Origin of the sequence: Planosporangium spinosum (assembly GCF_049999945.1) — a bacterium.
In the GTDB taxonomy this organism is placed as follows: domain Bacteria; phylum Actinomycetota; class Actinomycetes; order Mycobacteriales; family Micromonosporaceae; genus Planosporangium; species Planosporangium spinosum.
Genome location: NZ_JBLYUB010000013.1, coordinates 115344 through 173014, shown reverse-complemented (window position 1 = coordinate 173014; position 57671 = coordinate 115344). Strand labels below are relative to the sequence as shown.

Genomic DNA, 57671 nt, shown 5'->3' with positions numbered 1-57671 from the left:
GCGAAGCCGTACACGTCGTTGACGCTCTTGAACCGGTCGATGTCGATGTGGCAGACCGCGTAGTCGGTGCCGCCGTTGACCCGGTCGGCGATCTCGCGCAGGATGCGCGTGTTGCCCGGCAGCCCGGTCAGCGGGGAGATCTCCCGAGCCTCCTGGTTGCGCCGCAGGGTGGCCTGCACCCGCGCCACCAGTTCCATCGTGTCGAACGGCTTGACCAGGTAGTCGTCGGCGCCGGCGGTCAGGCCCAGGACCTTGTCGGCGGTCAGTCCGCGCGCGGTCAACATGATCACCGGCATCGCCGTGGTCAGCGGGTTGGTGCGCAGCCGCTTGGTCAGCTCCAGCCCGTCGATCCTGGGCATCATCCAGTCGACGATGGCCAGCGCCGGCTGGTGACGCTCGATCAGTTCCAGCGCCTCCTCGCCGTCGTGCGCCAGGAGCACCCGGTACCCCTCGAGCTTGAGGTTGACCTCGACGAAGCGCGCGATGTCCAGGTCGTCGTCCACGACGACCACCAGGTCGGACTCGTCCTGCCCGGTCAGGTCGGTACCGACCGCGACCCCCTCGACGCTCACGGCGACCTCCTCGTCTGGCGTCGCCTTACGGTCTACCCGGTCTACGCCGTGCGGTCTACCCCACCGACGGCATCCGCCGCCCGCTGCCGCAGCCGGCGGACCGCCTCGGCCGGGTCCTGCGCCCCGTACACGGCGGTACCGGCCACAAAGGCGTCCGCACCGGCCTCGGCGGCCGCCGCGATGGTGTCGTCGGCGATCCCGCCATCGACCTCGATGCGCAGCTCGAGGTGGCCGCCCGCCACGTGCCGCCGCGCGGTGCGCACCTTGTCGAGCATCTCCGGAAGGAACCGCTGGCCGCCGAAGCCGGCCTTGATCGTCATGATCAGGAGCGTGTCGACGTGCGGCAACAGCTCCAGGTAGGGCTCCACCGGCGTGTCCCGGTCGATCGCCAGCCCGGCCTTGCTGCCGGCCGCGCGCAGGTTCCTCGCCAGCCCCACCGGGTCCGCCACGGCTTCGACGTGGAAGGTCACGTTGTACGCGCCGGCCTCGGCGTAACCGAGCGCCCACCGGTCCGGGTCCTCGATCATCAGGTGGCAGTCGAACGGGATCGTCGTCGCCTTGCGCAGGCTCTCCACCACCGGCAGGCCGATCGTCAGGTTCGGCACGAAGTGGTTGTCCATCACATCGACGTGCAGCCAGTCGGCGGCGCCTTCGACGGCGCGCGCCTCGTCGGCGAGGTGCGCGAAGTCCGCGGCGAGGATGCTGGGAGCGACGACGAGCGACGAATCGGCCACGTGATCAGTGTACGGAGGGGCACTCCGGCCGTCCGCCGCCGCCCACGATCGTGGCGGCTCTTCCGCGCCCAGCCCCGGACGAGGCCCCCACGATCACGAGGAGGTTCCGCGGCGCAGCACCGCCAGGAACATCGCGTCGGTACCGTGCCGGTGCGGCCACAGCTGCACGCTCGGGCCGCCGCCGAGCGCGGGCAGGCCGGCCGGCAGCAGCGGCCGGACATCGAGCAGATCCACCGGGTACTCCGCGCGCCGGCACGCCTCGGTGACGCCGACCTCGGTCTCCACCAGGTGGGGTGAGCACGTCACGTACGCCACGACACCGCCCGACCGGACCGCGCGCAGCCCGGCGGCGAGCAGCTCGCGCTGCAACCGGGTGAGCGGGGGCAGGTCCGACGGCTGCCGGCGCCAGCGCGACTCCGGCCGCCGCCGCAGCGAACCCAGGCCGGTGCACGGCGCGTCCACCAGTACCCGGTCGAAGCCCTGCTCGGGCAGCTCCTCGATGGCGCCGACGTCACGGCCGTCGGCGGTCACCACGTCCACCGGCAGGTTGCGGGTGGCGCCCGCGACGAGCTCGGCCCGGTGCGGGGTCACCTCGACGGCGGTCAGGTGCAGCCCCCGCTCGGCGGCGATCGCGCCGAGCAGCCCCGACTTGCCGCCCGGACCGGCGCACAGGTCCAGCCAGCGCCGCTCCGGACCGGCCACGGTCGCGTTGGCCAGCGCCGCGGCGACGAGCTGGCTGCCCTCGTCCTGTACGTGCGCCCGCCCCTCGCGGATCGCCGGGATGTCGCCGGGCGCCCCGCCGGGCAGGTAGACCGCGTACGGCGAGTACCGGCCCGGCTCGCCGCCGACCTCGTCGGCCAGCTCGGCCGCGGTCATCAGCCCCGGCCGGGCCGCCAGGTGGACCGGCGGGGCCTCGTTGTCGGCGGCGAGGGCACGGGCGAGTTCGCCTCCGTCACCCGCGCGCAGCGAGTCCGAGAACGACCGGACGATCCACTCCGGATGGGCGTGGGCGAGCGCGAGCCGGCGGACCGGGTCGTCGGTGCCCTCGGTCAGCCGCTCGATCCAGCCGTCCCAGTCCCGCTCGGAGATCCGCCGCAGGACGGCGTTGGCGAAGCCGATGGCGCCGGGGGCGACCGCGCGGACCAGGTCGACGGTCGTACTCGCGGCCGCGTGCGCGGCGACCCTGGTCCGCAGCAGCTGGTAGGCGCCCAGCCGCAGCGCGTCGCGGACCGGCGGGTCGATGCGCGCCACGTCCCGGTCGGCCGCGTTGGCGATGATCGCGTCGAGCGTGCCGGTCAGCCGCAGCGTGCCGTACGTCAGCTCGGTGGCGAAGGCCGCGTCCCGCCCGTGCAGCCGCGCCTGGTGCAGCATCCGGGGCAGGACCAGGTTGGCGTACGCGTCGTCGCGGTGCACCGCCGCCACGGCCTCGTAGGCGGCGCGCCGGGCCGGATCCGCCGGCGGCCGACCCCTGCCCTGCTGGCCCCGGCGGTCCTGCTGGCCCCGACGGTCCCGGTCCGACCGCTGTCCCCGGCGCTCCCGCTCCGGCGGGCCCTGCCGGCCCTGCCGGGCCGGCCTCCCGGCCTCACTCATGATGGGGCGCCGCCCTCCCCCACGCGCTCGCCGGCGGCGGGGCGGACCCCGCGTGCCCAGGCGTCCGCCGGCATCGCCTTCTTGCCCGCCGCGCGCACCTCGCCCAGCGCGACCGGGTCGGTGGCCGTACCCGCGAGCACCCGCCCGCGCTCCACGAGCAGCTCCCCGGGCGCCAGCGCCGGCCCGCCCGGGACGACCGTCACGGGTGCGAGCTTGACCCGCTCCCCGCGGAACGTGGTCCAGGCACCGGGGTTGGGGGTGCAGCCACGGATGCGGCGGTCGACCGCGAACGCCGGATCGGTCCACCGCACGGCGGCGTCCTCGACGGTCACCTTCGGCGCGAGCGTAACCCCCTCGTGCGGCTGCGGTACCGCCTCCAGGGTCCCCGCCTCGATCCCGTCGAGCACGCCGACCAGCAGCCCGGCGCCCGCGACCGCCAACCGGTCGAGCAGGTCGCCGGCGGTGTCGGACGGCTTGATCGCCTCGGTGAGGGTGCCGTACACCGGGCCGGTGTCCAGTCCCTCCTCGAGCTGGAAGACGCTGGCGCCGGTCAGCTCGTCGCCGTGCATCATGGCGTACTGCACCGGGGCCGCGCCGCGCCACGCCGGCAGCAGCGAGAAGTGCAGGTTGACCCAGCCGTACCGGGGGATCTCCAGCGCGGCCGGCGGCACCAGGGCGCCGTAGGCGACCACGGGCACGCAGTCCGGTGCGATCTCCCGCAGCCGGTCGAGGAATTCGGGTTCACGTGGCCGCTGCGGGGTCAGCACCTCGATCCCCCGCTCGTCGGCCCAGGCACCGACGGGTGAGCGCACCAGCCGCCGGCCGCGCCCGGCCGGCGCGTCGGGCCGGGTGACCACGGCGACGAGGTCGTGATGGGATGCGGCGATGGCGTCGAGCGCGGGCAGCGCGACGGCGGGCGTTCCGGCGAAGACAAGTCGCATGGCTAGCCGAAGATACCCCGGGAGCCGTGCGGGCTCACCTTGATCTGGGGCGGCTTGGTCGGGTCGTACCAGTCCGCCGACCGGATGGCCCGCAGCGCCTCCTTGCGCGCGGCCCGGTCGAGCCGGTCGACGAACAGCACGCCGTCGAGGTGGTCGGTCTCGTGCTGGATGCAGCGCGACATCAGGCCGGTGCCCACGATCTGCATCGGGTCGCCGTACACGTTGAAGCCCTTGGCGACCACGTTCTGCCGGCGCTTGGTGTCGAAGTACAGCCCCGGAATGGACAGGCAGCCCTCCGGGCCGTCCTGCTCCTCGGAGTCGGGGAAGTCCAGCACCGGGTTGACCATGTACCCGAGTACGTCGTCGACGTCGAAGGTGAACACCCGCAGGCCCACCCCGATCTGCGGTGCCGCGAGCCCGGCCCCGCTCTGCTCGCGCATCGTCTCGGTCAGGTCCTCGACGAGCTGGCGAAGCTCCTTGTCGAAATCAACCACCGGCTCGGCCGGAGTACGCAACACCGGGTCGCCGAACAGGCGGATCGGCTGCACGGTCACCCGGGCACGCTCCCTCCACGCTGGTCAAGAATCTATGAGTCTACGGGTACCACGGACCCGGCTCTTCCACGCCTTCTCCCCTCACCCGCCGCGCGGCTCCGCCCCGCCCCTCCCGTGATCCGCGAAGAGTTCAGGGGCACCCCCGCAACGTGTCCGTGATCACGGGAAGGATCAGAGCAGTTCCAGCGGGTCGATCTGGACGCGTACCGGGTCGCGCGCCTTCTTCGCGCTGCGCACCCCGGCCGCGGCGTGCAGGGCGGCGGCCAGTGACCGGCCGGCCGACCGGGACACCCGTACCAGCATCCGCTCCTGGTCGGGGTCGGCGGCCGGTACCGGCCCGAGCAGCTCGGCCTCCGCCGGCAGCTCGGCCACCGCGAGCAGGTCCGCGACGGCGTCGGGGGTACCGGTGACCGAGGCGAACCGGACCGCGGGCGGGAACCGCAGCTCCCGGCGCTCGGCGAGTTCCCGGGCGGCGAGCCCGGCCGGGTCCCACCGCACCAGTGCCTGCACCGTAGGGACACCGGCGTCGGCGGCGACCACGACCTTGCCACCCCGGTGCGCGGGTCGCGCCAGCGCGGCGGCGGCGAACCAGCGCCGCAGCGTCTCCTCGCCCGCCCGCAGGTCGGCGCGGGTCAGCAGCGCCCAGGTGTCCAACAGCAGGACGGCACCGTAGCCGTCGGCCGCGACCGGCTCCGCCCCGGGCGTGGAGACCACGAGCGCGGGCTGGGCGGGCACACCGGCCAGGATGCCGTCCCGGCCGCTGGTACGCACCGGCACGCCCGGGAACGCCCGGCCCATCTCCTCGGCGGTACGCCGGGCGCCGACCACGGACGCGCGCAGCCGGCGGCCGCCGCACGCCGGGCAGGCGTACGCCGCGGCGACCTTGCCGCACCAGCGGCAGCCCGGCGCGCCACTGGCCTCCCGCAGCGCGAGCGGGCCGGCGCAGGACGGGCAGCGCGCCGGGGTGTGGCACTCGGCGCAGGCCACCGACGGCAGGTAGCCGCGCCGGGGGACCTGTACCAGGACCGGGGCGCCGGCGGCGAGGGCGTCCCGGGCGGCCCGCCAGGCGATGCTGGGCAGCCGGGCGGAGACCGCGGCCGGGTCCCGGTCGCGCTGGACGTCGTCGCCGACCGGCTGCACGTGCGGCGCGGCGTGGCGCACCGTCTCGCGCGGTGCGGCGATCTCCCTGGCCCAGCCGGTCTCGACCAGCAGCTGCGTCTCGGCGCTGCGGGCGTACCCGCCGACCAGTGCGGCGCAGTCAGCGAGCTGGGCGCGGGTGAGCAGTACCTCGCGGGCGTGCGGGTACGGCGCGCGCGGCTCGGCGTGCAGGTCGTCACCGTCGTCCCAGATGGCGACCAGGCCGAGCGGCTCGACCGGGGCGAACGCGGCCGCCCGGGTACCGGCGACGACGCGGACCCGGCCCCGGCTGGCGGCCAGGAACCGCAGGTACCGCTCCTCCGGCCCGACCGCGGCCGACAGCGCGACGTGCCGGCCCGGCCCGAGCGCGCGGGTGAGGGCGGCGTCGAGCCGGTCGAGGTCGCGGGCGTCGGCGACGACGAGCACGGCGCCCCGTCCGGCGGCGTCCGCGGCGGCGGCGGCTTCGGCGAGCCGGGCCGGCCACTCCTCACCCGGCAGCGCGCTCCACACCGCCCGCGCGGGCCGGCCGTCGCCGACGGCGCGCAGGAACGCGGCGCCCGCCGGGTACACAGACCAGCCGCCGGGCTCGGCGGCCGGCGGCGGCGCGGCGTCCACCGGCGGGTCCACCCGACCTTCGGCCCTGGCGTGCCGCGGCGGTACCGCGAGGCGCAGCACGTCGGCGAGGGTGCCGCCGTACCGGTCGGCCACCGCGCGGGCGAGCCGGACGATCTCGGGGTGGACGACGGGCTCGGGTGAGACGACCCGTTCCAGGAAGGCGAGTCGGCCGCCGTGCGCGGAGTCCTCGACCCGCTCCAGGAGGTACCCGTCGACGAGCTGGCCGGCGAAGCGGACCCGCACCCGGGTACCCGGCACGGCCTGCCCGTCGAGCGTGGCCGGCACCAGGTAGTCGAACGGGCGGTCGAGGTGGGCCAGCGGCACGTCGACGCAGACCCGGGCCACCGGCAACGACCCGGCCGGTTCGGGGCGTGCCCGGGGAGCCCGCCGGGCCGGCGCCTTCACCGGCGCGCGGGTCTGGGGCGCGGCCTCACTCACTGCTCAGTCTTAGCAGACCGGGCGCCGTACACAGCGATCATGGCCACCTGACGGGCCGATAACCCCGTCACGTGGCCACGATCGCGGAAAGAACTCAGGCGCCGGCGGCCGACTTGAGGTCGGCGACCCGGTCGGTGCGCTCCCAGGTCAGCTCCGGCAGCTCGCGGCCGAAGTGACCGTACGTGGACGTCAACCGGTAGATCGGGCGCAGCAGGTCCAGGTCACGGATGATCGCGGCCGGGCGCAGGTCGAACACCTCGCCGATCGCCTTCTCGATCCGGTCGACCGGCACGACCTCGGTGCCGAACGTCTCCACGAACAGGCTGACCGGGTGCGCCTTGCCGATGGCGTACGCCACCTGCACCTCGCAGCGGTCGGCCAGGCCGGCGGCCACCACGTTCTTGGCCACCCAGCGCATCGCGTACGCCGCCGAGCGGTCGACCTTCGACGGGTCCTTGCCGGAGAACGCACCGCCGCCGTGGCGGGCGTACCCGCCGTACGTGTCGACGATGATCTTCCGGCCGGTCAGGCCGGCGTCGCCCATCGGCCCACCGATCTCGAACCGGCCGGTCGGGTTGACCAGCAGCCGGTAGCCCTCGACGTCGAGTCCGAGGTTCTCCAGCTCGGGGGCGATCACGTGCTCGCGCACGTCCGGCGCGAGCAGCGATTCCAGCGAGATGTCCGGGGCGTGCTGGCTGGACACGACCACCGTGTTCAGCCGCACCGGGCGGAAGCCCTCGTACTCCACCGTCACCTGCGTCTTGCCGTCCGGGCGCAGGTACGGGATGGTGCCGTCCTTGCGGGTGGCGGCGAGCCGGCGAGCCAGCCGGTGCGCCAGCGCGATCGGCAGCGGCATCAGCTCCGGCGTCTCCGTGCAGGCGAAACCGAACATCATGCCCTGGTCGCCGGCGCCCTGCGCGTCGAGGGAGTCGTCGGCCTGACCGGTACGGGACTCCAGCGCCGCGTCCACACCCTGCGCGATGTCCGGCGACTGCGACCCGATCGACACGCTGACGCCGCACGAGCCGCCGTCGAAGCCCTTCTTCGACGAGTCGTACCCGATGCTGAGGATCGTCTCGCGCACGATCGACGGGATGTCCGCGTAGGCCGACGTGGTGACCTCACCGGCGACGTGCACCTGCCCGGTGGTGATCATCGTCTCCACCGCGACCCGGCTGCGCGGATCCTGCCCCAGCAGGGCGTCGAGGATCCCGTCGCTGATCTGGTCAGCGATCTTGTCCGGGTGGCCCTCGGTTACCGACTCGGAGGTGAACATTCGCCGTGCCACGGTGCTCCTTTGCGGCTCGAGATTTTCGCAGAGTGTAGAAGCTGTCGGATAGAACGGGGGTGCGGGATCATTCCGTACCGGCAGTGCGCGGCAGGCAGTTCACCGCCAGGTCGAGGACGGCATCGGCCAGGTCCTCCTTGGATCGCTCCCCGATTCGGGTCGGTTCAATCGCGGCACCGAGGACGACGGCGGCGTTGGTGTCGGCCCCGAAGGTGCGGTCCGCACCGACCTCGTTGACCACTATGAGATCGGCGCGTTTGCGTAGCAACTTTTCCCGAGCATTGGCCAGCGCGACCGGCTCGGCGGCGGTCTCGGCGGCGAACGCGACCAGCACCTGCCCGGGCGGCTTGCGCGCGCCCAGCTCGGCGGCGATGTCCGCGGTCGCGACCAGGTCGAGCGTGGGCGCGTCCGCGCCCTCCCGCTTCTTGATCTTCTCGGCCTCGTACCGCGCCGGCCGGAAGTCGCAGGGCGCGGCGGCCATCACGATCACGTCCGCGTCCTCGGCCGCCTTGAGGGTCGCCTGTCGCAGCTCCTCGGTGGTGCCGACGCGCACGACCGTCACACCGGCCGGGTCGGGCAGCGTGACGTTGGCCGACACGACCGTGACCCGGGCGCCGCGGGCGGCCGCGGCACGGGCGAAGGCGTACCCCTGCTTGCCCGACGACCGGTTGCCGATGAACCGCACCGGGTCCAGCGGTTCACGGGTACCCCCCGCGGTGACGACCACGTGCCGACCCGCCAGGTCGGGTTGCTGGTCGGGGCGGGCGAGCACCCGCCGGGCGACCGCGAAGATCTCCGCCGGGTCGGGCAGCCGGCCCTTGCCGGTGTCGGCGCCGGTGAGCCGGCCGACGGCGGGCTCGATGACGACGGCACCGCGCCGGCGCAGGGTGGCCACGTTCGCCACGGTCGCCGGGTGCTCCCACATCTCGGTGTGCATCGCCGGCGCGTACACCACCGGGCAGCGCGCCGTCAGGAGCGTGTTGGTGAGCAGGTCGTCGGCCTGGCCGGTGGCGGCCTTGGCGAGCACGTCGGCGGTAGCGGGGGCCACGACGACGAGGTCGGCACGCTGGCCGAGGCGCACGTGCGGAACCTCGTGCACGTCGTCCCAGACGTCGGTACTCACCGGCTGGCCGGAGAGCGCCGCCCAGGTGGGTGCGCCGACGAACCGCAGCGCGGCCGCGGTGGGCACGACCCGCACCCGGTGCCCGGACTCGGTGAACAGCCGGAGCAGCTCGCACGCCTTATAGGCGGCGATCCCCCCGGATACGCCGAGAACGACCTCGGTCATGACCTCGCTCCAGTTGGCCGGACGAGGCCGTGACGGCCGGACGTGTCGATGACCCCGCTCCGCTCGGTGAGACGCTCAGCCTTCGATCGGCTCAGCGGTCAGGAGGGACGAGTTGATCTCGCGCATGGCGATCGAGAGCGGCTTCTCCTGCGGCGTGGTCTCCACCAGCGGACCGACGTACTCCAGCAGGCCCTCGCCGAGCTGGCTGTAGTACGCGTTGATCTGGCGGGCGCGCTTGGCAGCGAAGATCACTAGGGCGTACTTGGAGGTGGTCTTCTCCAGCAGCTCGTCGATCGGCGGGTTGGTGATGCCCTCGGGGCTGGCCACGATTCCGGACACGGTGAAATCCTCGAGACGAGACTAGACGACAGTTCTCAGCAAATCGGCAGTTCTCAGCAAAGCCGTAGCACTTCTCAGCAGGCTGTAGCACTCAGCGGAGTGCTGGAGAACCGAGCAAGCTTACCAGTTCGCTCGCCGCGCGTTCGATCGAGTCGTTGATCACGACCTCGTCGAACTCCTTGCGGGCCTCCAGCTCCTCGTGGGCGTGCTCCAGCCGGCGCGCGATCGTCTCGGGGTCCTCGGTACCCCGGCCGACGAGCCGGCGCTCCAGCTCCTCGACGCTGGGCGGGGCGAGGAAGACCAGTTGCGCGTCGGGCATCGCGGCCCGCACCTGACGGGCGCCCTGAATGTCGATCTTCAGCAGCACCGGGATGCCCTGCGAGATGTACCCCTCGACCTGGGCCCGTGGAGTGCCGTACAGGTTGCCGGCGAACTCCGCCCACTCCAGCAGCTCCCCGGCCGCGACCATGCGCTGGAACTCGGCCCGGGTCACGAAGTGGTAGTGGGTTCCGTCGATCTCGTAGTCACGCTTGCGCCGGGTGGTGACCGACACGGACAGCCTCACCCAGGGCGAGCGCGCCCGGATCAGCTCGATCACACTGTCCTTGCCGACCCCGCTGGGGCCGGAGAGGACCGTCAGTCGAGCTGAACCCGGGCGCGCGTCGTCGTCATTGCTCACTGCTTGTTTCTACACAACGCTCACTTGCCGTTGGTAGAGAACTCCCCAAGCAGTGCCTTGCGCTGCTGCTCGCCGAGGCCACGCAGGCGCCGGCTGTCGGCGATCTTGAGCTTCTCCATGATCTGAGTCGCACGGATCTTGCCGATTCCAGGCATCGCCTGCAGGACGGCCGACACCTTCAGCTTGCCGACGACGTCGTCGGACTCAGCCTGGTCGAGCACCTTGGCGAGCGTGGTCTTGCCCTGCTTGAGCTGCTCTTTGAGCTCAGCACGAGCCTTACGGATCTCCGCAGCCTTCTCCAGAGCGGCAGCGCGCTGTTCGGGGCTCAATGACGGGAGCGGCACCAGGTCTCCTCGGGTCCCTTGACGAAACGGTAGTCCATGAATTGCGCAGTGCTAGCGGAATTGCGTGTTGCTAGCGCGGGGAAAACTAGCGGTCTACGGCCGATTCAGCAACGTTGGAGTGCCTTGATCACACTCCGTTCGCGTCATCTGATCGGCTGCACCACCCTCCGACAGGCGTCCATAAGCCGGTCCAGCGAGTCCCGCAACCCGGCGGCCGAGGGGCCCGCGGACAGGATCTCGCGGGAGTACGAGGGCAGCACGGAACTCAGGTCGTCGCCGAAGACGGTGCGCAGGTCATCGGGCCGTCCGCCCTGGGCGCCGAGGCCCGGAACGAGCACCGGACCGCCCAGGTCGCTCATGTCGTGGCCGGTCTCGCCGACCGTCGCGCCGACCACGGCACCGATGTCCCCCAGCGGCTCCACACCCGCGTTGAGCTGGGAAATCTCATCGATGACGAGCTGCGCGACGGTGCGCCCGTCGGCCGTACGGGCGTGCTGGACCGCCGGCCCCTCGGGGTTGGACGTCAGCGCCAGGACGAACACTCCGGCGCCCGTGGCGACCGCTTTTTCGATCATCGGAGTGAGCGAACCGAAGCCCAGATACGGACTCGCAGTGATCGCGTCGACGCGGAGCGGACTCGCCGGATCGAGGTACGCGTCGGCGTACGCGGCGGCCGTCGATCCGATGTCGCCGCGCTTGACGTCGAGGATGGTCAATGCGTCCGCATCGCGCAACTGTCGGATAGCCGACTCAAGCACGGCTATCCCCTGTGACCCAAATCTCTCGAAAAAGGCGGACTGCGGCTTCACCACCGCGGCCCGCTCGCCGACCGCCTCGACCACCGTTCGGGTGAACCGTTCCAGGCCCGCGGGTGTGTCCGGCAGGCCCCACGCGGACAGCAACGACGGGTGCGGATCGATGCCGACGCACAGCGGTCCCCGCGTGTCCATCGCGGCCCGCAACCGCGCCCCGAACCGTCCCTCGCTCATACCGCTGCTCCTCGTCGACTCAAGCCCCGCACGCAGCCGCGTACGAGCCCCGGCCCGCGGAAGATCAGGCCGGTGTACACCTGGACCAGACTGGCGCCCGCGTCCCGCAACCGCAGGGCGTCGTCGGGGTCCATGATCCCGCCCACCCCGATCACCGGCAGCCGGCCGCCGGTCTCGCGGGTCACGAAGCTCACCACCTCGCGGGCCCGTTCGGTCAGCGGCGCGCCGCTCAACCCGCCCGCCTGCGCCCCGGCCGCCGCGTCGGCCGGCGCCACACCATCGCGGGCCAGGGTCGTGTTCGTGGCGATCAGCCCGTCCACCCGGTGGGCGGCGCACACCTCCAGCACCTCCCCCAGCGCCGCGTCGGTGAGGTCCGGCGCCACCTTGACCAGCAGCGGCTTCGGCCCCACCGCCCGCAGCGCGCCGAGCAGCGCGTCCAGGTGGCCACGGTCCTGCAACGTCCGCAGGCCCGGCGTGTTGGGCGAGGAGACGTTGACGGCGAAGTAGTCGCCGTACGGGTACAGCGCGGTCAGCGACGACACGTAGTCGGCGACGGCGTCCTCCAGCGGCGTCACCTTCGACTTGCCCAGGCTGATACCCAGCGGCACCGCGAGCGGCCTCAAGCCCGACAGGCGGGCCGCCAGCGCGGTCGCACCGGCGTTGTTGAACCCCATCCGGTTGACGATGGCCCGGCTGTCCGGCAACCGGAACAGCCGGGGCCGGTCGTTGCCCGGTTGCGGGTGCCACGTGACCGTGCCGACCTCGACGAAGCCGAACCCGAGCGCCGGCCAGGCGGGTAGCGCGCGACCGTCCTTGTCCATGCCCGCGGCGAGCCCGACCGGGTTGGGGAACCGGACGCCGAAGACCGTCGTCGCCGCGCCCGGCGGCGAGTACGGCCGGCGGGGCGCCACCCGGCCCACCCGGGCGAGCCAGCGCAGCGTCGACTCGTGGGCCGCCTCGGCGTCGCCGCCCCCCGTGCGGAACAGCACCGGCCGCGCGAGCTTCTCGTACACGTTCACCGGCTACCCACCCTCTGTCGGCGTGCGCTCCCGGCCGACCACCCCGGCGTCGGCGCGCTCCCGGCCGGGACGGCCGGGAGCGCGCCAACCCACGTCACGCCTCGTCGCCGCGCAGCGCGGCGTGCAGCTCCTGGAGCGGGCGTACCGTCATCTCACCCCGGATCTTGGCCTCGATGCCCATCACCGCGGCCGCCGCGCCCGGCAGCGTGGTGATGCACGGGATGTCCGCAGCGACGGCGGCCGAACGGATCTCGTACCCGTCCTGACGCGGCCCGGATCCCTGCGGCGTGTTGATGACCAGGGCCACCTCGCCGGAGCCGATCAGCTCCACCGCGTCGCGGGTGCCGTCGTCGCCCTCGAAGTGCTTGCGCAGCACCTCGCACTCGACGCCGTAGCGGCGCAGCACCGACGCGGTGCCGTCGGTGGCGAGGATGGAGAACCCGAGGTCGGCCAGGCGCTTGGCGGGGAAGACGATCCCCCGCTTGTCCCGGTTGGCGACCGTGACGAAGATCTTCCCGCTGGTGGGAAGGGAGCCGTAGGCGGCCGCCTGGGACTTGGCGAAGGCGTGGCCGAACGCGCGGTCGATGCCCATGACCTCGCCGGTGGACTTCATCTCCGGGCCGAGCAGGCTGTCGACGCCCTTACCGGCGCGGGTGCGGAACCGTTTGAACGGCAGGACCGCCTCCTTGACCGCGATCGGGGTGCGCGGCGACGGCGTGCTGCCGTCACCGGCCGGGGGCAGCATGCCCTCGGCGCGCAGTTCCTCGATCGTCGCGCCGAGCGCGATCCGGGCGGCGGCCTTGGCCAGCGGCACCGCGGTGGCCTTGGACACGAACGGCACCGTGCGCGAGGCGCGCGGGTTGGCCTCCAGCACGTACAGCACGTCGTCTTTGAGCGCGTACTGGACGTTGAGCAGCCCGCGCACGCCGATGCCCCGCGCGATCGCCGCGGTGTAGCGGCGCACCTCCTCGATGTGGGCGGTGCCCAGCGTGATCGGCGGCAGCGCGCAGGACGAGTCGCCGGAGTGGATGCCGGCCTCCTCGATGTGTTCCATGACCCCGCCGAGGTACACCTCGCCGGTGGCGTCGCACAGCGCGTCGACGTCGATCTCGATGGCGTCGTCGAGGAACCGGTCGACCAGCACCGGGTGGTCCGGCGAGATCGCGGTGGCGCGGCCGATGTAGTCGCGCAGCGTCGCCTCGTCGTAGACGATCTCCATGCCCCGGCCGCCGAGCACGTAGCTCGGGCGGACCAGGACCGGGTAGCCGATCTCGTCGGCGATCGCCTTGGCGTCGGCGAAGCTCGTCGCCGTGCCGTGCGCCGGGGAGTGCAGCCGCGCCTCGTCGAGCAGCCGGCCGAACGCGCCGCGCTCCTCGGCCAGGTGGATCGACTCCGGCGACGTGCCGACGATCGGCACGCCGGCCTCGGCCAGGCGCCGGGCCAGCCCCAGCGGGGTCTGCCCGCCCAGCTGCACGATCACGCCCACCACGCCCGGGCCGCCGGCAGCCAGGCCGGACTCATTCTCGGCGTGGTACACCTCAAGGACGTCCTCGAACGTCAACGGCTCGAAGTACAGCCGGTCGGCGGTGTCGTAGTCGGTCGACACCGTCTCCGGGTTGCAGTTGACCATGACGGTCTCGTAGCCCGTCCAGGAAGCGCTCGCTCCCTCCGCTCCCTCGCGCGGAGGTCCAGCCTCCCGCAGCGCCAGCACCGCGTGCACGCAGGAGTAGTCGAACTCGATGCCCTGGCCGATCCGGTTCGGGCCGGAGCCGAGGATGAGCACCTTCGGCCGGTCGGAGCCGATGACCTCGGTCTCGACGTCGTAGGACGAGTAGTGGTACGGCGTCTTGGCGGCGAACTCGGCGGCGCAGGTGTCGACCGTCTTGTACACCGGGCGCAGGCCGAGCCGGTGGCGCAGGGTACGCACCCCGTCCTCGCCGGCCAGTTCCGGGCGCAGCGCGGCGATCTGCCGGTCCGACAGCCCGGCCCGCTTGGCCCGGCGCAGCAGCGGCGCGTCGAGCACGGCCGCGGTCTCGATCTCGGCACGCAGGTCCACCAGCGTGGCGATCTGGTCGACAAACCACGGGTCGTACCCGGACGCCGCGGCCACCTCGTCGACGCCGGCGCCCAGCCGCAGCGCCCGCTCCGCCGTGTACAGCCGGCCGTCGTGCGGGACGCGGAGCGCGTCGAGGGTCTCCTCCAGCGTCCGGTCGGGGTCGGGCAGCGTCCAGAATCCGCTCGCCTTGGTCTCGACCGACCGCATGGCCTTGCCCAGCGCCTCGGTGAAGTTGCGGCCCAGCGCCATCGCCTCGCCGACGGACTTCATCGTCGTGGTCAGCTCCGGGTCGGCGCCGGGGAACTTCTCGAACGCGAACCGGGGGATCTTCACCACGACGTAGTCGAGCGTGGGCTCGAACGCCGCCGGGGTCTCGCGGGTGATGTCGTTGGGGATCTCGTCGAGGGTGTACCCGATGGCCAGCTTCGCCGCGATCTTCGCGATCGGGAAGCCGGTCGCCTTCGAGGCCAGCGCCGACGAGCGCGACACCCGGGGGTTCATCTCGATGACGACGAGCCGGCCGTTGTCGGGGTTGACCGCGAACTGGATGTTGCAGCCGCCGGTGTCCACCCCGACCTCACGCAGCACCGCGATGCCGAGGTCGCGCAGCCGCTGGTACTCCCGGTCGGTGAGGGTCATCGCCGGCGCGACGGTGACCGAGTCGCCGGTGTGCACGCCCATCGCGTCGACGTTCTCGATCGAGCAGACCACGACCACGTTGTCGTTGCGGTCGCGCATCAGCTCCAGCTCGTACTCCTTCCAGCCGAGCACGCTCTCCTCGATGAGCACCTCGTGCACCGGCGAGGCGGCCAGGCCGCTGCCGGCCAGCCGGTCGAGGTCCTCGGGCGTGTGCGCCATGCCGGAGCCGAGGCCGCCCATGGTGAACGACGGCCGGATGACGACGGGCAGACCGAGCTCGGCGACCGTCTCCCGCACCTCGTCCATCGAGTGGCACACCCGGCTACGAGGAACGAGGTCGCCACCGGCAGCATCACTGAAGCCGATGCGAGCACCGGCCTTGGCCACGATTTCCTTGAACAGCTGCCGGTCCTCGCCGCGGCGGATCGCGTCGATGTCGGCGCCGATCAGCTCGACGCCGTACTTGTCGAGCACCCCGGCCTCGTGCAGCGCGACGGCCGTGTTGAGCGCGGTCTGCCCGCCCAGCGTCGGCAGCAGCGCGTCCGGCCGCTCCTTCGCGATCACCAGCTCGACGAATTCGGGCGTGATCGGCTCCACGTACGTGGCGTCGGCGTACTCCGGGTCGGTCATGATCGTCGCCGGGTTGGAGTTGACGAGCGTGACCCGCAGCCCCTCGGCGCGCAGTACCCGGCACGCCTGGGTGCCGGAGTAGTCGAACTCGCAGGCCTGGCCGATGACGATCGGGCCGGACCCGATCACGAGGACGTGGGAGATGTCGGTCCGCTTAGGCACGCTGCACCAACTCCAGAAGGCGGTCGAACAGGTAGTCGGCGTCGTGCGGGCCCGCCGCGGCCTCGGGGTGGTACTGCACCGAGAACGCCGGGGCGTCCAGCAGTCGCAGCCCCTCGACGACGTTGTCGTTGAGGCAGACGTGGCTGACCTCGGCCCGGCCGAAGTCGGTTTCCACGGTCCTGTCCAGCGGGGCAGCGACCGCGAAGCCGTGGTTGTGCGCGGTCACCTCGACCCTGCCGGTGCCGCGGTCGAGCACCGGCTGGTTGATGCCGCGGTGTCCGTACTTGAGCTTGAACGTACCCAGGCCCAGCGCCCGGCCGAGGATCTGGTTGCCGAAGCAGATGCCGAACAGCGGCACTTCGCGTCGCAGCAGGTCACGGGTCAGGGCCACCTGGGGGTCGGCGGTGGCCGGGTCGCCGGGGCCGTTGGACAGGAACACCGCGTCGGCGCCGGTCGCGAGGACGTCGTCGACGCCCGCGGTCGCCGGCAGGACGTGGGTGGTGATGCCGCGGGCGGCCATCCGGCGCGGGGTGTTGCGCTTGATGCCCAGGTCGATGGCGGCGACGGTGAGCCGGTGCTCGCCGTCGGCGGCCACGGTGTACGGCTTGTCGGTGGTGACCTCGCCGACCAGGTCGGCGCCGGCCATCTCGGGCGAGCTGCGGACCCGTTCCAGCAGCCCCGCGACGTCGTCGTCGATGCTGGAGATGCCGACCCGCATGGCACCGCGCTCGCGCAGGTGCCGGGTCAGCGCCCGGGTGTCGACCTCGCAGATGCCGACCACACCCTCGGCCGCGAGCCGCTCCTCCAGGCCGCCGCCGGCCCGCCAGTTGGAGTACGTACGCGACGGGTCGCGCACCACGTACCCGGCGACCCAGATCCGGCCGGACTCGTCATCCTCGCCGTTGACGCCGGTGTTGCCGATGTGCGGCGCGGTCATGACCACGACCTGCCGGTGGTACGACGGGTCGGTCAGGGTCTCCTGGTAGCCGGTCATGCCGGTGGAGAAGACCGCCTCGCCGAAGGTCTCCCCGATGGCGCCGTATGCCTCGCCATGGAACGTCGTGCCGTCTTCGAGCACGAGTACCGCGCTCCGCCGCCTCGTCATTTAGTTGCCTTTCCGTCGAGGACCGTGGGTTCGCCGCGCAGGAACGTCGCGATCACCCGCGCCGGCAGCGTCATTGCCGCGTACGGGGTGTTGCGGCTACGGCTGGCCAGGTCACCCGGCTCGACCGTCCAGCGGGCGGCCGGGTCGATCAGGGTCAGGTTGGCCGGGACGCCGACCGCCGGATCCAGGCCGTGCTCGGCCAGGCCGGCGATGCGGGCCGGGGTGCGCGACATCCGCTGCGCGATCCCGTCCCAGCCGAGCCGGTCCAGCGCCACGTCGACCACGATCGACAGCGCCGTTTCCAGGCCCAGCATTCCCGGCCGTGCGTAGGCCCACTCGCACTCCTTGTCCTCCACCGCGTGCGGCGCGTGGTCGGTGGCCACGATGTCGATCACACCGTCGGCCAGGCCGTCGCGCAGCGCGGTGACGTCGGCGGGGGTCCGCAGCGGCGGGTTGACCTTGAAGACCGGGTCGTACGAGGTCGCCCGCTCGTCGGTGAGCAGCAGGTGGTGCGGGGTGACCTCGGCGGTGACCCGTACCCCGCGCCGCTTGGCCCAGCGCAGGATCTCGACGCTGCCGGCGGTGGACACGTGGCAGACGTGCAGCCGCGCGCCGACGTGCTCGGCCAGCAGCACGTCCCGAGCGATGATCGACTCCTCGGCCACGGCCGGCCAGCCGGTCATGCCCAGGCGGGCGGCGACCTCGCCCTCGTGCATCTGGGCGCCCGCGGTCAGCCGCGGCTCCTCGGCATGCTGGGCCACCACACCGTCGAACGCCTTGACGTACTCCAGGGCCCGGCGCATCAGGCGCGGGTCGTGCACGCAGTGACCGTCGTCGGAGAAGATCCGCACCCGGGCCGCCGAGTCGGCCATCGCGCCCAGCTCGGCGAGCTGCTCACCGGCCAGGCCGACGGTGACCGCGCCAACCGGCTGCACGTCGACCAGCCCGGCCTCCCGGCCCAGCCGCCAGACCTGCTCGACCACGCCCGCGGTGTCGGCCACCGGCGAGGTGTTCGCCATCGCGCAGACCGCGGTGTACCCGCCCAGCGCGGCCGCCCGCGAGCCGGTCTCGACCGTCTCGGCATCCTCGCGGCCGGGTTCGCGCAGGTGGGTGTGCAGGTCCACGAGCCCTGGCAGGGCCACCAGACCGTCGGCGTCGATCACCCGGGCGCCGGCCGCGGACAGCCCGGTGCCCAGCTCCGCGACGACCCCGTCGCGGACCAGGAGGTCCGTCACAGGGCCACCCAGAACGCTCACACCCTTGATCAGGTACGTCATGCCTTCCCTCCGAGCAACAGGTAGAGCACGGCCATCCGGACGTTCACGCCGTTGGCGACCTGCTCGACGATGGTGGAGCGGGCGGAGTCCGCGACCTCCGGAGCGATCTCCATGCCGCGGTTCATCGGCCCCGGGTGCATCACGATCGCGTGCTCGGGCAGCCGCCGCATCCGCGCGGCGTCCAGGCCGTAGCGGCGCGAGTACTCCCGGGCCGACGGGAAGTACGCCTGGTCCATCCGCTCGCGCTGGACCCGCAGCATCATCACCACGTCCGCTTCTGGCAGCACCGCGTCGAGGTGGTAGCTGGTCTCCGCCGGCCACGCGCCCACCCCGACCGGCAGCAGCGTCGGCGGCGCGACCAGCGTCACCTTCGCGCCGAGGGTGTGCAGCAGCAGGACGTTGGAGCGGGCCACCCGGCTGTGCAGCACGTCGCCGACGATCGCGACGTTCAGGCCGGCCAGCCGGCCCAGCCGCGCCCGCATCGTGTACGCGTCCAGCAGGGCCTGGGTGGGGTGCTCGTGGGTGCCGTCGCCGGCGTTGACCACGGTGCCGTCGATCCAGTTCGCCAGCCGGTGCGGCGCCCCGGACGCGGAGTGGCGGATCACGACCGCGTCGGCGCCCATCGCCTGCAGGGTCAGCGCGGTGTCCTTGAGGCTCTCCCCCTTGGACACGCTCGACCCCTTGGCCGAGAAGTTGATCACGTCGGCGCTCAGTCGCTTGGCCGCGGCCTCGAACGAGATCCGGGTGCGGGTGGAGTCCTCGTAGAAGAGGTTGACCACGGTACGGCCGCGCAGCGTCGGCAGCTTCTTGACCTCGCGGCCCTGCATGGCCGCGTCCATCTCGCGGGCGGTGTCGAGGACGAACGTCGCGGTGGCGGCGTCCAGGTCGGCCGCCGACAGCAGGTGACGGATCATCGGGTACCTCCCAGCAGCCGGACCTCGTCGGCGCCGTCGGTCTCGGTCAGCGCCACCCGTACGTTCTCGGCCAGCGCCGTCGGGATGTTCTTACCCACGTAGTCGGCGCGGATCGGCAGCTCACGGTGGCCGCGGTCGACCAGGACGGCCAACTGCACCACCCGCGGGCGCCCCAGGTCGCCGAGCGCGTCGAGGGCGGCCCGGACGGTCCGCCCGGAGAACAGCACGTCGTCGATGAGGATCACCCGCCGGCCGTCGATGCCGCCGGGCGGAAGTTCGGTGCGGCCGAGCGCCCGTGCGCCACGCAGCCGCAGGTCGTCGCGGTACAGGGTGACGTCGAGCGCCCCGACGGGCACCGTCACCCCTTCGAAGGTGTGGATCCGCTCGGCGAGCCGGTGCGCCAGCGGCACACCGCGGGTGGGTACGCCGAGCAGGATCGTGTCGGCCGCCCCGGAGGTCTTCTCCAGGATCTGGTGCGCGATCCTGTCCACCACCCGGGCGATGTCGGTGGCCGAAAGGATTGTCTTCGCGGGGCCGTCGACGACACCGGAATCGGCGGACGGTGACGGCGAGGGGCCGCCGGGAGCGGCGGAGAAGGCCGGGAACGCGGGGGGCGTGCCCCGCGGCGGGTTCGTCGGATCACCGGTACCGTCGGGCGGGATTGCCGCCGTGGCACGGGATTCCGCGCTGTTCGCGGGGGCGTCCGGAGCCGGGAAACCGGACGATGGGTACGACAAGATGGACCTCCTTCCCCGCCTCGCTGGACGGGTCGTTAAAGGACGTCGGGCCGGCAGCCAGCCTAGCAACCGGGCTGACCAGGCAAACGCAAGGGTCAGGACTACTTGACCACATCTCTTGAGCCGGTTACGGTCACGCTCCGTAGCGATTGCTCGGGAGAACCCTCGGGCCAGTGACTGGGAGTGTCCGTATGCCGTCTGAATACGCCAAATCCCTTGGCGCCCGTCTGCGCTCCATCCGACAGCAGCAGGGGCTGTCCCTGCAGGGCGTGGAGGAGAAGTCGGCCGGGCGCTGGAAGGCCGTCGTGGTCGGCTCGTACGAGCGCGGCGACCGCGCCGTAACCGTCTCGCGCCTCGCCGAGCTGGCGGAGTTCTACCGGGTCCCGGTGGCCGAACTGCTGCCGGAAGGTAGCGGGGTCCGCCACGAGCCGACGAACAAGATCGTTCTGGACCTCGAGAAGCTCTACGACCAGACCGCCGAGGACCTGGCCTACGTCGCCCGGTACGCCCGTGCGATCCAGCAGCAGCGCGGCGACTACAACGGCCGGGTGCTCTCCATCCGGGCCGACGACCTGCGCGCGCTCGCCATCGTCTACGACTACTCGCCCTCGGCGCTGGTCGAGCGGCTGACCGAGGCCGGCGTGACCGTCGCCGACCCGCGCAGCCTGTTCAACTCCTGACCCACGGGGTCATACGCGTCGACCCGGGAGGAGAGCCGCCCACGAGGGGCGGTGCTCTTCCCGGGTCGACGCGGTCGTCTCCGTACGGCACTGTTCGTGCGGCCGGTCAGCGGGTGGCGTACTCCGCGATGCGGCCGAGGACGCCGTTGAGGAAACGCGGCGAGTCCTCCGTGGAGAGGGCCTTCGCCAGCTCCACCGCTTCGGTGATCGCGACCGCGTCGTCGATCTCGTCCCGGTAGACCAGCTCGTACACGGCGATGCGGGCGAGGTTGCGGTCCACCACCGGCATCCGGTCGAGCGTCCACCCCTCCGCGTAGCTGGCGATCAGCTCGTCGATCCGGTCGCGCTGCTGCGCCACGCCGTTGGCCAGGGAAACCGTGTAGTCGAGCTGCTCCGGTCGCGGCTCGGGAAGGCGCTCCAGGTACGCATCCAGCACGTCGGTGATCGGCGACTGCCGGAGATCGGCCTCGTAGAGCACGTCCAGGGCACGCTTGCGCGCCTTGCGGCGCGACGACATCGTCGAGGTGACGTCGCCGGTGAAGCTGCGGCCGCCGGGTTTACTCACGACCGACTCACGCCCGCCCGAGGTAACGGCCGTCACGGGTGTCGACCTTGATCTTCTCGCCGGTGGAGATGAACAGCGGGACCGCCACGGTCGCGCCGGTCTCCACGGTCGCCGGCTTGTTGCCACCGGTCGAGCGGTCGCCCTGCAGACCCGGCTCGGTGTACGTGACCTCCAGGATCACGCTGGTGGGCAGTTCGACGTACAGCGGCACGCCCTCGTGGGTGGCCACGGTCGCCTCCGCCTCGGGCAGCAGGTACTTCGCGGCGTCGCCGACGGTCGCACCCGGGACCGGGATCTGGTCGTAGGTGTCGAGGTCCATGAAGATGAAGTCGTCGCCGTCGGCGTACAGGTACTGCATCGTCCGCTTGTCGACGGTCGCGGTGTCGACCTTGGTGCCCGCGTTGAAGGTGCGGTCGACAACCTTGCCCGAGAGCACGTTCTTGAGCGTGGTCCGCACGAACGCGCCGCCCTTACCCGGCTTGACGTGCTGGAACTCCACGACGGCCCACAGCTCGCCGTCGAGGTTGAGAACCAGGCCGTTCTTGAGGTCGTTGGTGGTGGCCATACGTACGCGCGTCTCCGTCTTCGGTCGCCTACTGAACCGAAGAAGTGTACCCGCCCGGCCGCGATCACCCGTCGATGGGCCCCAGCCACTGACGGCGATCGTGGACACCGTGTGGCGCCACGGGCCCGCACGGTGTCCACGATCGCCGTTAGGACCGGGCCGCGAGGTGGTGCAGGGCGAGCCGGTACCCGTCGACGCCGAGGCCGCAGATCACACCGGTGGCGACCGCGGACACGACCGAGTGGTGCCGGAACTCCTCCCGGGCGTGGATGTTGGAGATGTGCACCTCAACCAGCGGCCCGCGCAGCATGGCGCAGGCGTCGCGCAGCGCGTACGAGTAGTGCGACCAGGCGCCGGGGTTGAGCACGACCGCGGCGCCCTCGTCGGCGGCCGCGTGCAGCCAGCCCAGCATCTCGTGCTCGGCGTCGGTCTGGCGGACCTCGACGTCGAGGCCCAGCTCCTTGCCGGCTGCCACGCACATCGTGGCCAGGTCGGCGTGGGTGGTGGCGCCGTACACCTCCGGCTGCCGGGTACCCAGCCGCCCCAGGTTCGGACCGTTCAGCACGTACACCTTCATACCGTCACCTCGCTTCGCTCGGCGACGCCATGAAGGCAATCACTGAGTCCATGATTCGCTCGCTGCCCTCGCTCATACCGTCACCTCGCTTCGCTCGGCGACGCCATGAAGGCAATCACTGAGTCCATGATTCGCTCGGCCCTCGCTCATGCCGCCACCACCTCGTACGCCGCGCGCAGCAGGTCGTCGGACGGGGCGTCCAGGATGGCCGGCCGGGCCAGCCCGTCCAGCACGACGAAGCGCAGCCGGGTGCCACGCGCCTTCTTGTCCACCCGCATGGCCGCGTGCAGGTCCGGCCACGCGTCGGCGGGGTACGACACCGGTAGGCCGAGTGAGGTCAACACCGCCCGGTGCCGGGCGGCGGTGGCGTCGTCGAGCCGGCCCGCGTGGCGCGCCAGGGCCGCGGCGAAGACCAGGCCGACGGATACGGCGTGGCCGTGCTTCCAGCGGTACCCTTCCCGCTTCTCGATCGCGTGCCCCAGCGTGTGGCCGTAGTTGAGGATCTCGCGCAGCCCGGACTCGCGCAGGTCCTCCCCGACGACGTGGGCCTTGACCCGGATCGCCCGCTCGACCAGGTCGCGCAGCGCCGCGCTGCCCGGGTCGGTCGCGGCGCCCGGATCGGCCTCGACGACATCGAGGATCGCCGGGTCGGCGATGAACCCGCACTTGACCACCTCGCCGAGCCCGGCCCGCAGGTCGTCGGCGGGCAGGGTGGAAAGCGTCGACAGGTCGCAGAGCACGCCGGCCGGTGGGTGGAACGCCCCGACCAGGTTCTTACCGGCGGCGGTGTTGACACCGGTCTTGCCGCCGACCGCGGCGTCGACCATGCCGAGCAGGCTGGTCGGCACCTGCACCACCCGGACCCCGCGCAGCCAGCAGGCGGCGACGAAGCCGGCCAGGTCGGTGACGGCTCCCCCGCCGACGCCGACAACCGCATCGGTACGCGTGAAGCCCGCCCCGCCCAGCGCGTCCCAGCAGCGGGCGGCCACCTCGATGCTCTTGCCCGACTCGGCGTCGGGCACCTCGACCGGCAGCGGAGCGAACCCCGCGTCGCGCAGGGTGGCCGCGACCCGGTCGGCGTACCCGCGCAGCGGCTCCGCGAACAGCACCGCGACCTGGGCGGCACCGGCGAGCAGCGGCGGCAGGTCGGCGAGCAGGTCACGCCCGACGACGACCCGGTACGGCTGGTCACCGCCCACTTCGATGACGGTCGGCTGGCTCATGCGTCTGCGATCCTCTCCCGCGCCGGCGCGCTCAGCTGGTCAGCACGGCCACGACCTCGGCCGCGACCTCGTCGGGGGCACGGCCGTCCGTGGCCACCACGACCGTGGCGACCTCCTCGTACAGCGGCCGGCGCTGGTCGAGCAGGTACTTGAGGGTGGCGCGCGGGTTGAGCGCCAGCAGCGGCCGGCCCGCCCCCAACCCGACCCGTTTGACGGCGTCGGCCAGCTCCACCGACAGGTACACCACCCGGTGCCCGGCCAGCCGCTTGCGGGTCTCGGCGTCCAGGATCGCCCCGCCACCGAGCGCCAGCACGCCCGGGAAACCGTCGAGGGCGGCAGCCACCGCCGTGCGTTCCAGCGCCCGGAAGTGCTCCTCGCCGTCGTCGATGAAGATCTCGGGGATGGGCTTGCCCGCCATCGCCTCGATATGCGCGTCGGCGTCGGCGAACGCCACCCCGAGCGCGTCCGCCACGAGCTGGCCGACGGTGGTCTTGCCGGCGCCGGGCGGCCCGACCAGGACACACACGGGAGCGCTCACGTGATCACCAGGTTGTCGAGGTAGCCGCGCAGGTTGCGGCGGATCTCGGCCACCGAGTCGCCGCCGAACTTCTCCAGCGCCGCCTCGGCCAGCACCAGCGCCACCATCGCCTCGGCCACCACGGCGGCGGCCGGCACGGCGCACACGTCCGAACGCTGGTTGATGGCGGTCGCCGGCTCACCGGTGACCACGTCCACGGTGGACAGCGCCCGGTTGAGCGAGGAGATCGGCTTCATCGCGGCCCGTACCCGCAGCGGCTCCCCGTTGGTGATGCCGCCCTCCAGGCCGCCGGCGCGGTCGGTGACCCTCCGGACCCCGTCCGGGGTGGGGACGATCTCGTCGTGGGCCTGCGATCCGCGTGAACGGGCCTGCGTGAAGGCGTCACCGATCTCCACACCCTTGATCGCCTGGATCGACATGAGCGCGGTGGCCAGGCGGGCATCGAGCTTGCGGTCCCACTGGACGTGGCTGCCCAGGCCCGGCGGCACCCCGTACGCGAGCACCTCGACGATGCCGCCGAGCGTGTCGGCGTCCCTCTTGGCCGCGTCGACCTCCTCGACCATGCGGGCGCTCGCCTCGGGGTCGAGGCAGCGCAGCGGGTCGGCGTCGATGCGAGCGGCGTCCTCCGGCCGGGGCAGCAGGCCCGGTTTGGCGGCCACGCTACCCAGCTCGACGACGTGCGAGACGATCTCGATCCCGAGCGCTTCGCGCAGCAGCGACCGCGCGACCGTGCCCGCGGCGACCCGCGCCGCGGTCTCCCGGGCGCTGGCCCGCTCCAGGATCGGCCGGGCGTCGGTGTGCCCGTACTTCTGCATGCCAGCGAGGTCGGCGTGGCCGGGCCGGGGCCGGGTCAGCGGGGCGTTGCGGGCGAGGGCTGACAGCTCAGCCTGCTCGTCCGGATTCAGCGGGTCGGCCGACATGACCTTCTCCCACTTGGGCCATTCGGTGTTGCCCACCCGTACGGCGACCGGACTGCCCAGCGTCAGGCCGTGCCGGACACCGCCGATGATCTCGACCTCGTCCTGTTCAAAGCTCATCCGGGCGCCCCGCCCGTATCCGAGGCGACGGCGGCCCAGCTCGATGGCGATGTCCGCGCTCGTCACCGGGACCCCGGCGGGCAGGCCCTCCAGGATCGTGACGAGCGCCGGGCCATGGGATTCTCCAGCGGTCAACCAGCGCAGCACGCGTCACAGTCTGGCACGTCGCGTGACCGGCCTGTCGCCCGATCCCAGTGGCTGACAGTGATCCTGGAGACTCTCCGGCGCTAGGACCCCGCATCTCCTCCATGATCACGGGAGAGGTCGGGCACACTGCGGCGCAGGACCACCAGCGCGACGTCGTCCTCGCTGGTGTCGACGTCGAGCGTGGCGAGCAACCGGTCGGCGAACGCCTCCAGGTCGTCCTCGACGTCGGCGGCGGCGTCCAGCACGATGCCCAGCCCCGCGTCGAACGACCGGTCGTAGCGCTCCACGAGGCCGTCGGTGAGCAGGACCAGGACCGCGCCCGGTGGCAGGTCGAAGATCACCTCGTCGGGGCGGTCCACCTCCACCCCCAGCAGCGGCCCGGTCACCTCGACCGGCTGCGCCTTGCCGTCGAAGATCAGCAGCGGCGGCAGGTGCCCGCCGCTGGCAGCCCGGACCCGGCCGGTGGCCGGGTCCACCATCAGCACCGAGACCGTCGCGATCTCATCGGGAAGCAGCCGGACCATCAGCCGGTTCAGCTCGCGCAGCACCGCGGCCGGGCCGTGCCCCTCGACCACGTACGCCCGCAGCGCGTGGCGCAGCTCGGCCATCACGGTCGCGGCGTGCAGCGAATGGCCGACCACGTCGCCGATCGCGACGACGAGCTGGCCGTCGATCGTCGTCAGCTCGTAGAAGTCCCCGCCGATCTCGGCCTGCGAGCCGGCCGGCACGTACCGCACGCTCAGGTCGAAGCCGGGGACCTCGGGCAGCTGCCGGGGCAGCAGGCTGCGCTGCACGGTCAGCGCGACGTACCGCTCCTCGTCGTGGATCCGCATCGCCTCGACCGCGAGCGCCATCGCCTGCCCGAGCTGGCGCAGCACGTGGGCGTCGTCGTCGTCGAGGTGGTCCACCCCGACCGTGACGAAACCGGGCGCCCGGCTCTCGCGCACCCGCACCGCGGCGATGGACACGCCCTGACCCGGCACCGTCGGCAGCAGCGCCGTCCAGCGGTCGGCCGGCTCGGTGTGGACGGCCGCACCGACCCGGGTGTTGGCCAGCCCGGACGGCGGCGGGCCGGCCCACGCGGCGGCCGAGGCCGGCGAGCCGTCGCCGGGGTCGACGGCCATCAGCCGTACCCCGTCCGGACGGCCGGCGCTGGCCAGGGCGGGTGCGGCGAACATCCGGCTGGCGCCGGTCGCGGCCGCCCGGAGCAGATCCTCGTAACTGGCCGCCCGGTTGACCTCCAGGGTCGCTTCGGCCAGCGCGGCCAGCCGCGTGGCCAGCCGCTCGGCGCGCTGCCGGGCCCGGTAGTAGCGCAGCACCGCCTGTACGGTCGCCAGCAGCTCGTCGGGTTCGATCGGCTCGGCGAGGTAGGCGTCGGCGCCCCGGTTCAGTCCCTGGGTACGGTCGAGCACGTTGACGGCGGTCGCGGAGACCTGGACCACCGGCAGCGAGCCGTGCCGGGGATGTGTCTTGATCCGTTCGCACACGTCGAAGCCGCTCATGTCGGGCAGCTGCACGTCCAGCACGACCGCGTCGACCTCGACCCGGTCGAGCAGTTCGAGCGCGGCCGCACCGGTCTCCGCCTCCACCACGGTCAGGTCGGCCCGGCGTAACCAGCTACCGATGATGTAGCGCTTCGTCCGGCTGTCGTCGACGACCAGCACGGTGGCCGGGGCCGCGGTCACGGCGCGCCTCCCTCCGTAGCGGCGGCCCCACCGGCGACTCCGGCGGCGGCGCGGACGGCCTCGGCGAGCGCCTGCGGGGTGAGGCCGGCCTTGTCGAGCACGGCGGCCGCGTGCGCGAGCGCGCCGGCCATGGAGCCGCCCGGCGCGGCAGCCGACGACCCGGGCGCCTCGTCCGGCGGTTCGGCGGTGACCACCACCACGGGAATGTCGCACAGCCCCTCGTCCGCGGCGAGGACCTCCAGGACGGCCGGCCCGTCGACCTCCGGCATGCGCACGTCGAGCAGGACGACGTCGGGGCGCCGGCGGGTGATGAGGGTGAGGGCGTGCAGGCCGTCGCCGGCCTCCTCGACCTCCTCGGCCACCGCCCGCAACGCCTGCCCGGCGAACAGCCGGAAGGCCTCGTCGTCATCCGCGACCAGAACCCGGCGCAGCACCGCGGCCGGAACTGACCTCGGGCCGGCCGGCAGGCCGGTGGTACCGGTACCGCCCTCCGCCGGCCTGGCCCGCCCCGGTGCGGCGCCCGGCGTGGCCCCCGCCGGGCGCACCGGCAGCGTCACCGTGAAGACCGAACCCTGCCCGGGCTCGCTGCGCAGGGTGAGCGAGCCGCCGAGCAGGCCGACCAGGCGCCGCGCGTACGGCAGGCCGAGCCCGGTACCGCGCATCGTCGCCTGCCGGACGCCCGGCACCTGGTAGAACTCCTCGAACACCCGCTCGACGTCGGCGGAGGCGATGCCGATGCCGGTATCGGAGACCGCCAGCCGGACCGTGCCGGGCTCCTCCCCCGGTACGGCGGTCAGCCGCACCTCGCCCCGCGCGGTGAACTTCACCGCGTTGGTCAGCAGGTTGCGCAGTACCTGGGTCAGCATCGACTCGTCGGTGATCAGCACCGGGATCCCCACCGGACCGTCCACCCGCAACGTCACGTCGGGCTGGGTGAGGAGCGCCCGTACGGTGCCGCGTAGCTGGCCGAAGAGCGCCGGGAGCGACACCTCGGCCCAGTGCGGCTCGAGCCGTCCCGACTCCGCCTTGGCCAGGTCGAGCAACTCGTTGACCAGTGCCAGCAGCTCACCGGCGCTGGCGGCGAGCAGGTCCACCTGCTGGCGTTGCTCGGGGGTGAGCGGGTCGGAGCCGGGGTCGGCCAGCAGCCTCACCAGCCCCATGATCGCGGCGACCGGCGCCCGCAGTTCGTGGCTGACGTTGGCCAGGAACCGGCTCTTGGCCCGGCTGGCCTCATGGGCCTGCGCGGACCGCTCGTCCAGCTCGGCGTAGAGCGCCACGACACCCCGGTTGGTCTCCTCCAGTTCCTCGGACAGCTGGGTGTAGCGCGCCGTGACGCCCCGGTTGGTCTCCTCCAGCTCGGCGTTGCGCCGCAGCAGTTCGTCGCGGTGCTTCATCAGCTCGTCGCGCTCGCGGAGCAGCCCGTCGCGCTCGCGGAGCACGTCATCACGCTGGTGCCGGGCCTCGTCGGGTCGGCCGGCCCCACCGCCGGTCACCGCGCCACCCTGGTCACCATCACCGTGGCATCGTCACGGCGGACCCCCGCGTCGCGCAGCAGGGTGGCCGCGACCACCAGGGGCGTGTGCGCCATGAGCCCCGGGTAGTCGGTCAGCCGCCACTTGTCGGTGACCCCGTCGGAGTGCATCACGACCAGGTCACCCCGGGCGACCGGGTAGCTGAACTCCCGTACCCCCCGCCCCTCGTGGCCGGCGATCCCGGGCAGCGCCACCAGGCCCCGCCGCCCACCGCCGTCCGGGCGCACCACGTGGCCGGCGATGTTGCCCAGCCCGGCGTAGCGCAGCGTCGCGGTCTCCGGGTCCAGTTCGGCCACGGCCACGGCGCCGCCACGGGTCCGGCCGAGCGCCCGGTGCAGGTGCTCCACCATCGCCGCCGGGCCGCCCGGCGGTCCGTCCCGGAACGCGTCCACGGCGACCCGGGACGCCGCGGCCGCGAGCGGGCCGTGGCCGAGCCCGTCGCAGAGCATGAACTGGAGCCGCTCGGCGACCCGCGCCGACCAGGCGTCGCCGCTGACCGACTCGCCGCTCATCGGCCGGGACAGGCCCGTGACCGCCGCGTCGGCGACCACGCTTGCGGCCCACACCTCGGCGGTGATCACCGTGCCCCGGCCCGGCAGCGAGTACAGGTCCGACGTGGTGGCGAGCCGGTCGATGGCGCCCAGACCGATACCGAGCGTGCCGGTCGTGGAGTGGCCGTCGCGCCGGGACAGCGCCGCGTCGGCCATCCCGGGCCCGGCGTCGACGGCGACCAGTCCGACGCCGGCGTCGTCGCCGTACCGCATCGAGCGCAGTGCCACCTGGCCGGCCCGGGCGTGCTTGTGCAGGTTGCTGGCCAGTTCGGCGCCGAGGATGGCCAGTTCGGCGACCCGCCGCTCGTCCAGCCCGAGGCCGGTACCCAGGGCCGCCGCGGCCCGCCGCACCGATCCGGCGGCAGCCGCGTCGTCGACCCGGAACCAGCCGGCCTCGTCCACCACGGGCACCGCCGGAGTCAGCGGGCCCACTTCGTCACCGTCACACAGGTACCCCGTAACCTCTCCGTCCGGATGTCGAACTCGTCCACCAGCCGCCGGGCGCCGCCCAGCCCCAGACCGAGCCCGCCGCCGGTGGTGTACCCGTCCGACAGTGCCAGCTCCACGTCCGGGATACCCGGGCCGGAGTCGACGAAGACGGCGCGTACGCCCGCCCGCCTCCCGTCGTCGACGAGTTCCACGGTCGCCGTGCCGCCGCCGCCGTAGGCCAGGGTGTTGCGCGCCAGTTCACTCGCCGCCGTGACCAGCTTCGTCTGGTCGACCAGCGACATTTTCGCCGCCACGGCAACCCGCCGGACGAGCTGGCGTACCCGCACCACGTCCTCGTCCGCCGCGATGGGCTGGATCTCGCACATGGTGTCACGCTCCGTCCGGCCGCCCTGGACGTCACCGTGCCAGCTGAGCGTCGTCACCGGTCGGCCGCCGTGCCCGCGGCGACTTCGCCGTCGTCGCGGTACAGCCGGCGGCCGGCCCGGGACTCCTCGAGCATGCGCAGGCCGCGTTCGACGTTGAGCGCGGTCCGCACGCCCGACAGGGACAGTCCCAGCTCGACGAGAGTGATCGCGACGGCGGGGCGCATCCCCACCACCACCGTGTCGGCGCCGAGCACCCGGGAGACCGACGCGATGCTGGACAGCATCCGCCCGACGAACGAATCGACGACGTCCAGCCCGGTGATGTCGATGATCACACCGTGGGTACCGCTGGCGACGATCCGCTCGGCGATGTCCTCCTGTAGCTGGATCGCCGTCCGGTCGTCGAGGTCGACCTGGATGGAGATCAGTAACACGTCACCGAGCTTGAGAATCGGCACCCGGTCCATCAGGCCTCCCGGCGCGCCGCGCGGCGGACGATGTCGACCCCGCTCGCGCGCATGGCGTGTACCAGGGCGTCGGCCAGGTTCGACTTGGTGACGATGTCACCGAACTGGATCCCCAGGGTCACGATCGTCTGGGCGATCTGCGGCCGGATCCCGGAGATGACGCACTCGGCGCCCATCAGTCGGGCGGCGACGACGGTCTTGAGGATGTGCTGGGCGACCTGGGTGTCGACGGCCGGAACGCCGGTGATGTCGATGATCGCGTACGTCGACTCGGTCTCGATCAGGGCGTGCAGGAGCTTCTCCATGACCACCTGGGCCCGCGCGGAGTCGAGCGTGCCGACCAGTGGCACCGCCACGACCCCCTCCCACAGCTTGACCACCGGCGTGGACAGCTCCAGCAGCTGCTCGGCCTGCTCGGTGATCAGCTCCTCGCGGGCCTGCCCGTACGTCTCGAAGGTGTACAGCCCGAGCTGGTCGACCACCTGGATGAACGCGATCAAGGCCTGCAGCGTACGGGCGTCGGCGTTGCCGTACCCGAAGACCTCGATGAACGCGTCCTTGAGCGCGAAGACGCTCGTCGCCGTCTCGGACGGGCTGAACCCGCCGCGGGCCCGGTCGCGCGACAGCTCTCCCAGGACGGCGCGCAGCTCGGCCGACGCCTCAGCGCCGAGGTCGAACGTCCCACCGGCGGTGGCGGCGCGCAGCGCGCCGAGCAGCTCCGTGGCCTGCCGGCGCAGCTCGGCCCCGGTCAGCCGGCCACGCAGCCCGCTGGCCATCTTCTCCGTCCAGCTGTCGATCAGGCGCTCCTCCTGCGCCTCCAGCAACGCGTCGAACCTGGCACCCTTGTGAGCGTCCAGCGCCATCCGGCCTCCCGCGACCTGTCCGTCCGTCCACCGTCCACGACGGGTGCGCGTGTGCGACTCAACCATTCGGATGACCCTATCACCGACTTGACCGGCCAAAACGGCTCACCGAAGGCGGTACGGGCGGTCAGCGCCGGGCCGGAACGGCGGTACGGGCGGTCAGCGCCGGGCCGGAACGGCGGTACGGGCGGTCAGCGCCGGGCCGCCGCGAGGGCGGCCCGCATCGGCTCCACCGGCGCGGATACCCCGGTGAAGCTCTCGAACTGGCGTACCGCCTGGGCCAGCAGCAGGTCGAGACCGGACACGACCGGACAACCGGCCCGCGCGGCCGCGGCGGCCAGCGGCGTGGGCCACGGGTCGTACAGCGCGTCGAAGAGCACCACCGACGGCCGCCACCGGACCGCTCCGGCGAGGCCGTCAGCGACCCCCCTGGGCACAGTGGAGATCACCACCGGGGCGTCGGCGCAGCCGGCGGCGGCGTCCCAGGACGCGCCGGTCAGCGTCACCCCGAGGGCGTCAGCGACCGGCTCCAGCTCGGCGATCGCCGCTGGCCGCCGGGCGTACACGGTGACGTCGGCGCCCAGGTCGGCCGCGGCGGCGAGGGCGGCCCGGGCGGTACCGCCGGCGCCGAGCACGGCCACTCGGGTCGCGGTCCGGACGCCGGCCGCCGCGAGCGCGTCGACGATCCCCGGCGCGTCGGTGTTGTCGGCGTACCAGCCGCGCTCTCCGCGTACCAGTGTGTTGGCCGCACCGACCGCGGCCGCGACCGGCGAGACGGCGTCGGCCACCGTGAGCGCCGCCTCCTTCAGCGGCATGGTCAGCGACAGCCCCGCCCACTCCGGGCTCAGCCCGGCGACCAGGTCCGGCAGTTCGGACTCGCCGCACTCGATCGCCGTGTAGCGCCAGCCGGCCAGCCCGGCCGCCGCGTAGCCGGCGTTGTGGATCACCGGGGACAGCGAGTGCGCGATCGGTTTGCCGAGTACCGCGGCACGGCGGTCGGACACCTCAGGAAACACCGTTCTGCCGGGTGGGCACGTCAGCGGACACGTCAGTAGGCGCCGTTCTTCTGGGCGGTGGCGATGTTGCGCTCGTGCTCGGGCAGGTTGTCGGCGAACGCCGAGTTACCCGCCTTGTCGATGCGCACGAAGTACAGCCACGGTCCGGGCGCCGGGTTGATCGCCGCGAGCAGCGCCTCCTTGCCGGGGTTGCCGATCGGCCCCGGCGGCAGCCCGGACACGCCGTACGTGCGGTACGGGTTGCTCGGGTCGTTGAGCTCCGGCGTGCTCAGGTTGTGCTTGCGCTCCTGGCCGTGCAGCTCACGCCAGTAGTTGGTGGCCGAGTCGAACTCCAGCGGCATCGCGGTGGGCTTGTGGTTGAGCCGGTTGTAGACCACCCGGGAGACCTTCGGCATGTCGGCGCTGGTGCCGGCCTCGGCCTGGACCAGCGACGCGGTGATCAGCGCCTCGAACGGCGAGACCTGCTTGGCCTGCGCCTGGTCGACGATCTTGCTCTCGCCGGTGACCGAGATGAAGTTGCCGACCATCTTCATGAGGATCTGCTTGGCCGTCACGCCCGGGTCGAAGTGGTAGGTGTCGGGGAACAGGAAGCCCTCGACGGTCTTGCTGGCCTGCTTGCCGTCGGTGCGGTTGAACCAGAAATCCGGAACCCCGAGCGCGACCGGGTCCTCGGCGGCGGCCTGGAACTGGTCCACCGGGATGTTGGTGGCCTTCGACAACTCCTGGAAGGTCGCCTGCATGGTGAGACCCTCGCGGATGGTGACCTTCATGACCAGCTTGCTGTCGTTGCCGAGCAGCAGCGCGAGGGCGTCCTTGGCCCGCATCTGCTTGCGGACCTGGTACGTGCCGGGCTGGACGTCCTGACCGTGCGGGTCGGCCTTGGCGGCGTCGGTGTACGCCTTGACGCTCTTGACCACGCCGGCGTCGACCAGCGTCTGGCCGATGGCGGTGGCCGAGTCACCCGGCCGCACCTGCACCGTGACCTCACCGGTCCCGGCGCCCGCGTAGTCGGGCGCGATGAAGAATCCCTTGACCTTGGTGTAGCCGTACCACCCGCCGGCGCCGAGGACGCCGAGCAGTACCAGCGTCAGCGCCAGGGCCAGCAGTGACCGGCCGCGCCGCTTGGGCGGTACGTCGCCGCCGCGGCGGGCGACGGAGGAGCGCCGATGCCGGCTGCGCTGCCCACGTCCGCGATCATGGTCGTCGAACGCGAGCTCCAGCTCGTCCAACATCAGGGTCGCCTCCGCCGTGAGTCGAGCCAGGTCTGCAGGATCTCCACGGCGGCCGCCTGGTCGACGACCGCCCGTTGGCGCCGCCCCCGGACGCCTCGCTCCGACAGCCTACGCGCCGCTGCCACGGTGGACATCCTCTCGTCCGTGAACAGGACCGGCACCGAATCGACAACCGTCTTTAGAATTTCCACGTATTTCCTGATGGCGACCGCTGCCGGCCCCTCCTTGCCGGCCAGGTTCACCGGCAGTCCAACGATGATCTCGACAATCTCGTGCTCACGCACAAGACGGGCAATCTCCACCATGTCGGACGGAGGATCATCACGCTGCGTGACGTCACGGGGGACGGTGGCGAGCGGCGTCGCCAGGATCCCGTCCGGGTCGCAGATCGCCACCCCGATCCGTACCGTGCCGACGTCGACACCGATCCGACGGCCGCGGTTCACCGCACGACCTCTCCGCGACCCTGGACACCCGGCAGGGTCACCGACCCGCCGGGTGTCCACGATCCACGATCATGAACCAGCAATCGCCTTCTCCACCGAGACCAGCAACGAGGCCGCGTCACCGGCCGGCACCCCGCCGCCCTGGGCCAGCTCGGGACTGCCCCCGCCGCGACCCGACAGCGCACCCTTGACCAGGGTCGCCGCCGACAGGCCACGGTCGCGCGCGGCCGGGTTGGTCGCCACGATCAGCGACGCCTTGCCACCCGAACGGGCGGTCACCGCCACCACGGCGGGCCGGTCGGCCGGCATCCGGCCCCGGATCTCCTGGGCGAGGGTGCGCACCTCGTTCGCGCCGGCGCCCTCCGGCGCCTCGGTACCCACGTAGGCCACGCCGGCCACGTCGTGCGCTCCGGCCGCCAGGGCACCGACGTTTGCCAGGACGAGCTGGGCGCGCAGCTTCTCCAGCTCCTTCTCGGCGTCGCGCAGCTGGGCGATCGTCTGCTCGACCCGGTCGGCCACCTGGTCGCCCGGCACCCGGTACAGCTCGGCGAGCCGGTTGACCAGCAGGTGCTCGCGCGCCAGATAGCCGAAGGCGTCCATGCCGACCAGCGCCTCGACCCGGCGCACCCCGGAGCCGATCGACGACTCGCTCAGGATCTTCACCAGGCCCAGCTGGCCCGAGCGGGCGGCGTGGGTGCCGCCGCACAGCTCGCGGGCGTAGTCACCGACCTCCACGACGCGCACCTCGTCGCCGTACTTCTCACCGAAGAGCGCCATCGCCCCGAGCTTGCGCGCCTCCGAAAGCGATGTGATGAACGCGCGCACGTCGAGGTCGCTCATCAGCACCTCGTTGACCTGCTGCTCCACGTCGTGCAGCACGCTCGCCGGCACCGCGCCCGGGGTGTTGAAGTCGAACCGCAGCCGGCCGGGCGCGTTGAGCGAACCCGCCTGGGTGGCCGACTCGCCCAGGAACTGCCGCATCGCCGTGTGCACCAGGTGCGTCGCCGTGTGCGCCCGCGAGATCGCCCGCCGCCGCGCCACGTCGATCTCGGCGTACCCGGTCTCGCCGGTGCGGAGCTCGCCCTCGACGACCCGGCCGCGGTGCACGATCAGGCCGGGGATCGGCTGCTGGACGTCGAACACCTCGACGCTGCCGCCCCCGACGGTGATGATGCCCTGGTCGGACTGCTGGCCACCGCCCTCGGCGTAGAACGGGGTCGTGTCGAGCACCAGCTCGACCGTGTCGCCCACCCCGGCGCCGGTCAGCCCGGCACCGGAGCCGGACAGCACCGCGCGCAGCCGCGACTCGCGCCGGGTCTCCTCGTACCCGGTGAACTCCACCGGGCCGCCCGCCTCGAGCACCTGCCGGTACGCCGACAGGTCGACGTGGCCGGTCTTGCGCGCCTGCGCGTCCGCCTTCGCCCGGCGGCGCTGCTCACTCATCAGCCGCCGGAAGCCCTCCTCGTCGACCGAGAGCCCGTGCTCGCCCGCGATCTCCAGGGTGAGGTCGATCGGGAAGCCGTACGTGTCGTGCAGCTGGAACGCCTGCTCGCCCGACAGCCGGCTGCCGCCGGTCTTCTTCGTCTCGGCCACCGCCGTGTCGAGGATGGTCGTACCCGCGCGCAACGTCGACAGGAACGCCTCCTCCTCGGCGTACGCGTAGCTCGAGATCCGCTGGAAGTCGGTGGCGACCTCCGGGTAGGACGGCGCCATGCAGTCGCGCGCCACCGGCAGCAGCTCCGGCATGGCCGGCCCCTGCCAGCCCAGCAGCCGGACCGCCCGGATCGCCCGGCGCATGATGCGGCGCAGCACGTAGCCCCGGCCCTCGTTGGACGGGGTGACCCCGTCGGCGATGAGCATCAGCGCGGTGCGCACGTGGTCGGCGATGACCCGCAGCCGTACGTCGTCGGGGTGCGACTCGCTCGCCATGTGGCCCGATTGCGTCCCGTACCGCTTACCGGTCAGCTCCGCGGCGTGGGCGAGGATCGGCTTGATCTCGTCGATCTCGTAGATGTTGTCGACGCCCTGCAGCAGCGACGACATCCGCTCCAGGCCCATGCCGGTGTCGATGTTCTTGGCCGGCAGCGGGCCGAGGATCGGGTAGTTCTCCTTGTCGGTGCCCGGCCCCCGCTCGTTCTGCATGAACACGAGGTTCCAGAACTCCATGTACCGGTCCTCGTCGACCTCCGGGCCGCCCTCGCGCCCGTACTCCGGGCCGCGGTCGAGGTAGATCTCCGAGCACGGCCCGCACGGGCCGGGGATACCCATCGACCAGTAGTTGTCGGCCTTGCCGCGGCGCACGATGCGCGCCAACGGCAGCCCGACCTTCTTGTGCCAGATGTCGATCGCCTCGTCGTCGTCGAGGTAGACGGTCGCCCAGATGCGCTCGGGGTCCAGACCGAAGCCGCCGGCGTCGACCGGCTTGGTGATCAGGTCCCAGGCGAGGGTGATCGCGCCTTCCTTGAAGTAGTCGCCGAACGAGAAGTTGCCGTTCATCTGGAAGAACGTGCCGTGCCGGCTGGTCTTGCCGACCTCGTCGATGTCCGGGGTACGGATGCACTTCTGCACGCTCGTCGCCCGCTGGAACGGCGGCGTGCGCTGGCCCAGGAAGTACGGCACGAACTGCACCATGCCGGCGTTGACGAACAGCAGGTTGGGGTCGTCGATGGCGGGCAGCGGGGCGCTCGGCACGACGGCATGGCCGTTGGCTTCGAAGTGGCTCAGGAACCGCCGCTTGATCTCCGCTGTCCTCATCGGTTCTGGTTTCCCTCTTCCTCGTACTCTTCCAGCAGGGCACCGGCCTGGAACGCCTGGTGGATCTCGGCTTCGCGCTCGGCCATGCCCTCGCGGACGTCCTCTACAAAGCTACGCACCTGTTCGAGCAGACCGACAGCGGATTCCTGCACCGATCCGGCGATGCCCGCCGGTGTCAGGGCCTGCATCTTCTTGTTGACCGCCCGGACCACCAGCGCCCCGACCGCCAGTCCCACCCCGAGCCACAACAGTCGTCGCATGTCATTCCTTCCTCAGGCGCTGTGCCGCGGCCGGCGATGGCGCTGCTTGAGCTCGGCGCGCACCTCGGCCTCCTCGTCGGAGCGGCGGCGCCGGGCGGCGGCGCTGCGCACGCCGTACCCGAAAGCGGCGACCTTGACCAGCGGGTTCGCGGCCGCCGCGGTCACCACGGTCGACAGGTTGGCGACGTTGGCGGTGACGTGCTGGACGTGGTCGGTGATGGTGTCCAGCCGGGCGAGCTGGAGATTCACCCCGTCGAGCGAGGTCTGCACCTGGCCGAGCGCGGTGTTGACGTTGGCGACCGTCTCGTTGACGTTGCCGAGCATGGGACCGGTGGCGTCGGCGACGTCCCGCAGCGCCCTGGTCGCCTGATCGACGGTGTGCCGCAGCCGCAGAATCGGAACGATCAGCGCGAGCACGAGCAACGCGAACGCACCGGACACGATCAGCAGCGCTATCTCCCAGCCATGCATCTGCACGACTTCCTCCTTCGGGCACACCCATACATACGCCGACTCCGCAAGACCCTACCGTCGGTATCGACATGTCGCGTCGCGACTGTCCCATCTCACCGTCTTGCGATCCGGTGCCGGCGGGGAGCAGGCCGGTTGGTCCCCGGTCCGGGCGGGGAACCGGCCCGCACGACCCTCGTCAGGAGGACGCGTCGCCGTGCCCACCGCTACCGGTCCCACCGCCGCGCACGATCCGGCGCAGCCGGGACAGCCGCTCGGCCACCGGGCGCTCCGCGCCGTGGCTGGTCGGCCGGTAGTAGTCGCGGCCGACCACGCCGTCGGGCGGGTACTGCTGGGTGACCACCCCGCGCGTGTCGTCGTGCGGGTACGCGTACCCGACGCCGTGCCCGAGCCCCTTCGAGCCGGAGTAGTGGGCGTCGCGCAGATGCCGGGGCACCGGGCCGCCGACGCCGGCCCGCACGTCGGCGATCGCACCGAAGATCGCCGTGGTGACCGCGTTCGACTTGGGCGCGGTGGCGAGGTGGATCACCGCCTGCGCGAGGTTGAGCTGCACCTCGGGCATGCCGACGTACTCGACGGCAGTTGCCGCCGCGTTCGCCACGACCAGCGCCATCGGGTCGGCCATGCCGATGTCCTCGCTGGCGAAGATCACCATGCGCCGGGCGATGAACCGGGGATCCTCCCCCGCCACCAGCATGCGGGCCAGCCAGTGCAGCGCCGCGTCGACGTCGGAGCCGCGCATGCTCTTGATGAACGCGCTCACCACGTCGTAGTGCGCGTCACCGGCCCGGTCGTAGCGCAGCGCCGCCACGTCGACGGCCTTCTCCGCGGTCGGCAGGTCGATCTCGGTCGCGCCCTGCGCCTGCGCCCCGCCCGCGGCCGCCTCCAGCGCGGTCAACGCCTTACGCGTGTCACCGCCGGCCAGCCGTACCAGATGGTCCTCGGCCTCGGCCGAGAGGGTGACGGCCCGGGCGATGCCACGCTCGTCGGCGACCGCCCGCCGCAGCAGGCCACGCACCGCGTTGTCGTCGAGCGGTTGCAGGGTGAGCAGCACGCAGCGCGACAACAGCGGCGAGATCACCGAGAAGTACGGGTTCTCGGTGGTCGCCGCGAGCAGCGTGACCGTCCGGTCCTCCACCGCCGCGAGCAGCGAGTCCTGCTGGGTCTTGCTGAAGCGGTGCACCTCGTCGATGAACAGCACGGTCTGCGGCCCGCCGGAGCGCCGCGTCCGGCGGGCCTCGGTGATCACCGCGCGCACGTCCTTCACCCCGGCCGTCAGCGCGGACATCGCGATGAACCGGCGATCGGTCGCTCCCGCGACCAGGTGGGCGATCGTGGTCTTGCCGCAGCCGGGCGGCCCCCACAGGATCACCGACATCGGCGAGTCGCCCTCGACCAGCCGGCGTAGCGGGGCGCCCGGCGCCAGCAGGTGGTCCTGGCCGACGAGTTCGTCGAGGGTACGGGGACGCATGCGGACCGCCAGCGGCGCGTCCTCGCGCGGGGCGGCGAACATCTCCGCCGCCGCGTCGTCGGCAGCGTCGCCGCGCGAGTGCGAGCCGGCAAGTTCGAAAAGTCCCGTGTCGTCCACCGCGCCGAGGTTACCTGTGTCCTCGCGGCCGCTGATCCACGGCCGCGCCGGACAGCCCGCTGACCAGGGCCCGCTTCAACCGTGGGGCCAACGGTCGTTCGACGACCCGGTGCACCAGCCAGGCGGCGACGAGCATCGCGGCGGTCAGCCCGGCCACCAGCAGCCACCGCGGTACCCGGTCGTGCAGGTGCAGGATCACGGCGTACCCGATCACCTGGTGCAGCAGGTACAGCGGGTAGGTCAGCGCACCGGCGACGACCAGCCACCGGCCCCGTATCCAGTTCAACCAGCCGAGAGCGACAGCCGCCATGACCGCGTAGATCACGGTGATCACCACGACCACACCGGGCCAGGTGTGTTTGTGCACGCCCAGCCCCTCCATCGTCATCGCGGCCGGGTGGATCCGCTGCAGACCGAGCGCCAGCGATACGCCGACGATGCCCCACAGCAGCAGGTTCGGGCCGAACCGGTACATCAGGTAGAACGCGACTCCGGCGATGAAGAACGACGACAGCTCATCGCCCACGACGAGGTGGACCACGACGTCCGACGAGCCGCTGGCCAGGACCGACGCGACCGTCCACAGCACACAGAACAGCACGACCCGGCGGTAGCTGAGTCCTCGCCACACCAGCAGCGCGAACAGTAGGTAGAAGTGCAACTCCTCCCAGAGACTCCAGTACGACCCATCGATGTGCGGCACGTGCGTCGGAATCTGCAGCATCGTCAGGTTGACCAGGACCTGGGTCACAAGCGGCCGCGGCTGTCCCGGGGCGGGGACGGCGAGGAGCACGGCAGCCGTGGCGAGTACCCCGAACCAGTACGCCGGGAACAGCCGCACCACCCGGGACACGAAGAACCCGCCAAGGTCCCGCCCCCAGGCGCTCATACAGATCACGAAACCACTGATCAGGAAGAACAGGTGGACGCCGAGCCAGCCGTACTGCGTGAGCAGCGTCGCCCGGGGAAACAGCGTGGGCGCCGGCTGGCCCCACACCTGGGGTGCCCGGAAGGTGTAGTGGTAGACCACCACGACCAGGGCTGCGACAAGACGGAGCCCGTCGATGACGGCGAGCCGGCCCTCGCGCGGTGGCCGGCCCGCCGCCGGCGCGGCGGAGACGACGACGGCCGAGGGACCCGGGAGGGTGCTCACCGCCCGTACTGGGGTGTCCACTGGGCCTCCTCCTACCGGGCGGGCGGCAACGCGAGGGTGACGGACTGGTGGGCCTGTACCGTCCAGCCGGGCGGTATCAGCGAGGCACAACTCGACGGCGCCGGAGCTCCGCAGATGATGGCGTCGACCGAGGTCGGCGACGCTGGTGGATGGCCGGGGATATCCGATACCAGTTGGACGATCCGGCGGTCGCGCAGCATGACCCACCACGGGTACTCGAACCAGTAGGGTCCCTGGACCAGGCCCACCCGCCGGGCACCCGACGCCCGGATCTCCGCGGCCGCCCACTCGTAGTCGGGCAGGAACGCCTCCACCCGGTTGAACCGGGTGTGCAGCGGGTCGGTCGTCAGCACCGAGTTCGGCCCGTACAGCCCGCGCGGGGTACCGAACAGGATCGCGTTCACCCCGATCGCGCCGGCCCCGGCCAGCACGATCGCCAGGCCGGCGGCGACGACGGCCCGCGGGGCGGGCGCCCGGAACCGCCGGGCCAGCGCGTCGGCGGCGAGCCCGGTCAGCGGTGCGGCCACCGCCAGGCCGGGCAGGACCAGCCGGTTGCCGAACGGCTGCCATCGGAGCGTCGCCGCGAAACCGATCCCGACCGCGAGGCAGGTCAGCGCGTAGACGGCTACCCGGGGATCACGGCGACGCCACACCAGGCACCACACCAGACCGACTCCGACGGCGACGACCTGCAACGGGAACGACGCGAAATCCTCGTCCGGCCCCACGTACCGCACCTGCGGGAACGGCAGGTCGCGAGTGGTGGCCGGATCATTCACGTCCTGGCCGAGCACGGTGGCCAGCCGCTTCACGGCGTCGGCGGTGAAGGCGTTCACGCTGTCATCGGGAACCATGATCGCGGTCTGCAGGAGTCGCGCCGCGTTGACCGTGACAGCGAGCGGATCGTGGCGGGCCAGGGCGTGGCCACGCACGTCCGGCGGGCCGAGCGGATTCCCGAAGGTGACGATCATCCGCGTCAGGAACGGCCCGTTGACGACCAGTACGATCGCCGCCACCCCGAGCGCCGCCCCGGCCAACCGCGTCGCCGACCGCACCGACCGTACCCGCCATGCCCGCACGACGAACCACATCGTCATCAGCAGGCCCGCCGCCACCATGCCCGTTGACTTCGTGAACATCGCGAGCCCGGTCGCGGAGCCCATGAGCAGCAGGTCCACCATGCGGAGCCGGCTCCACGCGGCATCGATGACGAGGGTTGCGACACACGCGCACCACCCCGCCGCGACGAGATCGTTCTGGGTGCTGGTGGCCTCCAGCACCACCATCGGCGCGGTGCCCACGGTGAGGGCCGTGACCAGCTGTCCGAGTCGGCCGGCGCCGAGCTGCGCGGCGACCCGTGACGCCGCTACCGCGCAGAGCACCCCGCCGCCCCACTGCACAAGGTTGTAGAGCCGGTCTCCGCCGGTGAGCAACCGCAGGTGCAGCAGCAGGTACTCGGCGCCGGGCGCGAGCGCCCCCTGCAACAGGTAGCTCGCCGGATACAGCTCGACCGACCGGTTCGCCGTCCACTGCTCCACCTTCGGCAGGTGGTAGGCCTGTGAGTCCCAGTTGTTCGGCTCAGCCGCCAGCGCCACCACGAGGGTACCGACGGCCACCGCTCCCAGTGCCGCGATCACGAGCCACTCGACCCACCCGGGCCGCGTCCATGTCGAGGCCGATCCCTGCTCCGTCGCGGCCCCGCGGCGGTACCGGACGACCGCGCCCGCGACCGCGCCGGCCAGCGCGACCAGCCATGCGACGCGGCATCCGGTCGGAGTCAGCAGCCCGGCGGCGGACAGCACCTCGGCGCCCACGGTCGCGCCGGCCCCGACGACGACGGCGGATCTGACCGCCGCCAGCCGCCACGCCCCCACCACGGGGCCGAGGGGGCGCATCGCGTACCAGGCAGCGGCGAGCGTGGCGACCGGCAGGCCACCGAACAGCAAGGTCAACCGGAGCATGTGAAACGACTCCATCAGTAGGCTCTCACCCGCGCGGTCACGGCCGACGGGCTGTGTCGTGACAGACAGCGGGGCTACCAGGCAAGCCACCCGTGGGCGAGACATTGATACCGCCGACGGCCGCCGCTATCGGCAGAGGGACCTTACTGGACCATCCCGGGGCGCGGTTGAATCGGGCGCCGTAACGTCACCCGATTCAACCGAATGGACGGTCCTCGCGCGCCCCCGTCGGCGACGACGCGATGGCCGGATCGACGCGGAGAACCGCGACCCGCGCCGGGATCTACCGGGGCAGGTCGACGCCGGCCGTGTCAGGAACGCCCACGGACGCATCGACCGACTGGTCGGCGACGGTGGTAGGGACCCGCTGGGCGGGAACGGTGGCGGCCGGGGCCGACCGGGCGGGGACGGCCCGGCGCGGGTACAGCCGGCGCAGGGTCCGCTCGGTCGGGTGCTCGATCCACCGGTAGCAGATCCAGGCCAGGACCGCCGTCGCCGCTGCGGTGATCAGCATGGGCGCGAGGTTGGACCAGCCGGCCCCGGCCGGCATCACGTGCTTGGTGAACCAGTACAGCACCGACAGGTGCACCAGGTAGAACGCGTACGACCAGGCGCCGAGGGACACCATCGGCCGGCTGCGCAGGAACGACGACTGCCCGTTGAGATCGCGCAGCGCGGCGGCGACGACGACCACCGCGAACACCGGAGTGAGGCCCTGCTCCGACCACAGCGGCTGCCACCAGCCGTGTTCGGCGCCCTGCCAGAGCACCAGCACGCCGACCGGGACCAGGCCCAGCGCGAACCACAGGTTGATCCGCGGGCGCCACCCCTGCCGCAGGGCCGCCGCGGCCACCATGCCCAGCAGGAACTCCACCAACCGGTACGGCGGGAAGCGCAGGAGCCAGGAGAGGTCGATCCAGAAGTTCGCCGGGTCGACGAAGTCGCGCACGGTGAACCAGTAGGCCCACTCGACGAACAGCAGACCGGCCGCCACCGCGGCGAGAACCCGCAGCCGGGCCCGCACGATCGGCCGGATCAGGAACGGGAAGACGAGGTAGAAGAACGCCTCACACGAGATCGACCAGGCGACCGGGTTGGCGCGGTACACACCCTGCGGCGGGAACCACGACTCGACGAGGGTCAGGCTGAGCAGGGTCTGCTTCCACGACTCCTGCCACACCTGCGCGAAGCACAGCCAGGCGAACACGGTGCTGACCGCGAGCATCGGCCATACTCTGGCGAACCGGCGCCAGTAGAACGTCCGTACCCCGACGTCGGGCGAGAAAGACCAGGTCAGCACGAAGCCGGACAGGATGTAGAAGAACGTGACGCCCGCGTCGCCCAGCGCGAAGATCTCGCGCCCCTTCGGCAGCGGCAGCATCTGACCGGCGTGGAACAGGAAGACCGCGAACGCGGCGAACCAGCGCAGGCCCGTCAGCGACTCGACCCGCGGCGTACGCCTCTCGGTCGTCGGCGGGGTCATGGTCGGCTCGGGGCGGGACATGTCCCGAGATCTTGCCAGCCGGTCATGCCCCGGGACGTTGTGACGATCTTTTGTAACGCTAGCGGGAGTGCTCCACCGGCACGGCGACCCCCGACGTACCGGGCGCGGCCGCCGTCTTCGGCTTGGCGTCGACGCCCGCCTCGGCGCGCTGCTGCGCGGTGATCGGCGTGGGCGCGGCGGTCAGCGGGTCGTACCCGCCGCGGGTCTTCGGGAACGCGATGACCTCGCGGATCGAGTCGGCCCCGGCCAGCAGCATGGTCACCCGGTCCCAGCCGAACGCGATGCCGGCGTGCGGCGGCGGCCCGTACTTGAACGCCTCCAGCAGGAAGCCGAACTTCTCGTCCGCCTCCTCCGGGGTGATCCCGAGCAGCTCGAACACCCGCCGCTGCACGTCGGCGCGGTGGATACGCACCGAGCCGCCGCCGATCTCGTTGCCGTTGCAGACGATGTCGTACGCGTACGCCAGCGCCCGGTCGGGTGCCTCCTCGAACCGGTCGATCCAGTCGGCGTTGGGCGAGGTGAACGGGTGGTGCACCGCGGTCCAGCCGCCGTCGTCGGTGCGCTCGAACATCGGCGCGTCGACCACCCAGCAGAACGCCCACGCGCTCTCGTCGATCAGGCCGGTGCGCCGGGCGATCTCCTGGCGGGCCGCACCGAGCAGCTCCTGGGCCTCGCGGCGGTAGGCCGACGCGGCGAAGAAGATCGCGTCACCCGGCTTCGCCTGCACCGCCCCGGCCAGGCCGGCGAGGTGCTCGGGTGAGAGGTTCTTCGCGACCGGGCCGCGCGCCTCACCGGTCTCCGCGTCGAGGACGACGTAGGCCAGGCCGCGCGCGCCGCGCGCCTTCGCCCAGTCCTGCCACGCGTCCAGTTCCTTGCGGGTCTGGCCGGCGCCGCCGGGCATGACCACGGCGCCGACGTACCCGCCCGCGTCGATGGCGCTGGCGAACACCCGGAACTCGGTGCCGCGCAGGTAGTCGGTCAGCTCCGTCAGCTCCAGCCCGTAGCGCAGGTCAGGCTTGTCGGAGCCGTACCGGGCAAGCGCCTCGTGCCAGGTGATCCGCGGGATCGGCGTGCTGATCTCGTGGCCGGCCAGCTCACGCCACAGGTTCGCGACGATCTCCTCGCCGAGGGCGATCACGTCGTCCTGGGTCACGAACGACATCTCGATGTCGAGCTGGGTGAACTCCGGCTGCCGGTCGGCGCGGAAGTCCTCGTCCCGGTAGCAGCGGGCGATCTGGTAGTACCGCTCCATCCCGCCGACCATCAGCAGCTGCTTGAACAGCTGCGGCGACTGCGGCAGTGCGTACCACGTGCCCGGCTGCAGGCGCACCGGCACCAGGAAGTCACGGGCGCCCTCGGGCGTGGATCGGGTCAGCGTCGGCGTCTCGATCTCGACGAAGTCCCGGTCGTGTAGGACAGTCCGGGCGATCTGGTTGGCCTTCGAGCGCAGCCGCAGCGCCCGCGCCGGGCCGCTGCGGCGCAGGTCGAGGTACCGGTACCTGAGCCGGATGTCGTCGCTGGCCTCGACGTTGTCGTCGACGGGCAGCGGCAGCGGGGCGGCCTCGGACAGGATCTCCAGGTCGGTCGTGACGACCTCGATCTCGCCGGTGGGCAGTTCGGGGTTCTCGTTACCGGCCGGCCGGCGCTGCACCTCGCCGGTCACCAGCACGCAGAACTCGTTGCGCAGCGCGTGGGCTTCACTCACGCCCGGCATCTCCGCACGACCGGGTCCCTGGTCCTCGCTCGCTTCCGCGCCGCGGAGCACGACCTGCACGACGCCGGAGGCGTCCCGGAGATCCACGAAGATCACCCCGCCGTGATCGCGCCGGCGGGCGACCCAACCGGCGAGTGTCACGGTCGTGCCGGCGTCGGCGGCGCGCAGCGTGCCGGCGTCATGGGTACGGATCACGGGTACTTCTCCTTCATGGCCTCGCCCGTTTCGGGCAAAACTAGCGCGTGGGCACTACGGGTCCCACGGAATTCTCTCAGCCTGCGGGAGGGGCCGCCGCCGCGACCCCGGCCGGGAAGTCACCGGGCGGACGGCCCTCAGGCCGATCGTCCACCGTACCGCGGTGGATCGAGGCGCAGCATGCTCCAGACCACCTTGCCGTCCCGCGTCGGCAGGAACCCCCACGTCGTTGACAGCGCCTCGACCAGGATCAGGCCCCGGCCCCCGACGGCCTCGGTCGAGTCGGGCGGCATCAGCCGGGGCGGCGCGGCACTGCCGTCGGCTACCGAGAGGTGCAGGAACGGCTCGCGCAGCGCGACGGTCAGCTCCATCTCGGTCTTGGCGTGCAGGATCGCATTGCTGACCAGCTCGGTGACGACCAGCTCCGCCCTGTTCACCACCGGGCCCAGCCCCCACGCCTCGCACGCCGCCACGACCGTCGCGCGCGAGGCCGGACCCGCGACCGACGGCGCCGTGGGCAACCGTCGGGAGAACCGCCGGGGCGCAGGCACCTCCCGCAGGACAGCCAGGGCGTCGTCGAGGCTCGGGTGTACGGCGACCGACCGGCTGACCGACATCCGGTCCAGCCCGGCCGCGACCTCGCCGGCCGGTCCACTGAGCGTCACCGGGCAGCCCGGCCACGCCGCCGCGGCCCGGCTCAACGCGCTGAAGACCGTGAGGACGACGTCATCGGCGGCGGCGATCCCGGCCAGGTCCACCACCACCGCGGCCGGATGGTCGGCCAGTGCCGTCTGGACGGCCAGCCGGACCTCGGCCGCGGTGTCGACGTCGAGCCGGCCGGCCAGCCGGACGACCGCCACGGGCGGGTCGGTCTCGATCTCCCAGACGAGGCTCACGAGGCGTCCAGCCGCACCGGCACCCCACGCTCCCACCCTTGCCGGCACCGACCGCCCGGCCCGGCGGTCACCACGCTCGCGGCCCCGGCGTCGGCGACCGCACCGGCGACGGCGGGACCGCGGCGGGACATCGCACACCTACCCGGCTCGGAACGGGTGGGAGGCCGGGAGCCGATCGCGGGGGCGACGGTCGACTCATCGGACTGGACGACTGCACCTACCCAGCAAACACCGCGCCCAATCCGCAATCAAGAAGGCGGGCGCGGTGTGCCGGCTACCGGGTGTCAGGCTCCACCGTCCGGCCCGGTGACCACCGGGCGCAGGTCCGCGGCGGGCGGCTGCCAGGTCGCGGCGTCGGCCTCCACCTGCCCACCGGAGCGGATGTCCTTGACCGTGTCGGGCTCACCGGGGAACCAGACGTACGGGATGCCCCGACGCTCGGCGTACCGGATCTGCTTGCCGTACTTGGCCGCGGCCGGCGCGACCTCCGTGGCGATCCCCCGCTGCCGCAGCGCCCGGGCGGTCCGCTCGCAGGCCGGCCGGTCGTCCTCGGCCGGCAGGGCGACCAGCACGGTTGTCGGGACCTGGCGGCTGACCGTCAGCGCGTTCGCGCCGAACAGCAGGCCGAGCATGCGGGAGACACCGATCGAGATGCCGACGCCGGGGTAGCGCTCGGTACCGGCCGAGGCGAGGTTGTCGTACCGGCCGCCGGAGCAGATGGAGCCGAACCGCTCGTACCCGCGCAGCTGGGTCTCGTAGACGGTGCCGGTGTAGTAGTCCAGCCCGCGGGCGATCTTCAGGTCGGCCACCAGCAGCCCGGGCGCGTGCTCACCCGCGGTCTCCACGACCCGGACCAGCTCGGCCAGCCCCTCGTCGAGCAGCGGGTCGTCCACGCCGAGGGCGCGGACCGCGTCGGCGAAGGACGCGTCGCCGGCCGAGATCTCGGCCAGCGCCAGGGCCGCCTTGGCCTGCGCCTGCGTCGCGCCGGCCGTCTCCACCAGCAGGTCGGCGACCCGGTCCGGCCCGATCTTGTCGAGCTTGTCGACCGCGCGCAGCGCCGCCTCCGGGTCGGCGATGCCGACGCCGCGGTAGAAGCCCTCGCAGACCTTGCGGTTGTTGACCTGGATCCGGATCGGCGGGATCGGCAGGCCACCGAGCGCGTCGGCGACCACCAGGGGCATCTCGGCCTCGTAGTGGAACGGCAGCGTGTCCCGGTCAACGACGTCGATGTCGGCCTGCAGGAACTCGCGGTAGCGCCCCTCCTGGGGGCGCTCGCCCCGCCAGACCTTCTGGATCTGGTAGCGCCGGAACGGGAACTGGAGCTTGCCGGCGTTCTCAAGGACGAACCGGGCGAACGGGACGGTCAGGTCGAAGTGCAGCCCGAGCGCGTCGGAATCTGCGGTGTCCGCCGCCGCGCCACCGGGGCCGGCTTCGCCGGTCTCCTGCAGCCGGCGCAGGACGTACACCTCCTTGGAGGTCTCACCCTTGCGCAGCAACTGGTCGAGCGGCTCGACCGCGCGCGTCTCCAGTGGCGCGAAGCCGTACAGCTCGAAGGTGTCGCGGATGCGGTCGACGACGTACTGCTCGATCATCCGCTGCGGCGGCAGCCACTCGGGGAAGCCGCTGATCGGTCGGGGACGGGTCATGGAAATCTCTACCAGCCTCTGGTCGGAAAGGCCGCGTCGCTCGCCTCCCGCAGGTACGGGTTGCCGGCGCGCTCACGGCCGATGGTCGTGGAGGGCCCGTGGCCGGGCAGCACGACCGTCTCGTCGGCGAGCGGGAGCACCTTCTCGCGAAGGCTCCGCATCATCGCCGCGGAACTGCCGCCCGGCAGGTCGGTGCGCCCGATGGAGCCCGCGAACAGCACGTCGCCGCTGAAGCACAGCGGCGCGTCGTCGCCCGGCATCCGGAACAGCACCGACCCGCCGGTATGGCCGGGGGCGTGGTCGACCGTGATGGACAGGCCGGCGACGGTGATCTCGCCGCCGTCGGGCAGCTCCGCGACGTCGTCCGGCTCCGTCCAGGGCAGCCGGCCACCGAACAGCGCGGTCATGTCGGCCGACAGCCCCTTGGCCGGGTCGGCGAGCAGCTCACGGTCGTCCGGGTGGATGTAGGCGGTGACGCCGCGGGCGCCGCACACCGGCGTGACCGAGAAGGTGTGGTCGAGGTGCCCGTGGGTCAGCAGCACCGCGGCGGGCCGCAGACGGTGCTCGGCGAGCACGGCGTCGAGCTGGTCGACGACCCCGATCCCGGGGTCGATCACCACACACTGCTCCCCCGCGGCCGGCGCGACGACGTAGCAGTTCGTCCCCAACGCCCGGGCGGGAAATCCGGCGACCAGCAAGCTCTCGACCCCTCCGTACGTACCTTCGGTCTGAGCCTAACGGCGCAGCAAGGGCGAGCCTAACCGCATCCGCCACCACGCTCTCAGCTGTTTCCCGGCCGATTCCCAGCCGGCTCCCGCCGTCGCGGGCGCATAGTGGAGCCCGCGCGGCTGCCGTCGATCGGGAATACCACGCTCGATCAATCTGTTGACGGGCGGGTTAACTCCGGAGCCCCACGTCGCCGTACACTCTTGCCGGCGTGTGGCATGCGCCTCACCCGTCGTCGATGAAGTGGGAAGGGAGCGTCCGGTGGCCCCAAGCAAGGACCGGCAGCGTGCACTGGCGCGCGCCAAGCTGGAGCGCCAGATCGCGCGCCGCGCGGCGGCCGCCCGCCGGCGCCGCCAGGTCCAGGCGTCGATCGCCGCCGGACTCGCGGTCGTGGTGGTCGTGATCGGCATCGTCTGGGCGGTCGGCGGCTTCGACCGTGACAACAAGTCGAAGACGAGCGCCGCCGAGGACTGCGCGTGGACGCCTCTGCCCGCCGACAGCAACGTCAAGGACGTGGGCAAGCCGCCGACGACCGGCATCGCCAAGACCGGCACCGCCACCATGACGATCACCACCAACCAGGGCGTCATCGAGGCCGAACTGGACCGGGCCGGCGCGCCCTGCACCGTCGCCAGCTTCGCGCACCTGGCCGGCAAGCAGTTCTTCAACGACACCAAGTGCCACCGCCTCACCACCGAGGGCATCTACGTCCTCCAGTGCGGTGACCCGACGGCCACCGGCAGCGGCGGCCCGAGCTACAAGTTCCCCGACGAGAAGCTGCCCACCCCGCAGCCCTCGGCGTCGGGCGACACGCCGAGCGCCAACCTGTACCCGGCGGGCACTCTGGCCATGGCCAACAGCGGGCCGAACACCAACGGCAGCCAGTTCTTCGTTGTCTACAAGGACGGCTCGTCGTTGGAGGCCAAGTACACCGTCTTCGGCAAGGTCACCAAGGGCCTGGACCTCGTGCAGCAGGTGGCCGCGGCCGGGGTCAACCCCAAGAGCAGCGCGACCGACGGCGAGCCCAAGTCCGAGGTGAAGATCCAGAGCCTCACCGTGGCCGACGGCCCGGCCGCCGCGCCGGCCACCCCGACCCCGTCGGCGTCCGTCCCGGCCCCGTCGGCGTCCTGACCGGGCCGCCCGCCCGCCGCCCACACCACCCGTACGTTCACCGCAGGGAGAGACCGTGACATCCAACCGGGACCGGCAACAGCGCGCCGCCGCGCGCGCGAAGCTGGAGCGCGAGATGACGCTGCGCGCCGAGGCCGCCCAACGGCGCCGCCGACTGCAGGCCGTCATCGGTGCCGGCGTGGCCGCCTTCCTCGTGGTGGCCGTCAGTGTCGTCCTGATCGTGACGCTCACGGGCAACGACAAGAACAAGAACAACGCCGCCGCCCCGGCGGCGTCGGCGACCTCCACCAACTGCGCGTGGAAGCCGAAGATCGACCCCAGCGCGGCCCCGGACCCGGAGCTGCAGAAGACGATCAAGGACGTGGGTACGCCGCCGGCCACCGGTGAGCCGCGCAGCGGTACCCAGACGATGACCGTCGCCGCGAACGTCGGCACCATCGAGGTCCAGGTCGACACCGCGCACGCCCCGTGCACGGCGGCCAGCTTCACCTACCTGGCCGACAAGAAGTTCTTCGACAACACCCCCTGCCACCGGATGACCACCGAAGGCATCTACGTCCTGCAGTGCGGGGATCCGTCGGGTACCGGCACCGGCGGTCCGTCGTACGAGTTCGCCGAGGAGAACCTGCCGGTCGACAAGCGTCCGTCCTACCCGGCCGGCACGGTGGCGATCGCCAAGACGCAGGCCCCCGCCACCAGCAGCAGCCAGTTCTTCATCGTGTACAAGGACACCCAGCTCCCGGCCGACTACACCGTCCTCGGCAAGGTCACCAAGGGCCTCGACGTGGTGCAGAAGGTCGCCGATGCCGGGGTGACGCCGGCCGACCCGAGCAACCCGGGCGACGGTGCGCCGAAGACCGCGGTGACGATCCAGTCGCTGACGATGAGCGCTCCGGTGCAGTCGTAACCCGACTGGCGAACAGCTGAAGGGCGGGCCCGATGGGCCCGCCCTTCGCCGTGTTGCCGGCCCTGGTGGTCGTTGCCGGTCCTGGCCGTGTTGCCGGTCTTCGATGTCCGCCGGTGCGGTTCAGGCGCCGGAGGTCACCCGGTAGGCGTCGTAGACGCCGTCCACCCGCCGCACGGCCGCCAGCAGGTGCCCGAGGTGCTTCGGGTCGGCCATCTCGAAGCTGAACCGGCTCACCGCGACCCGGTCCCGGGTCGTGGTGACCGTCGCGGAGAGGATGTTGACCTTCTCCTCCGACAGCGACTTGGTGATGTCGGCGAGCAGCTTGTGCCGGTCGAGCGCCTCCACCTGGATGGCGACCAGGAACGTCGACGCGGACGTGGGCTTCCAGGCCACCTCCAGCAGCCGCTCCGGCTGGGCTTTCAGGTCGGGTGCGTTCGCGCAGTCCTCGCGGTGCACGCTCACCCCGCCGGAGCGGGTGACGAACCCGAACACCTTGTCGCCGGGTACCGGCGTGCAGCAGCGGGCCAGCTTGATCCAGACGTCCTCGGCGCCCTTGACGACCACGCCGGGGTCGGGGCTGGCGCTGGGGTGCCGGGTGGGCCGCGTCGGCAGCGCCGTCTCGGCGATGTCCTCGACCGCGCCCTCCTCGCCGCCGTAGCCGGCGACCAGCTTGTGCACGACCGACTGTGCCGAGACCTGGCTCTCGCCGACCGCCGCGTACAGCGACGCGACATCCGCCAGGTGCAGGTCCCGGGCGATGGTGAGCAGGGCGTCGGAGGTCAACAGGCGCTGCAGCGGCAGGCCCTGCTTGCGCATGGCCTTGACGATCGCCTCCTTGCCGGCCTCGATCGCCTCCTCGCGCCGCTCCTTGTTGAAGTACTGCCGGATCTTGGTGCGGGCCCGGGGACTCTTGACGAAGCCCAGCCAGTCCTGCGACGGCGCGGCCGTCGGCGACTTCGAGGTGAAGATCTCGATGACGTCGCCGTTGGACAGCGTGCTCTCCAGCGACACCAGCTTGCCGTTGACCCGCGCGCCGATGCACTTGTGGCCGACCTCGGTGTGCACCGCGTACGCGAAGTCCACCGGGGTGGAGCCGGTCGGCAACGCGATCACGTCGCCCTTCGGCGTGAAGACGTACACCTCCTGGCTGGACAGGTCGAAGCGCAGCGCGTCGAGGAACTCGCTCGGGTCGCTCGCCTCGCGCTGCCAGTCCAGCAGCTGGCGCAGCCAGGTCATCTCGTCGATGTGCGCCGGCGGGCCGGCGATCGTAGCGCCCTTGGTCTCCTTGTACCGCCAGTGCGCGGCGATGCCGTACTCGGCGGTGCGGTGCATCGCGTACGTCCGGATCTGCATCTCGACCGGCTTGCCGGTCGGGCCGATCACGGTGGTGTGCAGCGACTGGTACATGTTGAACTTCGGCATCGCGATGTAGTCCTTGAACCGGCCCGGGACGGGCTGCCAGTTCGCGTGGATCACACCGAGAGCCGCGTAGCAGTCGCGAACGGTGTCGACGAGGATGCGCACGCCGACCAGGTCGTAGATGTCGGCGAACTCGCGTCCGCGCACGATCATCTTCTGGTAGACCGAGTACAGGTGCTTGGGTCGCCCGTTCACCTCAGCCTTGATCTTCGCCGCCTTGAGGTCGACCGCGACCTTCTGGGTGACCTGCCGCAGCAGCGCCTCCCGCTGCGGCGCGTGCTCGGCGATCAGCCGGTTGATCTCATCGAAGCGCTTGGGGAACAGCGTCTTGAACGCCAGGTCCTCCAGCTCCCACTTGATCGTGTTCATACCGAGCCGGTGGGCCAGCGGCGCGAGGATCTCCAGGGTCTCCTTGGCCTTCTGCTCCTGCTTCGCGCTGGGCAGGAAGGTCAGGGTACGCATGTTGTGCAGCCGGTCGGCGAGCTTGATCACCAGTACCCGCGGGTCCTTGGCCATCGCGACCACCATCTTGCGGATGGTCTCGGCCTTGGCGGCGTCGCCGAGCTTGACCTTGTCGAGCTTGGTGACCCCGTCGACGAGCAGGGCGACCTCACCGCCGAAGTCGGTGCGCATCTGCTCGAGGGTGTACGCGGTGTCCTCGATCGTGTCGTGCAACAGCGCCGCGACCAGCGTGGTCGTGTCCATCCCCAGTTCGGCCAGGATCCCGGCCACGGCGAGCGGGTGGGTGATGTACGGGTCGCCGGACTTGCGGTACTGCCCGTTGTGCCAGCGTGCCGCGGTCTCGTAGGCGCGCTGCAGCACCCGGATGTCGGCCTTCGGATGGCTCGCCCGGTGGTTGGCGATCAGCGGTTCGAGTGCCTCGCTGACCGACTGGCTCTGCCAGGGTGCGTTGAACCGCGCCAGCCGGGCGCGCACCCGCCGGCCGGTCGGCGCACCCACGAAACCACCGAACGAGGCGCCACCGGCCGAGGATGTGCCGTCGCCGGACGGCGACGCGCCGCCCGCGATCCGACCGGACGTGCCCGCCGGACGGGCGGTCGAGGGCGTGGACGCCGGACCGCTGCCGTTGCCCTGCCGGAACGGCAGGACCACCGCCGAGGTCCCCGACCCGCTGTCGGTCGGGTCCCCGTCGCGCGAGGACGGCCGCGACGCTCCCCGGCTGTCCGGCCCGGGGCCGGCGGCTGACGGGTCCCTGGCCTCCCCATGGGGCGTTGAATCACGGGCAGAGTTCATCGGCTTGACTGTGCCCTCCACGGGAGGGGCGATTTCCCCTGACACACGCCGCTCCTCATCGCCGTCGGCGGAAAGGCAATCCTACCTGCCCAGAAAGCTATTCCGGCCGGATCGTCGGGGGTACCAACCGAACGGACAGGTCAAATCGGGCCGTCAAACCGTCAGAAGAGCGTGCACTGACCGCGGTTTCAGTCGTTCACGCCCCTGCAGGAACGCCAGTTCCAGCAGAACCGTGAATCCCGTCACCACGCCGCCGGCCTGCTCGACCAGGCTCAGGGTCGCCTCCGCCGTACCGCCGGTGGCCAGCACATCGTCGACGACCAGGACACGCTCGCCGGCACGGAACGCGTCGGCGTGCACCTCCAGCGTGGCCTGCCCGTACTCCAGAGCGTACGTCTCACTCAGCGTCTTCCGCGGTAGCTTGCCCGCCTTGCGGACCGGCACCACGCCGACCCCGCTCGCGTACGCGACCGCCGAAGCGATCATGAAGCCGCGCGCCTCGATACCGGCCACCACGTCGAACGAGTCGCGACCGTGGTACTCGATGATCGCGTCGACGATCGCGGCGAAGTCCGGGCCGCTCGCGAAGAGCGGGGTCAGGTCCTTGAACAGGATCCCCGGCTGCGGAAAGTCCGAGACGTCGACGGCCAGGTCAGCCACCCGCCGTGCGAGCTCCGGCCCGCTGTCACCCGCTACCATGCTGCCTCCATCATGATCGTGAAGGCTTCCCGTGACCCGCGCGGTACCCGAAAATACCCGCGAATCAGGGAAGCCTCCACGATCATCGCTTATCAGAGAGCGTCAGCGACGCTTGCCACCCGGCCGCTTGCGCGACTGGCCCTGGCGGCCACCTGCCGGCCGGGCACCCACCTTGGGAGCCGACGACGCGGCCATGGCCTCGACGCTGGCCCGCTCCGCCTCGTCGGCGTCGCCGGCCGCGGCGTCCTTGCCGCGCCCCCGGCCCGCCCCGGCCTCGGCACCACCCTCGGCCGACCTCGCCACCGCGGCGCGCTTGGCCAGCACCCGCTGGGTGTGCAGCTTGTACCGCTGGTCGATCAGCTTCAGGTCCACCAGCCACGGCGTGGCGAGGAACAGCGACGAGTACGCGCCGGTCAGCATACCGACGAACAGCACCAGCGCCAGGTCCTTCAGCGTGCCGACGCCCAGCATGCCGGCACCGACGAACAGCAGACCGGCCACCGGTAGCAGACCGATCAGCGAGGTGTTGATCGACCGCATCAGGGTCTGGTTGACCGCCTGGTTGGCGACCTCGGCGTAGGTGTGCCGGGAGCCGCCGAGCAGGCCGCGCGCGTTCTCCTCGACCTTGTCGAACACCACGACCGTGTCGTACAGCGAGAAACCAAGAATGGTCAGCAGACCGACGATCGTGCCCGGCGTGACTTCGAACCCGACCAGCGAGTAGATCCCGGCGGTCAGCAACAGGTCGTGCACGAGCGCGGCGAGGGCCGCGATCGCCATCTTCTGCTCGAACCGGATCCAGATGTACGCGCCGACGACGACCAGGAAGACGACCAGGCCCAGCAGCGCCTTGTTGGTGACCGCGCCACCCCACGAGGAGCTGACCTCGTTGATGTTGACGTCATTCGGCGTCACGTGCGCGGCCTTGGACACCGCGTCGATCGCCGCGGTCCGCTTGTCCTCCTCCTTGATCTGCGGGGTGCGCACCACGTACTTCTGGTTCCCGCCGCTGCCGGCGGCCTGCGCCGAGACGACGGTGATGCCCTGGTCCTCCACGGCAGCGCGCACGTCCTGCAGCGTCACCCCGGGCCTGCTCGGCACCTGGAACTGGCTGCCGCCGGCGAACTCGATACCGAAGTTGAAGCCCCGGAACGCCAGGCTGCCGATACAGATCAGGAGGAGGATCGCCGAGGCGAGGTACCACCGCTTGCGGTGACCGATGAAGTCGACGTTCGTCTCACCGCGGTAGAGCCGGCGAAGGGTGTTCATACTCAGGACTCCTTCGTACGCACGGCGCCGAACCGGTTGGTCGCCTGGCTTTCGGTGATCGCCCTGTCCGAGCGGACGTTACCCAGACCCGAGACTCGGGGCGAGGTGAACGTGCTCGACCGGGACAGCACGGCGACCAGCGGATGGGTGAACAGGAAGACGACGATGACGTCGATCAGCGTCGACAGGCCCAGCGTGAACGCGAAGCCCTTGACCGGCCCGAGCGCCAGGAAGTACAGCACCGCGGCGGCCAGGAACGACACCGTGTCGGCCGACAGGATCGTGCGCCGGGCCCGTACCCAGGCACGCGGCACCGCGCTGCGCACCGTCCGGCCGTCCTTGACCTCGTCCTTCAACCGTTCGAAGAACACCACGAACGAGTCGGCGGTGATACCGATCGCGACGATGAACCCGGCGATGCCGGCGAGGCTGAGCGTGTAGCCCTGCGTGCGACCGAGCATGACCAGCGACGCGAACACGATCGCGCCGGAGACCAGCAGGCTCAGGATCACCACCAGGCCCAGGGCCCGGTAGTAGAACAGGCAGTACAGGATGACCAGCGCGATGCCGATGGCGCCGGCGAGCAGGCCCATCTTCATCTGCTGGATGCCGAGCGTCGGGGTGACGTCGTCGAACGACTCGATCTTGAAGCTCAGCGGCAGCGAGCCGTACTTGAGCTGCTGCGACAGCGTCTGCACGTCGTCGCGGCTGAACTGGCCGTAGATGGTCGCGTCACCGGTCATCACGCCCTCGATCGAGGGTGCCGAGACGACCTGGTTGTCCAGGACGATCGCGACCTGCCGCTGGGACTTGTCGGCCGAACCGTTGCCGTAGACCTCCTTGGACAGGTTGGTCCACTTGTCCTGGTTCTTGAAGGACAGCTGGACTACCCACCCCTGGGAGGGGTCGTTGGTGAAGTTCGCGTCCTTGACGTCCTCACCGAGAACCTTGGCCGGCTCCAGCTTGTACTTGGTCCCCGCGCCGGTGCCCTGACCGCAGGCCACCACCGGCTGCTTCGGGTCGCTGATCGACCCCGGCTCGCGCCCGTTGAGCTGCTTACAGGTGATCGTCGGGACGTTGAACTGGATGTCGGCCGGCAGCGCCGCGACCTCGTCGGCGGAGAGCTGCCCGAACGGCTTCAACGTCTCCAGCATCTGCGGGTTGACCTGGTCGGGGCTCTGGATCGTCTGCGCGGCCTGGTAGGCGGGGCCGAGCTTGGCGATGACCGCCTCTCGCCGCTTCTCCATCGACTCGCTGATCGGAGCCGCCGACGCGCTCGCGCTCGGCGTCGCGCTGGCCCCGGCCGCGGCCGGCGTGCCGCTCGCGTCGGCGCTGGGCGCCGCGCTGGCGGCGGACGGCGTCGCGCTCGCCCCGGCGGACGGCGCCGGCGAGCCGGAGGCGGACGCCGACGGGGTGGGCGTCGGCTCGGCGCCACCGGTGTCCTGCGTGAACGCGGTGACCTTACGGAACCGCAGCTCCGCCGGGTTGACCAGCTTGCGCAGGGTGGTCTGGTCGGTCTTGCCCGCGACGTTGACCACGATGTTGCTGGGGCCCTCGGTGAGCACCTCGGGCTCGGCGACGCCGGTCGAGTCGACCCGGCTCGCGATGATCTCCCGGGCGCGCTCCAGCCGGTCCTTGTCCGGCGCCTGTCCGGTGCCGAGCGTGCGAGCCGACAGCGTCATGCTCGTGCCGCCCTGCAGATCCAGGCCCAGCTTGGGGTGCGCCTTCTTGTTACCGGTGAAAAACACCAGTGCGTACAGCGCCACGAGGATCAGCGCGAGGGCGATGAAGTATCGCGACGCCTTCAGCTGTCCGGAAGGTGCGGCCACGGCGGTCGTTCTCCTAGGTCGGTCGGTTACATCGGGTCGGGCGGGCGTCGATTACTCGGGTTCGACGACGTCGGTCGAGGTGGACTCGGCCTCTGCCGTGGGCCGGTTCGCCTGGTTGACCACCTGGCCGACCGCCTGCCGGGCGTACCGGTTGGTCACCCCCGGCGCAACCTCCAGGGTCACGGTCTTGTCGTCGATGTCAACCACCGTGCCGTACAGTCCGGCGACGGTCATGATCTCGTCCCCGGGCCCGATCGACGTCTGCAGGTCCTCCATCTGCTTACGGCG

Annotated in this window: 52 protein-coding genes (2 of these 52 cut by a window edge); 3 read left to right on the top strand and 49 right to left on the bottom strand. The window is 71.8% G+C overall.

What is annotated here, in order from left to right:
• The 18 genes from ACNTMW_RS18875 to pyrR all read right to left on the bottom strand — a co-directional run.
• Positions 1-572, bottom strand: the 5' portion of a protein-coding gene (locus tag ACNTMW_RS18875) for a GGDEF domain-containing response regulator (RefSeq protein ID WP_426634974.1). Its footprint begins 406 nt before the window's first position; only the first 572 of its 978 coding nucleotides appear in the window; its start codon is at positions 570-572; its stop codon lies off the left edge, out of view.
• Between the two features lie 41 nt (positions 573-613).
• Positions 614-1306, bottom strand: coding sequence for a ribulose-phosphate 3-epimerase (gene rpe, locus ACNTMW_RS18870; protein ID WP_426634973.1), 693 nt, complete (start codon positions 1304-1306; stop codon positions 614-616).
• 93 nt (positions 1307-1399) lie between these two features.
• Positions 1400-2896, bottom strand: a complete 1497-nt coding sequence (locus ACNTMW_RS18865; RefSeq protein ID WP_426634972.1) for an RsmB/NOP family class I SAM-dependent RNA methyltransferase — start codon at positions 2894-2896, stop codon at positions 1400-1402.
• Entirely contained in the window at positions 2893-3837 is a 945-nt protein-coding gene (gene fmt, locus ACNTMW_RS18860; protein ID WP_426634971.1) for a methionyl-tRNA formyltransferase, read from the bottom strand. Before fmt ends, ACNTMW_RS18865 begins: the two co-directional genes overlap by 4 nt.
• A gap of 2 nt (positions 3838-3839) precedes the next feature.
• On the bottom strand, positions 3840-4391 hold the full coding sequence (gene def / locus ACNTMW_RS18855; protein ID WP_426634970.1) for a peptide deformylase: 552 nt from the start codon (positions 4389-4391) through the stop codon (positions 3840-3842).
• 171 nt (positions 4392-4562) lie between these two features.
• On the bottom strand, positions 4563-6488 hold the full coding sequence (locus ACNTMW_RS18850; RefSeq protein ID WP_426635011.1) for a primosomal protein N': 1926 nt from the start codon (positions 6486-6488) through the stop codon (positions 4563-4565).
• 187 nt (positions 6489-6675) lie between these two features.
• The gene (gene metK / locus ACNTMW_RS18845) at positions 6676-7869 is read right to left on the bottom strand and encodes a methionine adenosyltransferase (RefSeq protein ID WP_426634969.1); all 1194 of its coding nucleotides are present in this window, start codon (positions 7867-7869) and stop codon (positions 6676-6678) included.
• Between the two features lie 67 nt (positions 7870-7936).
• On the bottom strand, positions 7937-9157 hold the full coding sequence (gene coaBC, locus ACNTMW_RS18840) for a bifunctional phosphopantothenoylcysteine decarboxylase/phosphopantothenate--cysteine ligase CoaBC (RefSeq protein WP_426634968.1): 1221 nt from the start codon (positions 9155-9157) through the stop codon (positions 7937-7939).
• A 75-nt stretch (positions 9158-9232) separates the two neighbouring features.
• A complete protein-coding gene (rpoZ, locus tag ACNTMW_RS18835) occupies positions 9233-9496 on the bottom strand; it encodes a DNA-directed RNA polymerase subunit omega (protein ID WP_167927664.1) in 264 nt (87 codons plus the stop codon).
• Positions 9497-9587: 91 nt separating this feature from the next.
• On the bottom strand, positions 9588-10175 hold the full coding sequence (gene gmk, locus ACNTMW_RS18830; RefSeq protein WP_426634967.1) for a guanylate kinase: 588 nt from the start codon (positions 10173-10175) through the stop codon (positions 9588-9590).
• A gap of 20 nt (positions 10176-10195) precedes the next feature.
• Positions 10196-10519 carry an integration host factor, actinobacterial type gene (mihF, locus tag ACNTMW_RS18825; protein ID WP_426634966.1) on the bottom strand — a complete coding sequence of 108 codons (324 nt, stop codon included), beginning with the start codon at positions 10517-10519 and terminating at the stop codon, positions 10196-10198.
• A 143-nt stretch (positions 10520-10662) separates the two neighbouring features.
• Positions 10663-11508 (bottom strand): orotidine-5'-phosphate decarboxylase, encoded by an 846-nt coding sequence (pyrF, locus tag ACNTMW_RS18820; protein ID WP_426634965.1) that lies wholly within the window; start codon positions 11506-11508, stop codon positions 10663-10665.
• Positions 11505-12521, bottom strand: coding sequence for a quinone-dependent dihydroorotate dehydrogenase (locus ACNTMW_RS18815; RefSeq protein WP_426635010.1), 1017 nt, complete (start codon positions 12519-12521; stop codon positions 11505-11507). The genes pyrF and ACNTMW_RS18815 overlap by 4 nt, the downstream gene beginning before the upstream one ends.
• Before the next feature lie 100 nt (positions 12522-12621).
• Positions 12622-16014 carry a carbamoyl-phosphate synthase large subunit gene (gene carB, locus ACNTMW_RS18810; RefSeq protein ID WP_426634964.1) on the bottom strand — a complete coding sequence of 1131 codons (3393 nt, stop codon included), beginning with the start codon at positions 16012-16014 and terminating at the stop codon, positions 12622-12624.
• Positions 16007-17119 (bottom strand): glutamine-hydrolyzing carbamoyl-phosphate synthase small subunit, encoded by a 1113-nt coding sequence (gene carA / locus ACNTMW_RS18805; RefSeq protein ID WP_426634963.1) that lies wholly within the window; start codon positions 17117-17119, stop codon positions 16007-16009. Before carA ends, carB begins: the two co-directional genes overlap by 8 nt.
• The gene (locus ACNTMW_RS18800) at positions 17116-18396 is read right to left on the bottom strand and encodes a dihydroorotase (protein ID WP_426634962.1); all 1281 of its coding nucleotides are present in this window, start codon (positions 18394-18396) and stop codon (positions 17116-17118) included. The genes carA and ACNTMW_RS18800 overlap by 4 nt, the downstream gene beginning before the upstream one ends.
• Positions 18393-19310 (bottom strand): aspartate carbamoyltransferase catalytic subunit, encoded by a 918-nt coding sequence (locus ACNTMW_RS18795; RefSeq protein ID WP_426634961.1) that lies wholly within the window; start codon positions 19308-19310, stop codon positions 18393-18395. Before ACNTMW_RS18795 ends, ACNTMW_RS18800 begins: the two co-directional genes overlap by 4 nt.
• The gene (pyrR, locus tag ACNTMW_RS18790) at positions 19307-19831 is read right to left on the bottom strand and encodes a bifunctional pyr operon transcriptional regulator/uracil phosphoribosyltransferase PyrR (protein ID WP_426635009.1); all 525 of its coding nucleotides are present in this window, start codon (positions 19829-19831) and stop codon (positions 19307-19309) included. Before pyrR ends, ACNTMW_RS18795 begins: the two co-directional genes overlap by 4 nt.
• Positions 19832-20238: 407 nt before the next feature.
• Between pyrR and bldD the strand changes: the two genes are divergently transcribed.
• Positions 20239-20727: a transcriptional regulator BldD gene (bldD, locus tag ACNTMW_RS18785; RefSeq protein ID WP_426634960.1), complete on the top strand. Its 489-nt coding sequence runs from the start codon at positions 20239-20241 to the stop codon at positions 20725-20727.
• A gap of 106 nt (positions 20728-20833) precedes the next feature.
• On the opposite strand, the gene nusB is transcribed toward bldD, so the two are convergent.
• From nusB to ACNTMW_RS18655, 26 genes are all read right to left on the bottom strand, one after another.
• Positions 20834-21244 carry a transcription antitermination factor NusB gene (gene nusB / locus ACNTMW_RS18780; RefSeq protein ID WP_426635008.1) on the bottom strand — a complete coding sequence of 137 codons (411 nt, stop codon included), beginning with the start codon at positions 21242-21244 and terminating at the stop codon, positions 20834-20836.
• A 55-nt stretch (positions 21245-21299) separates the two neighbouring features.
• Positions 21300-21857 (bottom strand): elongation factor P, encoded by a 558-nt coding sequence (efp, locus tag ACNTMW_RS18775; RefSeq protein WP_426634959.1) that lies wholly within the window; start codon positions 21855-21857, stop codon positions 21300-21302.
• A 148-nt stretch (positions 21858-22005) separates the two neighbouring features.
• Positions 22006-22434 carry a type II 3-dehydroquinate dehydratase gene (aroQ, locus tag ACNTMW_RS18770; protein WP_426634958.1) on the bottom strand — a complete coding sequence of 143 codons (429 nt, stop codon included), beginning with the start codon at positions 22432-22434 and terminating at the stop codon, positions 22006-22008.
• Positions 22435-22580: 146 nt separating this feature from the next.
• A complete protein-coding gene (aroB, locus tag ACNTMW_RS18765; protein ID WP_426634957.1) occupies positions 22581-23657 on the bottom strand; it encodes a 3-dehydroquinate synthase in 1077 nt (358 codons plus the stop codon).
• A gap of 31 nt (positions 23658-23688) precedes the next feature.
• Positions 23689-24195 carry a shikimate kinase gene (locus ACNTMW_RS18760; protein WP_426634956.1) on the bottom strand — a complete coding sequence of 169 codons (507 nt, stop codon included), beginning with the start codon at positions 24193-24195 and terminating at the stop codon, positions 23689-23691.
• Positions 24192-25379, bottom strand: coding sequence for a chorismate synthase (aroC, locus tag ACNTMW_RS18755; protein WP_426634955.1), 1188 nt, complete (start codon positions 25377-25379; stop codon positions 24192-24194). The genes ACNTMW_RS18760 and aroC overlap by 4 nt, the downstream gene beginning before the upstream one ends.
• A gap of 80 nt (positions 25380-25459) precedes the next feature.
• The gene (locus ACNTMW_RS18750; protein ID WP_426634953.1) at positions 25460-27064 is read right to left on the bottom strand and encodes a SpoIIE family protein phosphatase; all 1605 of its coding nucleotides are present in this window, start codon (positions 27062-27064) and stop codon (positions 25460-25462) included.
• Complete coding sequence (locus ACNTMW_RS18745) at positions 27061-28557, bottom strand: ATP-binding response regulator (RefSeq protein WP_426634952.1); 1497 nt, start codon at positions 28555-28557, stop codon at positions 27061-27063. Before ACNTMW_RS18745 ends, ACNTMW_RS18750 begins: the two co-directional genes overlap by 4 nt.
• Complete coding sequence (locus tag ACNTMW_RS18740) at positions 28554-29579, bottom strand: ATP-binding SpoIIE family protein phosphatase (protein WP_426634951.1); 1026 nt, start codon at positions 29577-29579, stop codon at positions 28554-28556. Before ACNTMW_RS18740 ends, ACNTMW_RS18745 begins: the two co-directional genes overlap by 4 nt.
• The gene (locus tag ACNTMW_RS18735) at positions 29567-29962 is read right to left on the bottom strand and encodes an ATP-binding protein (RefSeq protein ID WP_426635007.1); all 396 of its coding nucleotides are present in this window, start codon (positions 29960-29962) and stop codon (positions 29567-29569) included. The genes ACNTMW_RS18740 and ACNTMW_RS18735 overlap by 13 nt, the downstream gene beginning before the upstream one ends.
• Before the next feature lie 53 nt (positions 29963-30015).
• Entirely contained in the window at positions 30016-30429 is a 414-nt protein-coding gene (locus tag ACNTMW_RS18730; protein WP_426634950.1) for an STAS domain-containing protein, read from the bottom strand.
• Positions 30429-31292 carry an STAS domain-containing protein gene (locus tag ACNTMW_RS18725; protein ID WP_426634949.1) on the bottom strand — a complete coding sequence of 288 codons (864 nt, stop codon included), beginning with the start codon at positions 31290-31292 and terminating at the stop codon, positions 30429-30431. The genes ACNTMW_RS18730 and ACNTMW_RS18725 overlap by 1 nt, the downstream gene beginning before the upstream one ends.
• A gap of 191 nt (positions 31293-31483) precedes the next feature.
• A complete protein-coding gene (locus ACNTMW_RS18720) occupies positions 31484-32296 on the bottom strand; it encodes a shikimate dehydrogenase (protein ID WP_426634948.1) in 813 nt (270 codons plus the stop codon).
• A gap of 44 nt (positions 32297-32340) precedes the next feature.
• Complete coding sequence (gene mltG / locus ACNTMW_RS18715) at positions 32341-33540, bottom strand: endolytic transglycosylase MltG (protein WP_426634947.1); 1200 nt, start codon at positions 33538-33540, stop codon at positions 32341-32343.
• Positions 33540-33986 carry a Holliday junction resolvase RuvX gene (gene ruvX, locus ACNTMW_RS18710; protein WP_426634946.1) on the bottom strand — a complete coding sequence of 149 codons (447 nt, stop codon included), beginning with the start codon at positions 33984-33986 and terminating at the stop codon, positions 33540-33542. The genes mltG and ruvX overlap by 1 nt, the downstream gene beginning before the upstream one ends.
• A gap of 69 nt (positions 33987-34055) precedes the next feature.
• Positions 34056-36740 carry an alanine--tRNA ligase gene (gene alaS / locus ACNTMW_RS18705; protein ID WP_426634945.1) on the bottom strand — a complete coding sequence of 895 codons (2685 nt, stop codon included), beginning with the start codon at positions 36738-36740 and terminating at the stop codon, positions 34056-34058.
• On the bottom strand, positions 36737-37000 hold the full coding sequence (locus ACNTMW_RS18700) for a hypothetical protein (RefSeq protein WP_426634944.1): 264 nt from the start codon (positions 36998-37000) through the stop codon (positions 36737-36739). Before ACNTMW_RS18700 ends, alaS begins: the two co-directional genes overlap by 4 nt.
• Before the next feature lie 12 nt (positions 37001-37012).
• Complete coding sequence (locus tag ACNTMW_RS18695) at positions 37013-37471, bottom strand: DUF948 domain-containing protein (protein ID WP_426635006.1); 459 nt, start codon at positions 37469-37471, stop codon at positions 37013-37015.
• A gap of 178 nt (positions 37472-37649) precedes the next feature.
• Positions 37650-39059, bottom strand: a complete 1410-nt coding sequence (locus ACNTMW_RS18690; RefSeq protein WP_426634943.1) for a replication-associated recombination protein A — start codon at positions 39057-39059, stop codon at positions 37650-37652.
• 10 nt (positions 39060-39069) lie between these two features.
• Positions 39070-40233 (bottom strand): acyltransferase family protein, encoded by a 1164-nt coding sequence (locus ACNTMW_RS18685; RefSeq protein ID WP_426634942.1) that lies wholly within the window; start codon positions 40231-40233, stop codon positions 39070-39072.
• 11 nt (positions 40234-40244) lie between these two features.
• A complete protein-coding gene (locus ACNTMW_RS18680; RefSeq protein WP_426634941.1) occupies positions 40245-42194 on the bottom strand; it encodes a hypothetical protein in 1950 nt (649 codons plus the stop codon).
• 283 nt (positions 42195-42477) lie between these two features.
• Positions 42478-43698, bottom strand: coding sequence for an acyltransferase family protein (locus ACNTMW_RS18675; protein ID WP_426634940.1), 1221 nt, complete (start codon positions 43696-43698; stop codon positions 42478-42480).
• Positions 43699-43756: 58 nt separating this feature from the next.
• Entirely contained in the window at positions 43757-45607 is a 1851-nt protein-coding gene (aspS, locus tag ACNTMW_RS18670) for an aspartate--tRNA ligase (protein ID WP_426634939.1), read from the bottom strand.
• A 137-nt stretch (positions 45608-45744) separates the two neighbouring features.
• Positions 45745-46503 carry an ATP-binding protein gene (locus tag ACNTMW_RS18665; RefSeq protein WP_426634938.1) on the bottom strand — a complete coding sequence of 253 codons (759 nt, stop codon included), beginning with the start codon at positions 46501-46503 and terminating at the stop codon, positions 45745-45747.
• A gap of 284 nt (positions 46504-46787) precedes the next feature.
• Complete coding sequence (hisS, locus tag ACNTMW_RS18660; protein WP_426634937.1) at positions 46788-48149, bottom strand: histidine--tRNA ligase; 1362 nt, start codon at positions 48147-48149, stop codon at positions 46788-46790.
• Between the two features lie 8 nt (positions 48150-48157).
• Positions 48158-48847 (bottom strand): MBL fold metallo-hydrolase, encoded by a 690-nt coding sequence (locus tag ACNTMW_RS18655; RefSeq protein ID WP_426634936.1) that lies wholly within the window; start codon positions 48845-48847, stop codon positions 48158-48160.
• A 289-nt stretch (positions 48848-49136) separates the two neighbouring features.
• On the opposite strand from ACNTMW_RS18655, the gene ACNTMW_RS18650 reads away from it, so the two are divergent.
• Together ACNTMW_RS18650 and ACNTMW_RS18645 are read left to right on the top strand one after the other, a co-directional pair.
• Complete coding sequence (locus ACNTMW_RS18650) at positions 49137-50006, top strand: peptidylprolyl isomerase (RefSeq protein ID WP_426634935.1); 870 nt, start codon at positions 49137-49139, stop codon at positions 50004-50006.
• A gap of 55 nt (positions 50007-50061) precedes the next feature.
• The gene (locus tag ACNTMW_RS18645; RefSeq protein ID WP_426634934.1) at positions 50062-50913 is read left to right on the top strand and encodes a peptidylprolyl isomerase; all 852 of its coding nucleotides are present in this window, start codon (positions 50062-50064) and stop codon (positions 50911-50913) included.
• Positions 50914-51033: 120 nt separating this feature from the next.
• Here the strand turns inward: ACNTMW_RS18645 and ACNTMW_RS18640 are convergent, their stop codons facing one another.
• The 5 genes from ACNTMW_RS18640 to yajC form a co-directional block, all read right to left on the bottom strand.
• A complete protein-coding gene (locus ACNTMW_RS18640) occupies positions 51034-53586 on the bottom strand; it encodes a RelA/SpoT family protein (protein WP_426634933.1) in 2553 nt (850 codons plus the stop codon).
• Positions 53587-53739: 153 nt separating this feature from the next.
• The gene (locus tag ACNTMW_RS18635) at positions 53740-54285 is read right to left on the bottom strand and encodes an adenine phosphoribosyltransferase (protein WP_426634932.1); all 546 of its coding nucleotides are present in this window, start codon (positions 54283-54285) and stop codon (positions 53740-53742) included.
• A gap of 102 nt (positions 54286-54387) precedes the next feature.
• On the bottom strand, positions 54388-55554 hold the full coding sequence (secF, locus tag ACNTMW_RS18630; protein WP_426634931.1) for a protein translocase subunit SecF: 1167 nt from the start codon (positions 55552-55554) through the stop codon (positions 54388-54390).
• A 2-nt stretch (positions 55555-55556) separates the two neighbouring features.
• Positions 55557-57383, bottom strand: coding sequence for a protein translocase subunit SecD (gene secD, locus ACNTMW_RS18625; protein WP_426634930.1), 1827 nt, complete (start codon positions 57381-57383; stop codon positions 55557-55559).
• Between the two features lie 51 nt (positions 57384-57434).
• Positions 57435-57671: the 3' portion of a preprotein translocase subunit YajC gene (yajC, locus tag ACNTMW_RS18620; RefSeq protein WP_426634929.1), read on the bottom strand. The gene runs 108 nt beyond the window's last position; 237 of the gene's 345 nt are visible here — the last part of the coding sequence; the start codon falls outside the window, past its right edge; the stop codon is at positions 57435-57437.

Excerpts from the sequence above, each read along its gene's own strand:
- efp (WP_426634959.1), bottom strand. The coding sequence starts at position 21,857 with ATGGCCACCACCAACGACCTCAAGAACGGCCTGGTTCTCAACCTCGAC.
- ACNTMW_RS18865 (WP_426634972.1), bottom strand. The coding sequence starts at position 2,896 with ATGAGTGAGGCCGGGAGGCCGGCCCGGCAGGGCCGGCAGGGCCCGCCG.
- ACNTMW_RS18800 (WP_426634962.1), bottom strand. The coding sequence starts at position 18,396 with ATGACGTACCTGATCAAGGGTGTGAGCGTTCTGGGTGGCCCTGTGACG.
- ACNTMW_RS18730 (WP_426634950.1), bottom strand. The coding sequence starts at position 30,429 with ATGGACCGGGTGCCGATTCTCAAGCTCGGTGACGTGTTACTGATCTCC.
- ACNTMW_RS18635 (WP_426634932.1), bottom strand. The coding sequence starts at position 54,285 with ATGGTAGCGGGTGACAGCGGGCCGGAGCTCGCACGGCGGGTGGCTGAC.
- hisS (WP_426634937.1), bottom strand. The coding sequence starts at position 48,149 with ATGACCCGTCCCCGACCGATCAGCGGCTTCCCCGAGTGGCTGCCGCCG.
- carA (WP_426634963.1), bottom strand. The coding sequence starts at position 17,119 with ATGACGAGGCGGCGGAGCGCGGTACTCGTGCTCGAAGACGGCACGACG.
- coaBC (WP_426634968.1), bottom strand. The coding sequence starts at position 9,157 with ATGACCGAGGTCGTTCTCGGCGTATCCGGGGGGATCGCCGCCTATAAG.
- fmt (WP_426634971.1), bottom strand. The coding sequence starts at position 3,837 with ATGCGACTTGTCTTCGCCGGAACGCCCGCCGTCGCGCTGCCCGCGCTC.
- ACNTMW_RS18675 (WP_426634940.1), bottom strand. The coding sequence starts at position 43,698 with ATGTCCCGCCCCGAGCCGACCATGACCCCGCCGACGACCGAGAGGCGT.
- bldD (WP_426634960.1), top strand. The coding sequence starts at position 20,239 with ATGCCGTCTGAATACGCCAAATCCCTTGGCGCCCGTCTGCGCTCCATC.
- ACNTMW_RS18735 (WP_426635007.1), bottom strand. The coding sequence starts at position 29,962 with ATGTGCGAGATCCAGCCCATCGCGGCGGACGAGGACGTGGTGCGGGTA.
- ACNTMW_RS18700 (WP_426634944.1), bottom strand. The coding sequence starts at position 37,000 with ATGCGACGACTGTTGTGGCTCGGGGTGGGACTGGCGGTCGGGGCGCTG.
- pyrF (WP_426634965.1), bottom strand. The coding sequence starts at position 11,508 with ATGAGCGAGGGACGGTTCGGGGCGCGGTTGCGGGCCGCGATGGACACG.
- ACNTMW_RS18795 (WP_426634961.1), bottom strand. The coding sequence starts at position 19,310 with ATGATCCGTCACCTGCTGTCGGCGGCCGACCTGGACGCCGCCACCGCG.
- aroQ (WP_426634958.1), bottom strand. The coding sequence starts at position 22,434 with ATGAAGGTGTACGTGCTGAACGGTCCGAACCTGGGGCGGCTGGGTACC.
- ACNTMW_RS18725 (WP_426634949.1), bottom strand. The coding sequence starts at position 31,292 with ATGGCGCTGGACGCTCACAAGGGTGCCAGGTTCGACGCGTTGCTGGAG.
- nusB (WP_426635008.1), bottom strand. The coding sequence starts at position 21,244 with ATGTCGTCGCGCCGCAAGGCGCGCAAGCGTGCCCTGGACGTGCTCTAC.
- ACNTMW_RS18695 (WP_426635006.1), bottom strand. The coding sequence starts at position 37,471 with ATGCATGGCTGGGAGATAGCGCTGCTGATCGTGTCCGGTGCGTTCGCG.
- secF (WP_426634931.1), bottom strand. The coding sequence starts at position 55,554 with ATGAACACCCTTCGCCGGCTCTACCGCGGTGAGACGAACGTCGACTTC.
- aroB (WP_426634957.1), bottom strand. The coding sequence starts at position 23,657 with ATGAGCCAGCCGACCGTCATCGAAGTGGGCGGTGACCAGCCGTACCGG.
- alaS (WP_426634945.1), bottom strand. The coding sequence starts at position 36,740 with ATGAGGACAGCGGAGATCAAGCGGCGGTTCCTGAGCCACTTCGAAGCC.
- ACNTMW_RS18680 (WP_426634941.1), bottom strand. The coding sequence starts at position 42,194 with ATGCTCCGGTTGACCTTGCTGTTCGGTGGCCTGCCGGTCGCCACGCTC.
- mltG (WP_426634947.1), bottom strand. The coding sequence starts at position 33,540 with ATGTTGGACGAGCTGGAGCTCGCGTTCGACGACCATGATCGCGGACGT.
- ACNTMW_RS18640 (WP_426634933.1), bottom strand. The coding sequence starts at position 53,586 with ATGAACTCTGCCCGTGATTCAACGCCCCATGGGGAGGCCAGGGACCCG.